The sequence below is a fragment of the Hymenobacter profundi genome (assembly GCF_019334315.1).
GTDB classification, from domain to species: domain Bacteria; phylum Bacteroidota; class Bacteroidia; order Cytophagales; family Hymenobacteraceae; genus Hymenobacter; species Hymenobacter profundi.
On the sequence record NZ_JAHWGL010000016.1, the window covers coordinates 1 to 57,671 of the forward strand.

The window sequence follows — 57,671 nt, forward strand, 5'->3', positions numbered from 1 at the left end:
AAGGTCCTTCGCTGTGCTCAGGATGACACATTTACTTCCTACCCTCTTACCCCCTAAGAACTCCTCTTCAACGACGACTGCCGCACTACTAAATCACCGGCAATGACGAAGGTGCGGGGCTGGAAGTTTTCCTTTTGCTGTACCTGCTCCAAGAACAGACGGGCCGCTTGTTGCCCAATGCGGTAGGGGTGCAGGTCGATGGTGGTGAGGCCTGGCTCGATAAGGGCCGCCAGAAACTCGTCGCCGAAGCCCACAATGGCCACGTCTTGCGGCACGCGGAGGTTGCGCTGTTTCAGGGCCAGAATCAGGTCGAAGGCGTTGGTGTAATTGATGGCGAAGATGGCGTCCGGCGGTTCGGGTAGGGCCAGCCAAGTAGCCAAGGCTGCTTCGGCTGCCTCAGACCGGAAGTTGATGTGGGCGCGTAATTCGTCGAGTATCGGCAGGCCGTGTTTCTGCAAGGCGCTGAGGTAGCCCGCCTCCCGCTGCTGACTGATGAGCAGCGACGCAGGTCCGGCCAGAATGGCAATGCGCCGGCAGCCCTGCTCAATTAGGTGCTCCGTGAGCACAAAGGCGGCGTGCCAGTCGTCCAGAATCACTTTGGCGCTATCTATCTCGTCGCTGACTCTATCGAAATGCACCACCGGAATGCCCCGGCTGGCGGGCGGCTTCACGTGGTCGAAATTTTCCGTTTCGCGGGAATGGCAGATCAGCAGACCGTCTACCCGGCTAGCTACCAGCGCCTGCACGTTGCTCACCTCCATTTGATACGATTCCTTCGACTGGCAGATCATCACGCGGTAGCCCGCCTCGGCTGCTACTTGCTGAATACCGCTGACAGCCGTAGCAAAAAACGGCCGTTCAATATCGGGTATCACCACGCCAATGGTATTGGTTTCGCTGCTTTTTAGACTCTGGGCCAATAAGTTGGGCTGGTAGTCGAGTTGGCGGGCTACCTCCAGAATAGCTTGGCGCGTGTTGGCATTGATGTCGGTGTGTCCGTTCATGGCTCGCGACACGGTGGAGGGCGCCACGCCCAGCACTTTGGCCACATCGCTGATGGTAGTCTGGTGGCGCTTGCGCGGTGGGGTAGGAGGGGCCGAGGCGGCATCAGTGAAGTGATAGTCGCAGGCTTTGCAGAAGTAACGCTGGCGGCCCCGAATAAACCCAGCCCGCATCACAGAATCGGCTAAGCCGCACTTGGTACACTTCATCATAGTTGAATGGTATTTTGGGAAAGGGAAGTAGTATCAAACAAATAAACGCACAGGAATAGTCGTTTCATTATTCAAAGATAAACTACAAATATTTTTTTAACGAAGTAACGAAAAAAATACCTATCGGAACCGTTTTCGAAAACGTTTACGATAGTTTTATTTATGCAAACAGTCATTTGGAGGGTTACTGTAACGTTTGCGGAGACGATTGTATGGTTAACTTCGACAGGAATTGAGGCACAAAAGCAATAGAGTAACGTACGCCTTCATACGTCTGCCTGAAGCTGTAATGTGTCTTAAAATTGTATTATAACAAGTAAAGGTCATGTTGCAAACCATGCGTTGGTTCGGTCCGCAAGATCCGGTTTCGTTGGCTGCTTTGCGGCAGGCAGGCTGCGCGGGAGTGGTAACAGCACTGCACCAAATGCCAGTAGGCGCAGTGTGGAGCGTAGCGGCTATTCAGGAGCGTCAGCAACTCATTGAAGCCGACAACGACAAGCAGACACCCCTGCACTGGGCGGTGGTGGAGAGCCTGCCCGTACACGAGGATATCAAGAAAGGTCGCCCCACCCGCGACCAGTACATTGCCGCCTATCAGGAATCGTTGCGCAACTTGGCGGCCTGTGGTATCCGCACGGTGTGTTACAACTTTATGCCCGTGCTGGACTGGTCGCGCACCAACCTAAGCTACCCCATGCCCGACGGCTCGCGGGCGCTACGCTTTGTGTGGCAGGACTTTGCTTTGTTCGACTTGTGCATTCTGCGCCGTCCCGGTGCCGAGGCAGATTACGAGCCCGCCGTGGCAGAAGCTGCCCGCCAACAGTTTGCGGCCATGACAACGGAGGAAGTACAACTCCTCACCAACGTAGTGCTGCTGGGCCTGCCCGGCTCGGAGGAAGCGTTTGAGCTGCACCAGTTTCAATCCTTACTGAACGAATACGCTGCCATCGACGCGGCTGCGCTGCGCGAGAACCTGCACTACTTCGTGCGGGCCGTGGCTCCCGTGGCCGAGGAACTAGGCATCGGCCTGTGTATCCACCCCGATGACCCGCCCTACCCCTTACTGGGTCTACCCCGTGTGGTGAGCACCGAGGCCGACCTCACGGCCCTGCTCGCGGCCTGCGAAGTGCCTGCCAACGGCATCACGTTTTGCACGGGCTCGCTGGGCATACGCACTGATAACGACCTGCCCGGCATGATACAACGCCTGGGGCACCGCATCCACTTTGTGCACCTGCGCTCCACCAAGCGTGAGGAAAACCCGCGCAACTTCCACGAAGCCGACCACCTCACCGGCGACGTGGATATGTATGCCGTGGTGCGGGCGCTGGTAGAAGAAGAGCTGCGTCGGGAAGCTGCTGGTGAAGAAAAAACCACCCTCCCCATGCGCCCCGACCACGGCCACCAGATGCTCGACGACCTGGAAAAGCGCACCTATCCTGGCTACTCGGCTATTGGCCGCTTGCGTGGCTTGGCCGAGTTGCGTGGGTTGGAGCTAGGTATCCGCCGCAGCTTGTCGGACCAAGCCGCCGCAGAGAAATCGACGCTTGCCATGCTCTCCGTTGATGCGCGCTGACAATAAATAACTAGCTGATTTTCAAAATAAAAAGACACAAGAATGGCCGGCTGAGTAGCTGGCCAGTTCGCTCCCTCTATGCCGTACCGCTACCTTCTGTTTCTGCTGCTATGTCTACTCGCCCACCGCGGCCTCGCCGACGATGGCTACAGGCTGTGGCTGAAGTACGACCAGTTGCCAGAGGCCAGTCAGCGTAAGGCGGCGTTGCGCAATGCCCGCTTCATTGCTGTGCCAGCCAACGCGTCGGCTACCCTGCAAACCGCTGCTCGCGAGCTGCAAACGGGTTTGCAAGCGCTGCTGGGGCAGGCGGTGCCAGTAGGGGAGGCGCGCGGCAAAGGTGGGATTATGCTAACCGTAGCCCCCGACGTCGCCTTAGGCCGTGAGGGCTACCGGGTAACCACCCAAGACGGCAACATCCGCATCAGCGGCCCTACCGATGCGGGTGTGCTCTACGGGAGCTTTGCGCTGCTGCGTCACTTGCAAACCGGTCAGTCGCTGGCCGGTATCAACTTGAGCAGCCAACCAAAGATTCAATACCGCCTTCTCAATCACTGGGATAACCCCAACGGCTCTGTGGAGCGCGGCTATGCAGGCTCCAGCATCTGGAAATGGCAGGAACTGCCCGAGGTGCTCGACCCACGCTACCAAGACTACGCCCGCGCCAATGCCTCTATTGGTATTAATGGGGTAGTGCTCAACAACGTAAATGCTAGCCCCCGCCTGCTCACGGCCGAGTACCTGCGCAAAGTAGCCGCCCTGGCCGGCGTAATGCGGCCCTATGGTATTCGGGTGTATCTGTCGGTGTTTTGGGCGGCGCCCAAAGTACTGGGTGGTCTCCCTACCTCCGACCCATTGGACCCACAGGTGAAGCGCTGGTGGGCGGCCAAAATGGACGAAATCTACCGGGCCGTGCCTGATTTTGGGGGCTTCGTGGTGAAGGCGAATTCTGAAGGCGAACCAGGCCCGCAGGACTACGGCCGCAACCACGCCCAAGGCGCCAACATGCTGGCCGAAGCCCTGGGCCAACACGATGGTATTGTGATGTGGCGCGCTTTCGTGTACAAGGCCGACGGGAGCGGCGACCGTTTCAAGGAAGCCTACCAGGAATTTCAGCCATTGGATGGGCAGTTCACCCCCAAGGTGCTAGTGCAGGTGAAAAACGGGCCGATTGATTTTCAGGCGCGGGAGCCGTTTCACCCACTTTTTGGCAAGATGCCCCGCACCCCGCTGGTGCTGGAAGTGCAGCTTACGCAGGAATACCTGGGCTTTGCTACCCACCTAGTGTATCTCGCTCCCCTGATCAAAGAATGCCTGGAAGCCGACACCTACGCCAAAGGGCGGGGCTCGACGGTAGCCAAGGTGGTAGACGGCAGCTTAGACCAACACCGCATCAGCGGCATTGCCGGGGTAGCCAACATCGGCGCCGACCGCAACTGGACGGGCCACCCCATGGGCCAAGCCAACTGGTACGCTTTCGGGCGCCTGGCCTGGGACCATACCCTCACCGCCAAAGCTATTGCGCAGGAGTGGACGCACATGACGCTGACCCAAGAACCCAAGGCCGTTGCTACCATTGTGGCGTTGCTGGAACAGTCGCGCAGCATTTACGTGCGCTACACTACGCCGATGGGCCTGCACCACATCATGGGGCAGACGTTGCACTATGGTCCCGAGCCCTGGTTGGCCAAGAGTGCCCGCCCCGACTGGACCGCCGTGTACTACCACCGGGCCGACGCCGAGGGCCTGGGTTTCGACCGTACCGCCCAGGGTAGCAATGCCCTCAGCCTCTACTACCCGCCCGTGCAGCAGCAATGGGGCACGTTGGCTACCTGCCCGCTCAACTACCTGCTCTGGTTTCACCACGTGCCCTGGGACTATAAACTCAGTACCGGCCGCACTCTCTGGAACGAACTAACTACTCGCTACTACACCGGCGCTGACTCGGTGCAGTGGATGCAGCAACAGTGGGCGCAGGTGCAACCCGCCGTGGACCCCGCCCTGCACGCCGACGTGACGGCTCGCCTGCACGTGCAGCAGCGCGAGGCCCTGTGGTGGCGCGATGCCTGCGTGCTCTACTTCCAATCCATAGCGCGCCGGCCGTTACCGCCGGGCCTGCCGCCGCCCACCCGCACCCTAGCCGACATTAAAGAACAAGTTGATACCTATCAACTTCGCTAGTTATTTTTCTCATTTTCAATTGCCTGGCTTCCTGGTACATGAACACGCATTTGGTTTCTCCTGCTTCTAACGGCCACGCGTCGCACCCGACGGCGCAGCCGCATAACGTTTTCTCCCTGGAAGGACGCCTGGCCCTTATTACGGGCGGTGGCAGCGGCATTGGGCTAGAAATAGCCCGCTGCATGCTCACGGCCGGCGCTACTGTGGTGATTACCGGCCGCCGCGAGGAAGTCCTGAAGGAGGCTGTAGCCGGCTTGGGCGAACGGGCCGCTTACATGGTAAACGACGTGACGGAGCGGACGTCGCTGGAGGAACTGGTGGAGCAGATTGAGGCGGCACACGGTCCGCTGGATATCCTCGTCAACAACGCCGGTATCAACATGAAGAAGCCCGCACTGGAAGTAACCGACGAGGAATTTGACCGCATCGTGCACACCAATTTGAACGCGGTATTTGCCCTCACCCGCGTGTGCGCCCGCCGCATGATGGCCCGCCAGCGCGGCGTAATTCTGATGATTTCCTCCATGGCCGCCTACTACGGTATCGACCGGGTAGCCGCCTATGCAGCCTCCAAGGCAGGTTTGGAAGGGATGGTAAAAGTGCTGGCCTCGGAATTTTCAGGCGCTGGGGTGCGGGTGAATGCCATTGCACCCGGCTTCATCGAAACAGCCATGAGCCGCACCGCCATGAACAATGACCCCGACCGCCGCGACCGGGCCATGCGCCGCACGCCCATGGGCAAGTTTGGCCAGCCCGAGGACATTGGTAATGCCGCTGTGTTCCTGGCCTCCGACGCGGCCCGCTACATCACCGGCGCCTCGCTGCCCGTGGATGGCGGCAATTCTATTGGGTTCTAGTTTTTAATGTTTCTCCAAATTCCTACCACCATGCATTCACCATTACGAAAAACGGTCTTAGGCCTGAGTTTGCCGCTGTTTGCGGCCGTAGGACTACCCACTGTTAGTCTGTTTCTACCGACTGCGCAGGTGATGGCGCAAGCCTCACAAACAGTTTCCGGCCAGGTTGTCGGGGCAGATAGCAACGAAGGTATTCCCGGCGTTACGGTTCTGCAAAAAGGTACCACCAATGGCGTCTCAACCAATAGCAGTGGGGAGTATACGCTGTCGGTTCCTGCTGGGAGCACGCTGGTATTCAGCGCTATCGGTTATGTAAGCCAGGAAGCAGTTGTTTCGGGCGCCACTGTGAACATCAAGCTGGCAACTGATACCAAGGCGCTGGATGAGGTAGTAGTGGTGGGGTATGGTACTCAGCGCGCAGAAGCCGTAACGGGTTCAGTGGCTTCTATCAGCGGTGAAAATCTGCGTGAAGTGCCCTCGGCTAACATCTCGCAGGCTCTGCAAGGCCGGTTGCCGGGTGTGCAGTTCTCGCAGACCTCCTCGCAGCCGGGCGCTGCCACGCAGATTCGCATCCGCGGGGTACGGTCCCTTACTGCTAGTAATGATCCGCTGATCGTACTGGACGGCATCCCGTTCCCGGGCTCTATCGGCGACATCAACCCCAACGACATCCAGAGCGTTGACATTCTGAAAGATGCCTCGGCCACCGCTATCTACGGCTCGCGCGGAGCCAACGGCGTGGTACTGGTAACCACCAAGCGGGGCAAAGTTGGGCAGAAGGCGCAAGTAGTGTACGATGGGTTTGTGGGCGCGAAAACACTCTTCGCCAAATACCCCATGATGAATGGGCCCGAGTTTGTTGAGCTTCGCCGGGCTGCGGGCCTGTACTCCAACCCCGCCACCGGCGCTGTTCAGTACGGCCTAGATGAGTCGCCTGACGTGGATACCGATTGGCAGGACAAGCTCTATCGAACTGGGATGCAGATCAACCAGAACGTGGGGATTTCCGGCGGCACGCAGAATGGGCGGTACAACTTCAACGCGGGCTATTACCAGGAAGAAGGCGTAATCCCTACCCAGCAGTACACCCGCTATACGGTACGTGGAGGACTAGACCAGGGCGTGGGTAAATATGTCCGGTTGGGTTTCACAGTAAACAATAGCTATAGCCTAACAGAAGGCTCCAACGTAGGCATATACGGTACATTGAACTCAACCCCCATTGCCAATCCGTACAACGCCGACGGCTCTTTAAAAAGAGTTATTAGCATGGTGGCAGATAACCAATGGGTGTATACCAGAGATGTCGTAGAGGCTAATAAAGATAGATGGTTGAGCCAAACGCGAAGCCTAGCCAGCTACAACTCCATCTACGGGGAGTTTAAGATTCCGGGAGTAGAAGGATTGAAGTATCGCCTCAATTTGGGGGTAAACTACCGCCAGAGCCAGGGTGGCTCTTATACCGGGCAGGGTATCGGCTCCGACAATCCTACTAACCCTTCTACGGCCTCGGTTAGCAACTCCGTTACGACCGATTATACCGTCGAAAACCTGCTGACCTACGACCGCACTTTTGCTGGCAAGCATAATATAAATGCGGTGGCCCTATACTCGGCTTCCAATAACGTGTTTAACCGGTCGCAGATTAATGCCCGGGATATTCCTTCTGACGCCTTCCAGTTCTACAACCTGGGGCTGACGACGCCCGATTTAATCACGGTAAACCCTGGTGACCAGCAGTACCAAAAATTTGGTTTGTTGTCTTATATGGGCCGCGTGATGTATTCCTACGACGACCGGTATCTACTGTCGGCTACGGTTCGTTCGGACGGTTCCTCGCGCCTCTCGCCGGGCTACCAATGGAATACCTATCCCGCTGTATCAGTAGGCTGGAACGTAGCCCGCGAGTCGTTCATGCAGGATGTGACGGCCATAAATCTGCTGAAATTCCGGGCTGGCTACGGCGTCACGTCAAACCAGGCAGTTTTACCGTACGCTACCTTGGGCCTGCTGTCAACCCGCCCCTACAACTTTGGCCCTACCAACTACCAGACCGGCCTATTTGTAACCCAGTTGCCTAACTCAAAATTGGGCTGGGAGTACTCGAAAACCTGGAACTACGGGGTGGATTTTGCGGTCCTGAACAACCGTCTTTCCGGTACGGTTGAGTACTACGTTACTAAAACCGAAAACCTACTGCTTAGTGTAGGATTGCCGCCGACCTCAGGCGTAGGGAGCTACACGGCCAACGTGGGCTCCACCCAGAATAAAGGCATTGAACTTTCGTTGAACGGGGTAATCCTGGAAAATCTCAACGGCTGGACCTGGGAAGCGGGTGTCAACATGTACGCCAACCGCAACAAGATTACGGCGCTGGCCGGCGAGCGAACCCGGGACGAGGGAAACTGGTGGTTTGTAGGCAAGCCAATCAACGTAGTGTTTGACTATGAGAAAGTAGGGCTCTGGCAGCAAGAAGAGCCATATCGGGACATTCTGGAGCCCGGCGGAGCCGCAGGGATGATCAAGGTAAAATATACCGGTGACTACAATGCGGATGGCACTCCTACCCGCGCCATTGGCGCAGCCGACCGGCAGATTCTGGATACTAACCCCAAATTTCAGGGAGGATTTAATACCCGGGTTGCCTACAAAGGCTTTGATCTGAGCGCAGTGGCTGCCTTCCAAAACGGTGGTCTGCTCAACAGTACCATTTACGGCTCGGCAGGTTACCTGAACATGCTGACTGGTCGTCGCGGAAACGTGAAGGTGGATTACTGGACGCCTGAAAATACGGATGCCAAATACCCCAACCCAGCTGGCCCTAGAAGCGGCGACAATCCAAAATACGGCAGCACACTGGGCTACTTCGATGCCTCATATATGAAGATTCGCACCATCACCCTCGGCTATAACTTCGATAATATCAGCTGGTTGCAAAACAAGGGCGTGAGCAGAATGCGTTTTTACGTGACGGCTCAGAACCCCTTCGTATTCTTCTCGCCCTACAAGCGTGAGTCGGGCATGGATCCGGAAACCAACTCGTTCGGCGACCAGAACGCGGCCGTGCCTTATAGCGGCAACCTGAGCCGCATCCTGACCTTGGGTACCAATGCGCCTGCCACCCGCACCTATCTGGCAGGCCTTAACCTTACTTTCTAAGAAAATCAGACATGAAACGCTCTACTATAAAATTTCTGATTGGCGCAGCCGTGATATCGATGTCTGCGACCGGGTGTGAGGATATTTTGGACGAACAGCCCAGAAGTATCTATGAGCCGGGCTTCTTTCAAACCGAACGAGGCGTTAGCGGAGGGGTGACATCCTTATACGCTCACCTACGCTACATCTACGGGGATGCCTACTATTACAACACTACCGAAACCGGAACGGACGAAGTAACCTACGGGCAAAGCGCTGACGAGAACTTTCTGGCCATGGACTTCTCGGGCAGAGCGGTACTGAATGCCAACAACAGCCGTGCTGACCGAGTATGGTATGCGGCATTCCCTAACATCAATACGGCTAGCGGCATTATTCAAAATGCTTCCGCCGTGGGTACCGTTTCGCCGGCCTTGGTGGCTGAAGCACGATTCTTCCGGGCCTTCGACTACTTCCTGTTGGTACAAACTTTTGGTGGGGTGCCATTGGATTTAGGTTCGGGAGAACTGGAGTTTAACACCAACCCGATTAGAACCTCAGTCCGTAACACGGTACCCGAAGTCTATACTAAAGCGGTTTTCCCGGATCTGTTGAAGGCTATTGCTGATTTGCCGGCTAATCCGCGGGTTACGGGCGGCGTAACCAAAACGGTTGCCCGTCTCTACCTGGCCAAAGCCTACCTGACGTATGCCTGGTGGCTGGAAAACCCGAACAATATTCCGACGTATCCGGCCGCGCAGCGGGTAGATCCGAACGGCAAAAACGCCCAGTGGTATTACCAAGAGGCTTATAATGTGGCCACCGAGGGTATTGATAACCCAGGGCCATATCGTTTGCTGCCTACGTACTATGACGTGAACGTGGGCACGAATGACCGCAATGCGGAAACGATGTTGTACGCCGACCACACCGAATCCAGCGAGCAATACAACGGAAGCAGTTTAAGCTTTGGTAGCGGTGGGGCCCCTGATAACTTTGCCGGCTGGATGCTGACCTGGAACTACACCGCCATTAGAAGCTTTAAAACTTCAGATGCAACCGGCACCGGCAATGCGTCTTCCGTGCAGCGGGAAGCCGTGCAGCCGTTGGGTCGTCCTTGGGTTCGGATGGCTCCTACCATCGGCGCTGTTGCCACCACCTTTGCCGACAAAACCAACGATTCGCGCTACGATGGTACGTTTACGACAGTATACCGCGGCAACTGGCTGAAAGGAACGGGCGTTCCGGAAGCGACTTTGTATAATGCTAACAAGCTGCCGGTAAACCAGGGCGATGCCATCCTGACGTTCCTGAATGCCGATCCGGCTACTGCTATTACCTACCCCAGCGGGGCCGGTGGCAGTGGGGTAGGCGCAGGCGTACTACCCGGCCGTGCCGATTGGGTAATTGCCCCCAATGGTATCAGTCGAATTGTTTATCCGGGGCTGTGGAAACTTGGTCCTTACCGCACGGATAACGGTACGGGCTTAGGACAACCCAATGCCGCCAGCACGCGTCCGTTCAACATCGCCAAGTTCTCTGAGCTATACTTCGTAGCTGCCGAAGCAGCCGTGAAAGGAGCAACTCCTAAAACAGATAAGAGCGCCCGCGAATTGATCAATGTGATTCGGGCCCGGGCCGGCAAGTGGCGTTTCGACAATAACGGCAACGTGCCCAAAGTGCAGGATAATAGCGCTGCCATGGTAGCGGCTACCCCAACCGCTATAGACATTAACTACATCCTGGCCGAACGCTCGCGCGAGTACTACGGCGAAGGCTACCGTTGGTTTGATCTGGTGCGCACCCAGAAATGGAACGAGCTGGCTGGTACCTACCGTATTGCGGGCAACAACTACGGCGACCATACGCCTGCTACCGTCACGCGGACCATCCAACCCTACCACTACCTACGCCCCATTCCGCAGGGGCAGCTTGATGCATTAGACATGCCGGCAGAGGCAAAAGCCGCTTACCAAAACCCCAGCTACCAATAGGCTGATGCAAAAGATTGGCTGCCCGTCTTGGGCAGCCAATCTTTTCTTTTTTCTCTGAGGCGTTGTGTGCGCAGAAGGATAGTAAACTGTATAGTAGCACGCACGGCAAGTTGCTGGTACGTGTGAGGAAGCGCGAGCCCGTCTTTTTAGGTATTGAGATTATCGGTTGCTACGGTCGTCCCTGGCAGCTGCGGATTAGCTGCGAGCAAGCGTATTCAAACACTGACGCATGAATTCCTTTCTAAAAGTAGTATTGTTTTCCTGTACCTGCGTGCTGCCCGCCCCGGCAGCATTCAGCCAAATTCGCCTGCCAAAGCTCGTGAGTAATGGCATGGTACTACAGCGCGAGAAACCCATCACCATCTGGGGCTGGGCCGCAGCGGGGGAGAAAGTCACCATCACTTTTCAGGGTAAAACCTACCGCGCCACTGCCGATACTAAGGGGCAGTGGCGCGTGAGCCTACCCGCCATGAAAGCCGGTGGTCCTTACGATATGACCCTGGCGGCTAGCAACCAAGTGAAAATAAGCAACATTCTACTTGGGGACGTGTGGCTGTGCTCGGGGCAGTCGAACATGGAAACTACCATGACCCGCGTGCGCGACAAGTACCCTGAGGAAGTAGCCACCGCCAACAACCCGCGCATCCGCCAGTTCAACGTGCCGATGAGCTATGCGTTCAACGGTCCGAAAGCCGACCTGAAAGGCGGCAGCTGGGTACCCGTGACGCCGCAAACCATTGGCGACTACTCGGCCGTGGCCTACTTTTTTGCCAAGGACTTGTACGCCAAGTATAAAGTACCCATTGGTATCATAAAAGATGCTGTGGGTGGCTCGCCGGCCGAAGCCTGGCTGAGCGCCGACGCCCTCAAGCAATTCCCTACCTATCAGCAAGCCGCCGAAAAGTACAAGGACAGCACTCTGGTAGCCAGCACCCAGCAGCGCGACCAAGCCGCGGGCCGCGACTGGCAGCAGCGCCTCTACAAAGCTGACCAGGGCGAAGCGCCCGGCCAAACCAAATGGTCTGACCCCAGCTACAACGCCGCCGACTGGGCCACCATGAACGTACCCGGCTACTGGGCCAACCAAACCCCGTTGGGACCCGTGAACGGTGTGCTCTGGTTCCGGAAGGAAGTGGACGTACCGGCCAGCATGGTGGGCAAGCCCGCTCGCCTGGAGCTGGGTACGCTGGTAGATGCCGACTCTACCTATATCAACGGGCAGCTGGTGGGCAGCACCGGCTACCAGTATCCGCCCCGCAAGTACGATTTTGGGCCGGGCGTGCTGAAGCTGGGTAAGAACACGGTGGTGGTGCGCTTGGTCAGCAATGGCGGGCGCGGAGGCTTCACCCTCGACAAGGAGTACCGCTTGATGGCTGGCGGCCAGACGCTGGATTTGCGCGGCCCCTGGCAGTACAAGGTAGGCGCCACGATGTCGCCCGCACCCGGTAGCACCACCTTTCAGTACCAGCCCGGTGGATTGTACAACGGCATGATTGCCCCCGTAACGCCCTACGCCATCAAAGGCATTCTGTGGTACCAGGGCGAGTCGAACGCCGGCCGGACGCAGGACTACCAGGCCCTGATGACCAGCCTGATTGCCGACTGGCGCCAGCACTTGCAGCAGCCCAATTTGCCTTTCCTCTTCGTGCAGTTACCCAACTTCAATGCCGCCAAGAAGGAGCCCGGTGAGAGCGGCTGGGCCATGATCCGCGATATTCAGCGCCACTTGCTGGAAGTGCCCAACACGGGCATGGCCGTGACGCTGGGCCTGGGCGAGTGGAATGACATTCACCCCGTAACCAAGCAGCCTGTGGGGCACCGCCTGGCTTTGGCCGCTCAAAAGGTAGCCTACGGCGACAAGAACGTGGTGGCCTCGGGGCCCCTTTACCAGTCGATGCAAAAGAACGGCAACAAGGCTACCCTCACGTTTTCGGGGGTAGGCAGCGGCCTGGTAATCCAGAGCAAAGGCCCGCTGGAAGGCTTTGCCGTGGCGGGCGCCGACCATAAATTTCACTGGGCGCAGGCCCGTATCGAAGGTAATAAGGTGGTGGTGTGGAGCGACCAGGTGCAGGACCCCGTAGCCGTGCGCTACGCCTGGGCCGACAACCCCGAAAACGCCAACTTAGCCAACAAAGAAGGCCTTCCCGCTTCTACATTCCGCACCGATGATTTCTAATTCCAAACGCTTTCTAACGAGTCTGTTGCTGGCGGGCTTGAGCCTCAGTGCCCAGGCGCAGCAGTCGGCCACGGCCCTCTACCTCGACCCCAAGCAGCCGCTGAACGCTCGCGTCAACGACCTAATCAGCAAGCTCACGCTGGAAGAGAAGGCCGATCAGATGATGTACAACAGCAAGGCCATCGAGCGGCTGAACATCCCGGCGTATAACTGGTGGAACGAGGCCCTGCACGGGGTAGGGCGGGCCGGGGCGGCCACGGTATTTCCGCAGGCCATCGGGCTGGGCGCTACTTTCGATGAGGACTTGGCCAAACGTGTATCGACGGCTATTTCCGACGAAGCGCGGGCCATGTATAACGTGGCCGTGGCCAAGGGATACCGCCAGCAGTACAGCGGCCTCACCTTCTGGACACCCAACATCAACATCTTCCGCGACCCGCGCTGGGGTAGGGGACAAGAGACCTACGGCGAAGACCCTACCCTGACCGGCCGCCTGGGCGTGGCCTTTGTGCAGGGCTTGCAGGGCAACGACCCGCGCTACCTCAAAACTGCCGCCTGCGCCAAGCACTTTGCCGTGCACAGTGGCCCCGAGAAACTACGCCACGAGTTCAATGCCCAGGCCTCGCCTCAGGATTTGTGGGAAACCTATCTGCCCGCGTTTCACCAGCTGGTGAATGCCAAAGTAGAAGCCGTGATGTGCGCCTACAACGCCACTAATGGCGAACCGTGCTGCGGCAATAGCTACCTGCTGCAAGATGTGCTGCGTGGCCAATGGAAGTTCAAAGGTCACTTGGTAAGCGACTGTTGGGCGCTGGTGGACTTTTACCAGGGCCACAAAGTGGTGAAAACGCCCGCCGAGGCCGCTGCCCTGGCCCTGGAGCGAGGCGTGAACCTGAACTGCGGCAGTGTGTACCCATCCCTACCCGAAGCGGTGCAGAAGGGACTCACCACCGAAGCGAAAATGGACAGCTCGCTGGCCATTTTGCTGCGCACCCGCTTCAAGTTGGGCTTATTCGACCCGCAGGGGAGCAGTCCCTACGACAAGCTGGGCGCCGAAACCATCAACAGTGGTAAGCACCGCGCCTTGGCCCGCGAGGCGGCCCAAAAGTCGATTGTGCTGCTGAAAAACAACGGTGTGCTGCCCCTGCGCAACGATCTGGCCAAGTACTTCGTGACCGGTCCCAACGCTGCCAACCTAGATGCGCTGCTGGGCAATTACTACGGCGTGAACCCCTCCATGAGCACTATTCTGGAAGGCTTGGTGGCCGGCGTGAGCCCGGCCAGCCAGATGCAGTACCGCCCCGGTGCCCTGCTCGACCGCCCCAACCAAAACGGTGTGGACTGGGTGAGCGGCACGGCCCGCACCGTGGATGCTACGTTTGTGGTGCTGGGTATCAATGGGTTGCTGGAAGGGGAGGAGGGCGAATCTATTGCCTCGCCCTCGTTCGGTGACCGGCTCGACTACAACCTGCCCAAAAACCAGATTGATTTCTTGCGCGGCCTGCGCAAAAACAACGACAAACCCATTGTGGCCATCGTGACAGGCGGCTCGCCCATGAACCTAGCCGAAGTGCATGAGCTGGCCGATGCCGTGGTGCTGGCCTGGTACCCCGGCGAGGAAGGCGGCAACGCCATTGCCGACGTGGTATTCGGCAAGGTAGCGCCCTCGGGCAAGCTGCCCATCACCTTCCCCAAATCTCTGGAGCAACTGCCTGCCTACGAAAACTACTCGATGCAGGGCCGCACCTACCGCTACATGACGCAGGAGCCGTTGTATCCCTTTGGCTTCGGGCTGAGCTACGGCAAATTCGAGTATGGTGGGCTGAAGCTGCCCAAGAAAGCAGCCAAGAATAAGCCCGTGGAGGTGGAAGCTACTGTGCGCAATACGGGTAAAATGGCCGGTGAGGAAGTGGTGCAGCTCTACGTAACGCATCCGTCCCGCGCCAGGCAGCAAGTGCCGCTGTTTGCGCTGAAGAACTTCCGCCGCGTGCGCCTGGAACCGGGTGCCAGCGCCACTGTGAAGTTTACACTCACGCCCGAACAACTGGCCTTGGTTAACGCCCAAGGCAAAACAGTAGCCGCCAACGGACCCGTTACGATTTCGGTGGGTGGCGCCCTCCCCGGCAAGCGCAGTCAGGCGCTAGGGGCCAGCGCGCCAGCCGTGGCTACAGTCGTCGTACGGTAACAAGATGGCGTTCAAAGCAGGATGAACTCCGTAGACTGTACAAGAAAAAAAATAGGTTTATTGCACCTATCGGAAACGTTTTCGAAAACGGTTCCGATATAAAAAAGGCTTTTACGCTTCGTTTAAGCGGTTTTCAGACTGGTATCCTGCTTAGTGCGGGTGTATATTTCGAGAATATTAACCCTACCTTTTCCTTCTATGAACTACCTGCTTGGGTATGATATCGGCAGCTCGTCGGTGAAAGTTGCGCTCCTAAATGCCGACACGGGTAAGTGCTTGGCCAGCGCCACCTCACCCCGGCAGGAAATGGAAATCCTGGCTGTGCAGGCGGGCTGGGCCGAGCAGCGTCCTGAGCGCTGGTGGCAGGAAGCCATCAACGCCACTCAGGAGTTGAAGGCCAGCTACGGTTTCGATGCGACGCAGGTGGCCGGCATAGGTATTACCTACCAGATGCACGGGTTGGTACTGATGGATAAGGCCGGCAAGGTCTTGCGCCCCGCCATCATCTGGTGCGACAGCCGCGCTGTAGACTACGGCAATGCGGCCTTCGAGGCCTTGGGCGAAGAATATTGCCTGCAAAATTTCCTCAACTCGCCCGGCAACTTTACGGCGTCCAAGCTGAAGTGGGTGCACGATAACGAGCCGGAGGTATACGCGCAAATCCACAAAATCCAGCTGCCCGGCGACTATATTGCCTTTCAGATGACGGGTGAGCTGCAAACCACCGTGTCGGGTCTGTCGGAAGGCGTGTTCTGGAACTTCCGCGAGCAGGCGGTAGCGCAAGAGCTGCTCGACTACTACGGTCTCGACCATGACTTGCTGCCTACCTTGGTAGATACCTTTGCCGAGCAGGGCCGCCTGACGCCCGAAGCCGCCCAAGAGCTAGGCCTGGCACCTGGAACACCCGTGAGTTACCGCGCCGGCGACCAGCCCAACAATGCCTTCTCCCTGAACGTGTTGCAGCCCGGCGAAATTGCCGCTACGGCCGGCACCTCGGGCGTGGTCTACGGCATCAGCGACCAGCCGGTGGTAGACTCCCGCTCTCGCGTGAATGCCTTCGTGCACGTGAACAGCCAGCCCGATCAGCCCCGCAACGGCATGCTGATGTGCATGAACGGCACGGGTATTCTCAATAGCTGGCTGCGCAAAATTGTGGGCGAGCTGCCTTATGATGAGATGAACCGCCTGGCTGCCCAGGCGCCGGTAGGCGCCGAGGAGTTGCTGTTCCTACCCTTCGGCAACGGCGCTGAGCGTATCCTCGAAAACGAGCCCACCACTGCCGAGCTGCTGGGCCTGAGCCTGACGCGCCACGACCGCACCCACGTGCTGCGCGCCGCCCAGGAAGGCATCGTGTATGCGCTTAACTACGGCATTGATATTATGCGGGTAGCGGGCGTGCAGGTGCACACCGTGCGTGCCGGCAACGCTAATATGTTCTTGAGCCCAGTGTTTCGGGAGGCCTTTGTGAATACGGCTAACGTGACGCTGGAACTCTACAACACCGATGCCGCCCAAGGTGCGGCCCGCGGCGCTGGGGTAGGAGTGGGGCTCTACGCCTCGCCCGCCGACGCCTTTGTAGGCCTGGAGCGCATCCTTACGCTGGCGCCTACCCCCGACTTGCAAACCCAATATCAGGAAGCCTATGCCCGATGGCACCAGGCGCTTACTCAACAGATTCTTTCAACTTCAACTATTTCCCACCATGTCGAGCAACACGCTAACTAAGACGGAGCATTTCAAAGGCATAGACGTTATCAAGTACGAAGGCCGCGAGTCGGACAACCCACTGGCGTTCAAATGGTACGATGAGAACCGTGTGGTAGCCGGCAAAACCATGAAGGAGCACCTGCGCTTCGCTGTGGCTTACTGGCATACCTTCACCGGCACCGGCGGCGACCCGTTTGGTCCTGGTACTAAAGAGTTTGGCTGGGATGCCAAGGGTGATATCCTGGGCCGCGCTCACGATAAGATGGACGCTGCTTTCGAGTTTTTTACCAAGCTGGGCACGCCCTACTACTGCTTCCACGACGTGGATTTGGTGGACGAGGCGTCTTCCCTGAAAGAGTACGAAAGCAACCTGCAAGCCATCGTGGGCTACGCCAAGCAGAAGCAGCAGGAAACCGGTGTGAAGCTGCTATGGGGCACGGCCAACGTGTTTTCGAACCCGCGCTATATGAACGGCGCCAGCACCAACCCCGACTTTTCGGTGCTGACTTATGCCGCTACCCAAGTGAAAAACTCGCTGGACGCGACCATCGCGCTGGGCGGTGAAAACTACGTGTTCTGGGGTGGCCGCGAGGGCTACATGACCCTGCTCAACACCAACATGAAGCGCGAGCTGGCGCACATGGGCCGCTTCCTGGCTACGGCCCGCGACTACGCCCGCAAGCAGGGCTTCACTGGCAAGTTCTTCATCGAGCCTAAGCCCGCTGAGCCTACCAAGCACCAGTACGATTTCGACGCCGCCACGGTAATCGGCTTCCTGAAAGAGTATGGCCTGGAAAACGATTTCATGCTGAACCTAGAAGTGAACCACGCTACCCTAGCTGGGCACACATTCCAGCACGAGTTGCAAGTGGCCGCCGACGCCAACATGCTGGGCTCAATGGACGCCAACCGCGGCGACTACCAGAACGGCTGGGACACCGACCAGTTCCCTAACAACCTGAACGAGCTGGCTGAGTCGATGCTGGTGATTCTGGAGGCCGGTGGCTTCAAGCACGGCGGCATCAACTTCGACGCCAAAACCCGCCGCAACTCCACCGACCTGGAGGACATCTTCATTGCCCACATTGCCGGTATGGACGCCTTCGCCCGCTCGCTGGTGATTGCCAACGACATTCTGGAGAAGTCGGCCTACAAGAAATTCCGCACCGAGCGTTACGCTTCGTTCGACTCGGGTGCGGGCGCGGCTTTCGAGCGCGGCGAGCTGACCCTGGAAGATCTGCGCCGCCTGGCCTTCGAGCATGGCGAGCCTACCCCCCGCAGCGGCAAGCAGGAGTGGCTGGAAAGCCTGATCAACCAATATATTTAAGCTGAAAAGATGAAATGCTCTCCCTGGTTGGCTGCCTAGCAACGAACCGGGGGGAGCATTTTTTCCATGTATGTATTCCCGCCACCCCATATGGGGGTAGGCGCGGGGCGGTATGTCCTATTACGATCTTCCTTATCGACTTTCCAATGAAAACTAAAAGCAGCCTATTGTATCTCGGTTTGGCTGGCTTCTGCCTGGGCTTTGTGCAGAAATCGGAGCCGACCCTGAAAGATGCTTATAAGAAGGATTTCTACGTGGGAGCGGCGCTTAACTACCGCCAAATCGGCGGACAAGACGCCCAGGCTATGGCCCTGATCAAGCAGCAATTCAACACCATCAGCCCCGAAAACCTGCTGAAGTGGGGTCCGGTGCACCCGCAGCCCGACAAGTACAACTTCAAGCCTGCCGACGACTACGTGGCCTTTGGCCAACAGAACAAGATGTTCATTGTGGGCCACACGTTGCTATGGCATCAGCAAACGCCCAATTGGGTGTTTGAGGGCGAGAACGGCCAACCCGCTAGCCGTGAGGTGCTGCTGAAACGTCTGGAGGACCACATCAACACCGTAGTGGGCCGCTACAAAGGCAAGATTGGCGGTTGGGACGTAGTGAATGAGGCCATCGACGACCAGCAGGGCGACCTGCGCAAGACCAAGTGGCTGGAAATCCTGGGCGAAGATTTCGCCGCCAAAGCTTTCGAGTACGCCCACAAAGCCGACCCCAAGGCTGAGCTCTATTACAACGATTACAGCCTCTACCATCCCGAAAAGCGGGAAGGTGTGATTAAATTGGTGAAAGGCTTGCAGGCCAAGGGCATCAAGGTAACAGCTATCGGCATGCAGGGCCACTACGGCCTCACCAAGCCTACCATTGCGCAGGTAGAAGAAAGTATTGTGGCCTTCTCGAAGCTGGGCGTGCACGTCAACTTCACGGAGCTGGATATTGATGTGCTGCCTAACCCCAGCCGCCGCCAAGGCGCCGACATTGCCGAGACCTTCGGTGCCGATGCCAAGTACAACGTCTACACCACAGGCCTACCCGACTCGGTGCAGCAGCAACTCACGAAACGATATGCCGACCTATTCGCGTTGTTCCGGAAGCACCGCGACGTGATTGACCGCATTACCCTCTGGGGCGTGACAGATGCCGATTCTTGGCTGAACGATTGGCCCATCAAGGGCCGCACCAGCTACCCGCTGCTGTTCGACCGTCAGTACCAGACCAAGCCCGCCTTCCGGGCTGTGGTGCAGGCTGCACGGTAGGAGCGCGTTGCACCACAGCTCATTTTCGTGGGCGTTGTGGTCAACTTCCCTACCTGCCATATGCAACGACGGGCGCGTGCAACGCGCCCCTACTACCCTGTTTCCTACCCGCGCGTTAACCCACCTACTATGCCTTCTTTATCTATTCCCCGGCGCTTCATCTTGCTGCTTGTTACCGGCCTGACGCTCGGTGCCACGCAGCCCGCTCAAGCCCTTGATGGCACTTCCTACGTCACGTCGAAAAAGCAAAAGGGCAGTTTCGCGCTGGAGGCTGGCGGCAAAGCCGCGCCACTCTACGCTAGCGCTCAGGACTGGCCAGGCGTGTTGCGAGCGGCTAAAGATTTGCAGGTCGACATCCACCGCGTGACCAGCGTGACGCCTACCCTCACCACCGACCAAGCGCCGAAGGGTAGGGAAGTGGTACTGATTGGCACCATCGGCAAGAGCCCGCTCATCGACCAGTTGGTGCGCGATAAGAAGCTCGACGTGTCGGGGGTAGCAGGCAAGTGGGAAGTGTTTGTGGAACAAATAGTTGACAAGCCAATGCCCGGCGTAGACCGCGCCCTGGTGATTGCCGGCAGCGACAAACGCGGCACCATCTACGGCATCTACGATTTGTCGGAGCAGATGGGGGTATCGCCGTGGTACTGGTGGGCCGATGTGCCAACCAAGCCCCAAAAGGCCTTGTATGTGGCGGCGGGTAGGCACACGCAGGGCGAACCGAAGGTGAAATACCGCGGCATCTTCATCAACGACGAGGCGCCGGCCATGTCGGGCTGGACGAAGGAGAAGTTTGGCGGCTTCAACTCGAAGATGTACACCCACATGTTTGAGCTGATCCTACGCCTGAAAGGTAACTACCTCTGGCCTGCCATGTGGGGCAACGCCTTCAACGACGACGACCCGCAAAACCCTGTGCTGGCCGACGAGTACGGTATTGTGATGGGCACCTCCCACCACGAACCCCTCACCCGCGCCCACGACGAGTGGCGCCGCTATGGCAAAGGCCCCTGGAACTACCAGACCAACGCCGACGTGCTGCGCGAGTTCTGGCGCGGTGGCATGCAGCGCATGGGCACCCGCGAAAACGTAGTGACCATTGGCATGCGCGGCGACGGCGACGAGCCGATGAGCGAGGGTAGCAATATTGCCCTGCTGGAGAAAATCGTGGCCGATCAGCGCCAGATTATTGCTGATGTAACTGGCAAGCCCGCCGAGCAGACGCCCCAGCTGTGGGCGCTCTACAAAGAAGTGCAAGACTACTACGATAAAGGCATGCGCGTGCCCGACGACGTGACCTTGCTCTTGTGCGACGATAACTGGGGCAATCTGCGCAAGCTGCCCAAACTGGGCGAGAAGCCCCGCGCCGGCGGATACGGCATTTACTACCACTTCGACTATGTGGGTGGCCCGCGCAACTACAAGTGGCTGAACACGAACCCGCTGCCACGCATCCGCGAGCAAATGCAACTGGCCCACGAGTACGGCGCAAACCAGATTTGGGTGGTGAATGTGGGTGACCTAAAGCCGATGGAGTTGCCTATCAGCTTCTTCCTCGACTATGCCTGGAACCCCGACAATATAAAAGCCGACGAGGTAGGCGAATACACTCGACAGTGGGCCGCCCAGCAGTTTGGCGAAAAGCACGCCGCGGGCATTGCCGATATTATGGCTAAATACGCCAAGTACAACGCCCGCCGCAAGCCTGAGCTGCTGAGTCAGAACACCTACAGCCTGATCAACTACAGCGAGTTTGCCACCGTGGTAGCCGACTACAACCAGCTGCTGGCCCAGGCTGAAACCATTGGCCGGCAACTTCCCGCCGCAGCGCAAGATGCCTACTTCGAGCTGGTGCTGCACCCCGTGCTGGCCTGCGCCAACCTGAACGAGCTGTACTACACCGTGGCCTTAAACCATGAAGCCGCTCAGCACAACCGAGCCAACACCAACGAGTTGGCAGCCAAGGCCAGGGCGCTGTTTGAGAAAGACGCCGAGATTTCGAAGCGCTACAACGCCATTGCCGGCGGCAAATGGAACCACATGATGGACCAGATGCACATCGGCTACAAGGCTTGGCACGACGAGAAGGCCGACAAAATGCCGGAGGTGCAAACCATTGCCGAAGCGGCGGCTACGGCGCCAGCGCTATCTGTTGCCGCGGCCGTGCAGAAACCACAGCCGCAACCCGCGCCGGGCGCGGCCTTTGTGGAAGCTGATGGCTACGTGTCCGTAGAGGCACCGCACTACAGCAAGGCTGTGGATGGTAGCCAAGCGAAATGGCAAACTATTCCGGACCTGGGGCGCACGCTGGGCGGCATCAGTACATATCCAACGACGGCGCCCATTACGCAACCTGGCGGCAACAGTCCACATCTGGAATATCAGATGCAGCTTTCTACGGCCGGCCCCGTCACTGTACAAGCATACCTGGCGCCTACCTTGAACTTTACAGGTGGCGAAGGGCTGCGTTACGCTGTGTCGTTCGACGACGAAGCCCCGCAAATCGTGAATCTGCACACGGGCATGGTAGCCGACAACAGCAACCGCCCCTGGGAAAAAGCTGTGGCCGAGAATATCATCCTGAAAACCACTCAGCACACCCTTGCCACGCCCGGCAAGCACATGCTGAAGTTCTGGCGCGTTGATCCGGGCGTGGTGCTGGAAAAGCTGGTGGTAGACTGCGGCGGACTGAAGCCCAGCTACCTGGGCCCGCCGGAAAGTGCTACGGGTACCAAGCCAGCTCCTGCGGCAACGAAAAACAGCGTGGGGCAGCGCTAGTGCTACCCCGCATGGCGTGCTCTATTTCGTTACCTTTTCGGCACCGGACTCTCTTTAGCGCATACAACCAGAGCATTGTTTATCATGACGCATCGTTTTCTACTTCTTTCCGCTTGCTTGCTGCCCCTGCTCGGCCATGGGCAAAGCACGGTCTTGCAAAGTTTTCCCCTTTCGGCGGTGCAGCTGATGGACAGTCCGTTTCAGCAGGCGCAGCAGACCGATAAGGCCTACATACTGGCCCTCGACCCTAACCGGCTGCTGGCTCCCTACCAGACCGAGGCCGGCATTCAGCCAAAAGCGGAGCGCTATGGCAACTGGGAAAACACCGGCCTCGATGGGCACATTGGCGGGCATTATCTCTCGGCGCTGGCCCTTATGTATGCCGCCACCGGCGACGCGCAGGTGCAGCAGCGCCTCACCTATATGGTGGAGGAGCTAAACCGCTGTCAGCAGAAAAACGGCAATGGCTACCTTGGGGGCGTGCCGGGCGGCAAGGCCATGTGGCAGCAGGTGAAAGCCGGCAACATCAAAGCCAACAGCTTTGGGCTGAATGATAAGTGGGTGCCGCTTTACAACCTGCACAAAACCTACGCCGGCCTGCGCGACGCCTACCTGATTGGCGGCAACGCCAAGGCCAAAGATATGCTGATCAAGCTGACGGATTGGTGCCTGGACCTTACGGCCAACCTCACCGATGCCCAAATTCAGGACATGCTGCGCAGTGAGCACGGCGGCCTGAACGAAGTATTTGCCGACGTAGCCAGCATCACCGGCGACGCAAAGTACCTGAAGCTGGCCCAGCGCTTCTCGCACCAGGCTGTGCTAGAACCGCTGCTGGCTAGCCAAGACGTGCTCAGCGGCATGCACGCCAATACGCAGATTCCGAAAGTTATTGGGTTTGAGCGCGTGGCAGAAGCTGGTGGCAACCCTACCTGGTCCAACGCAGCCACGTTTTTCTGGAAAACCGTGGTGGAAAACCGCACCGTATCGATTGGGGGCAACAGTGTGAGTGAGCACTTCAACCCGGTTGATAACTTCTCCTCCATGCTCGAAAGCACGGAAGGACCGGAGACGTGCAACACCTATAACATGCTCAAGCTCAGCAAACAGCTGTACCTGCGCAGCGCATCTACCCGCTACCTCGACTACTACGAGCGGGCTATGTACAACCACATCCTTTCCACGCAACACCCCGAGGAGGGCGGCTTCGTGTACTTCACGCCCATGCGCCCGCGCCACTACCGCGTGTATTCGCAGCCGCAGGAAAGCTTCTGGTGCTGCGTGGGTTCGGGGCTGGAAAACCACGGCAAGTACGGCGAGCTGGTGTATGCGCACCGCAACCAGCAGGAGCTATTGGTGAATCTGTTTGTGCCCTCGCGCCTTGCCTGGGCCGAGCAGGGACTCACCCTAACCCAGCAGACGAAGTTTCCCTTTGAGGAACGCTCGCAACTACAATTGCAACTGAAAAAGCCGCGCACCTTTGCCCTCAGCATCCGGCAACCCAGCTGGGTGCCGGCCGGTCAACTAACCATTCAGATAAACGGCAAAGCCGTGACGCCTACCACCGCCGAGCCGGGCTACGCTACCGTAACGCGCAAGTGGCGTTCGGGCGATGTGGTGACGGTGGCTCTACCCATGCACACCACCGCCGAGTACATGCCCGACCACTCGCCCTGGGTGTCGTTTGTGCACGGGCCGCTGGTGCTGGCCGCCGTCACAGACACCACCGATCTGGCTGGCTTGCACGCCGACAGCAAGCGCATGGCGCACGTGGCAAGCGGTCCGCTCTACCCCGTGGAGGATGCCCCACTGCTTGTCTCTACCAGTCAGAATGTGGCCGAAGGCATCAAGCCTGTAGCTGGCAAGTCGCTGACATTCAGCGCCGCTAGCCTCATCAACTCCGATAAGTACCGCAACGTGCAGCTAGTGCCGTTCTACCAGATTCAGGATGCGCGCTACATGGTGTATTGGCCCGTGACAACGCCCGAAGGCTTGGCCGCCCGTAAGGAAGAAATCCGCCGCCGCGACGCCGAAAAACGCGCCTTGGAAGCCCGTACTATCGACCAGGTAACGCCCGGTGAGCAGCAGCCCGAGTCGGACCACAATTTCCAAAGCGACCGGTCGGAGACGGGCATTCACAGCAACCGCCACTGGCGGCACGCTGCAGGCTGGTTCAGCTACCAGCTGCGCAATCCCAACCGGGCCGCGCGTGCGCTGCGCGTCACTTACTCCGGCGGCGACCGAAATCGGCAGTTCACCATTCTGGTCAACGGTGCGCCGCTGACTCAGGTAACGCTCACGGGCAATCAAAAAAGCGACTTCTACGACGTGGAGTACGCCCTACCCGAATCTCTGCGTCGCGCCAACGCCCCTACTACCCTTACGGTGAAATTTGAGGCGGCAGCGGGCTCCACGGCGGGTGGCGTTTACGACGTACGGCTGCTTAACTAACGTCCTACTTACCGCCAGCTACTCCTTGTGCTAAACAATTCGAAACATCACCGCCATCCGAACCCGATACTATGTTACCAAAGCGTCCGAGACTATTCATCACTGCCCTAGCAGCGCTACTGCTACAAAACGCTGTTTCTTCTGCACAATCGATTGAGTTAGTCAATCCTATCCTGACCGGCTTCTACCCCGACCCTAGTATTACCAAGGTAGGCAAGGACTACTACCTAGTGAATTCAACGTTTTCCTACTTTCCTGGCATTCCGGTGATGCACAGCCAGGACCTCAAAAACTGGAAGCAGGTAGGTAACGTGATAGACCGGCCTTCGCAAATGACCTTCATGGGCGACCGGATGACCCGTGGGCTATTCGCGCCGGCCATTGAGCACCACAACGGCACGTTCTACGTGACGTGTACGCTGATCGACCACAAGGGCAACTTCGTGGTGACGGCCAAAAATCCAGCGGGCCCGTGGAGCGACCCGGTGTTCCTGCCCGAGGTGCGGGGCATCGACCCTTCCCTATACTTTGAGGGCGACAAGGCCTACGTTATCTACAACAGCGACCCGCCCGGCACGCCCCTGTACGATGGGCACCGCTCCATCAAGATTATTGAGCTGAACCCGCAGACGTTAAAAACCGTGGGTGAAGCCAAAATAGTGGTGAACGGGGGAGTAGACCTCAGCAAAAAGCCCGTCTGGATTGAAGGACCGCACTTGATGAAGCGGGGCGACTGGTACTACCTCTACGCGGCCGAGGGCGGCACGTCGGTCAACCACACCGAGGTAGTGTTCCGCGGCAAGACGGCCCTGGGGCCGTTTGTGCCTTATGAGAAGAACCCCATTCTCTCGCAGCGCGAACTGCCCAAAGACCGCAAAGACCCTATCACTTCGGCTGGTCACGCGCAGTTTGTAGAAGGACCCGATGGCAAGACGTATGCTATTTTCCTGGCTGTGCGACCCTACGAGGACAACTTCTATAACACGGGCCGCGAAACGTTTATCGTGCCTGTGGAGTGGAAGGATGAGTGGCCGGTAACGGTGCCTGGCCCCAACGGAGTGCAGTATTCCTACAAAGCCAACTTCCCCGAGGTAAAGCAGAAAGGCGCCCTACCCCAGAGCGGCAACTTCGCCTACACGCTCACCTTCGAGAAGCAACTCGACCCCGCGTTACTGTTTATGCGCACCGTAGACAGTACGAATTTTTCGCTGAGCAAAGCCAACGGCCTGACATTGAAATTGAAGCCGGAAACCGTGGCCGAGACGGGCAACCCGGCCTTCATCGGCAAGCGCCAGCAGCACATGTACGGCAGCGCCGAAACCGAACTGACGTTTGCGGCTAAGGCGGCCAACGAAACGGCGGGATTGGTGGTATTCCAAGATGAGAAGCACTTCTACTACCTCTGCAAGTCGGTGGAGAATGGCAAGCCCGTTGTGCAGCTGCTCAAGAGCACGGCCGACGCGAAGAACACCGAACTGCTGGCGAAAGCGCCTTTGAAAGCGGCGACCGGCAAAGTGCAGCTGCGCATCAACGCCGACGGTGATACCTATAGCTTCCGCTTTTCAGAGGACGGCAAAAAGTATACACTGTTGAAAGACAAGGTGGATGCGCGCTTCTTGAGCACGCAGGTGGCAGGTGGCTTCATTGGCTGCCTCTACGGTATGTATGGCACCTCGGCCGGACAGCCTACCACTAACACTGCCTCCTTCAAGTGGCTGAAGTACGAGGGCCACGACCCCATGTACAAGAAATAATACGCGGCCCGCTAGCTACGCTTCCACCTTTCCCAATATGCGCTTATTCCCACTCCTTTGCCTGCTCGTGCTACCCCTTGCTGCTGCCCAGGCCGCTAAGCCCATCCAGATTAGTAGCCCCGACGGGGCCGTGCAGGTGACGGTAGATGTAACGGCCCAAGGCCAGCCTACCTACGCTGTGCGCTACCGCCAGGCCGAGCTGCTACGACCCTCGCGCCTGGGCCTCCGCCTTGCCAGCGCCGACCTCACGCAGGGCCTCAAACTCACGAAAGCCGACAAGCAAACCGCTGTGGCCGACGACTACCAGCTGGCCACCGACAAGCGCGCCAACTGCCGCTATCGGGCCAACCGGCGCGTGCTGCACTTTATGGGGGCGGCCGGGGCGCCGCAGCTCAGCGTGGTGTTTCAGGTGTCGAATGATGGGGTAGCGTTTCAGTATGTACTGGAGGGACCTAGTAAGGAAGTCCAGCGGATCACGGCCGAAGCCACTTCTTTTCATTTGCCGACTAGTGCTAGAGGCTGGCTGCACCCACACGCCAAAGCCCAGACGGGATTTGCGAACACGCAGCCCTCGTATGAGGAAAACTACCAGCGCGGCATCGCGGCCGGCACGCCTTCTACCATCGGGCAAGGGTGGTCGTTTCCGGCCTTGTTTCAAACCGCCGGGCACTGGGTGCTGCTGACCGAGGCGGGCATGGGCCGCACCTACGCCGGCACCCATCTGGCCCACGAGTCGCCCGATGCCGAGTATGCCGTGGCCTTTCCGCAGGCCCCCGAAAAAACGACGCCCGACGCGGCCCTGCTGCCCGAAAGCAGCTTGCCGTGGAGTACGCCCTGGCGCGTGGTGGTAGTAGGAAATTCGCTGGCGCCCATCGTAGAATCGACGCTGACGACGGACCTGAGCGCGCCCGCTACAACGCCGGTGCTCACCGAGGCGCCCGGCAAATCGTCGTGGTCGTGGGTGCTGATGGGGGACCAAAACACCACCTACGACGTGCAACGCCGCTTCATCGATTACGCCGCTACTATGGGCTGGCGCTACTGCCTCGTGGATGCCCTCTGGGACAAGCAAATCGGCTACGACAAAACCCAGGAGCTGGCTCAGTACGCGCGCTCCAAAAACGTAGGCCTGCTGGTGTGGTACAACTCGAACGGCCACTGGAACCAGGCTCCGCAAACGCCTACTAACGTGCTGTTTGAACCCGAAAGCCGGCGCAAAGAGTTTGCGCGTATCAAGCAAATGGGCGTGGCTGGGGTAAAAATCGACTTCTTCGGAGGCGATGGGCAGTCGTTTATGAACTACTACCAGGACATCCTGACGGATGCTGCCCAGGCTGGCCTGCTGGTCAACTTTCACGGCACGACCATCCCGCGGGGCTGGAACCGGACTTACCCCAACCTGATGACGATGGAGGCCGTGAAGGGCTTCGAGTTCCTGACCTTCGACCAGCGCAACACCGATCAGGAGGCCACCCACTGCGCTACACTGCCCTTCACCCGCAACGCCGTGGGCCCAATGGACTTCACGCCCATGGCCTTCTCGGAGATACGTGGCAAGGAGCGCCGCACGTCTAATGCCTTTGAGCTGGCGTTGTCGGTGCTGTTTCAGTCGGGTATTCAGCACTATGCCGAGGTGCCCGAGGGCATGGCCGCGCAGCCCGCTTACGTGCAGGATTTCGTGAAGAAGCTGCCGCCGCGCTGGGCTGACGTGAAGCTGATGGACGGCTTCCCCGGCGAGTATGCGGTGCTTGCCCGGCAGGCCCCCGGCGGCGGGTGGTATGTGGCCGGCATCAACGCCACCGACGCACCCAAAACCATTCAGGTTGACCTCGGCAAGCTAGGCCTCGAAAACGGCACGCTCATCACCGACGGGGACACCAACCGCAGCTTCAGCACGCGGGCCGTGGCGGGCAGCACCGTCAGCGTAACACTGCCCGCGCGGGGCGGCTTCGTGGTGCAGCCCTAGGCCACTGATCGGCCTCGTCTCCCTACCATCTACCAAACGGTCAGCCCGTGCGAAGCGCCGCACGGCCGCTTATTTGCCTTATCTCTATGAACGCACGCTTTTCTTTCCTTCACCGCATCCGGGTTGGCTTGCTGCTGCTAGTCTTGCAATGCACTGGCCTAGGTAGCGTAACTGCCCAGCGCGCCCCCAAACCCAAACAGGCGCCTACTACGCAACAAGGGGCTTTTTACACGGGCAAGTACCCGAATTTGCTGCGGGAGGCAGGCTACAGTCAAGCCGCCATCGACCAGAAAGTAGCGCAGGCCTACCACGATGTATTCGAGGGGCCCAACAAGGTGTATTTCGAGGTAGGCGACTCGATGGCCTACGTGTCGGATGTGAAAAACCACGATGCTCGCACCGAAGGCATGTCGTATGGCATGATGGTGGCCGTGCAGATGAACAAAAAGCAGGTGTTTGACCGTCTCTGGCGCTGGTCGAAGAAGAACTTGCAGCACCAGAGCGGCCCGCTGGAAGGCTACTTCGCCTGGAGTTTCAGCACCACCACGATGAAGCTCAATTCGGAGGGGCCCGCCTCCGATGGCGAGCTGTACTTCGTTACGAGCCTGCTGTTTGCCGCCAACCGTTGGGGCAACAACACCAGCATCAACTACTACCAGGAGGCTCGCCGCATCCTGGATGCCTCGTGGAAAAAAGACGGTATGGGCGGCGTGCGCAACCTTTTCAATACCGAGCACAAGCAAATCACCTTTGCGCCGGTAGGGGATATGTATAACTGGACGGACCCCTCGTACCACGTGCCGGCCTTTCTGGAAGTGTGGGCCACCTACGCCAAGGACGGGCACGAGCCCTTTTACCGGGCCTGCGCCGATACGGCGCGGGCGTTTCTGCACCGTGCCTGCGCCGCTCCCACGGCCCTCAACTACGACTACACCGAGTTCAGCGGCAAGCCCCACGCTACCAAGTGGGCGCCGCCCGCCTTCCGCTACGACTCGTGGCGGGTGCCCATGAACATTGCCATGGACTACGTGTGGTTTGGCAAGGACAAGGCCTGGCAGGAGCAGTATGCGCGGCGCTTCCAAGGGTTTTTGCGCGGCAAGGGGGTGAACACCTTCGAGGACCAGTTCAACGTGGATGGCTCACGGCCCGAGTTTATTCTACAGGCCGGCGACGTTAAGAAATTGCGGCACTCCCTAGGCTTGGTGGCCACTAGCGCCTCGGCCTCGCTTATGCACCAAGACCGGGACCTGGCCTTTGTGCACGCGCTCTGGAATGCCAAGCTGGCCCCCTATGAAGACGGGTACTTCGACCCCTACTACGACGGCCTGCTGTACCTGTTTAGTCTGCTGCACCTGAGCGGCAAGTACCAGGCTATCAAGCCTGCTTAAGTTCGACTGTCTACTCACCTCAGCGTTCGTGGTCTATGCCTTATTCTTTGAAACGGAGTGTTTTAGCTATTGGCGTGTTCTTCGCGTCGGCGGTAGTGTCGCCGCTGACGGCGCAGGTGAAGCAGGCTCAAAACCCCATCATCTTTGCCGACGTGCCAGACCTATCCATGATTCGGGTAGGGGACACCTATTACATGAGCAGCACCACCATGCACATGACGCCGGGCGTGCCCATCATGAAGTCGAAAGACCTGGTGAACTGGCACTTGGTGAGCTACGCCTCCGACACGCTGGGCAACCAGGATGAGCTGACGCTGCGCAACGGCAAGAGCACGTACGGCCGCGGCTCGTGGGCCAGCAGCCTGCGGTTTCACCAGGGCACCTACTACGTCTCGACCTTCGCCCAGACCACGGGCAAGACCTACATCTATTCCACCAAGAACATTGAGAAGGGTCCCTGGAAAGCCGTGTCGTTTAAGCCGAGCTACCACGACCATTCCCTGTTTTTTGATGATGGCCGTGTGTACCTAGTATATGGCGCCGGCAAGCTGCAGTTGATTGAGCTGACGGCCGATGCCTCTGGTGTAAAGCCCGGTGCTACGGAGCAGGTGCTGATTGAAAACGCCAGCACCCCGGCCGGCCCCAACCTAGGCCTACCCGCCGAAGGTTCGCAGCTGTTCAAAATCAAAGGCAAGTACTACCTCTTCAACATCACCTGGCCCAAGGGCGGTATGCGCACCGTGGTGGTGCACCGGGCCGATAAGCTCACTGGCCCCTACGAAGGGCGGGTGGCGCTGCAAGACCTAGGCGTGGCCCAGGGCGGCCTCATCGACACGCCCGATGGTCGGTGGTTTTCCTACCTATTCCGCGACTACGGCGCCGTGGGCCGCATCCCGTACCTAGTGCCCGTGACATGGACTGACGGCTGGCCGGTGCTAGGTAGTCCGGCCGGCAAAGTACCTCAGACGCTGGCCCTACCCGCCAGCAAAGGCCTGATTCCGGGCATTGTAGCCTCGGATGAGTTTAGCCGGCGCAAGGGCGAGCCCGCCTTGCCGCTGGTGTGGCAGTGGAACCACAACCCCGAAAACTCCCTCTGGTCGCTGACTGACCGCCCTGGCTACCTACGCCTCAAAACCGGCCGCACGGATACCACCTTCTTGCTGGCGCGCAACACCCTCACCCAGCGCACCATCGGCCCGACTTGCGCCGGCACTACGGCTCTGGATGTATCGCACCTTAAGGATGGTGATTTTGCTGGCCTAGCCCTGCTGCAAAAGCGCTACGGCCTGGTGGGAGTGGAGTCGCGCAACGGCCAGAAGTCCATCGTTATGGTTAGCGCCGAGACGGAGAAACCCGTGGAGCTGCAACGCCTACCGCTGACGCAGAACACAGTGTACTTCAGGGCGGAATGCGACTTCACGGAGCGCAAGGACGTGGCGACCTTCTACTACAGCCTCGATGGCAAAATGTGGAAAGCCATTGGCGGCCCGCTCAAGATGGCTTACACGCTGCCCCACTTCATGGGCTACCGGTTCGGGCTGTTCAATTACGCCACGAAGCAGGCGGGCGGCTACGCCGATTTCGACTACTTCCGAATTGCGGAGACACTTACCAGTGCTAAGTAGCTTTTACCCAACGGTCATGCTGAGCGCAGCCGAAGCATCTCTACCGCTTCATCTGCACCGTTTAACGAATCGGTAGAGATGCTTCGGCTGCGCTCAGCATGACGGCCTCTTTTGACTTCACACTCTATCTGAAAATCCTACCCTCGATGCTGAAACACAAACTATCCTATATCCTAACTGGCCTAGCCTGCCTAGTGGGCGGCGCGGCCCAGGCGCAAAACCCGATTATTACCAATCAATTCACGGCCGACCCCACGGCGCGCGCGTTCAATGGGCGGGTGTACGTGTACCCCTCGCACGATATTCCGGCCGCGCCCGGCCGGGGGCGGGCCGGCTGGTTTGTGATGGAAGACTACCACGTGTTTTCCTCGGCTAACCTCACCGATTGGACCGACCACGGCGTCATCGTCACGCAAAACAAGGTGCCTTGGGTGAAGCCCGATAGCTACAGCATGTGGGCACCCGACTGCATTGCGCGCAACGGCAAATACTACTTCTACTTCCCGACTACCCCGAAGGACACGACCATCAACAAGGGCTTCACCATTGGGGTGGCTGTGGCCGATAAGCCTACCGGGCCGTTTGTGCCGCAGCCGATGCCCATTAAGGGCGTGCGCGGCATCGACCCCAACGTGTTTATTGACCAAGATGGACAAGCCTACCTGTATTGGTCGCAGGGCAACATTTACGGCGCCAAGCTGAAGGAGAACATGCTGGAGCTAGCCTCCGAGCCCGTGACGCTGGGCGAGCTGCCGACCAAAGGCTTGAAGGAGGGGCCCTACCTATTCAAGCGCAACGGCACGTACTACCTGACTTATCCGCACGTGGCCAACAAAACCGAGCGCCTCGAATACGCCACCAGCACGAGCCCCTTGGGGCCATTCACGGTGAAGGGCGTGCTAATGGACGAGTCGCCGACGGGCTGCTGGACCAACCACCACTCCCTGTTGGAGCTCAAGAACCAGTGGTACTTATTCTACCACCACAACGACTTGTCGCCCAACTTCGACAAAAACCGCTCGGTGCGCATCGACAGTCTATTTTTTGAGCCCGACGGCGCCATTCGCAAAGTAATTCCTACCCTGCGCGGCGTGGGCCTGACCGATGCCAAGCAGAAAATTCAGCTGGACCGCTACAGCCGCCTGAGCAGCAAAGGCGCTACCATCGCCTTCCTGGATACGGCCAACAAGTTCCAGGGCTGGAAAACGGTGTTTGCCAACAACCAGGGCTGGGTGCAATACAATGGGGTAGCCTTTGGCAAACAGACGCTCAAGACGGTGACGCTCCGCACAATGGCGGCTGCCGGCGCTACGGTGCAGCTGCGGGCAGATGGGGCCACCGGCCCGGTGCTCGCCCAAGTCACCGTGCCCAAGGGTAGCAAATGGCAGGAGGTGAAAGCGCCCTTATCGGTCTTTAAGCCCGGCACGCACACGCTGGTGGTGGCCTCCAAAACGAATAGCCCCGTCGAGATTGATTGGGTCAGGTTCGAATAAGCAGGATAGGCTGGGCGACGTAGTTGCGCCCAACCGGTTTGTTTTTACTGCGCGGCGCCGTGGGGTCCCAAACGCTCGTGCAGACTACCGTTTCCTTTCAAGTACGCAATGAAAACCATCTTCATCAGTATCTTCTTGTTGTGTGCTGCTGTAAATCTGCGCGCCGAGGACGGCCACCAACTGTGGCTGCGTCCGCACCAGGCGGCTCCGGTCACGGTGGTGATGGCGTCCAAAAACTCGGCCCTGCTCGCCATGGCCAAGCAAGAGCTGGAGCGCGGCTGGCAGGGTGCGGCCGGGGCTACCGTGACGCTAACGCTGAAAAAGGACAATGCCATTAAGCACGACGGCTTTCGCCTGGGCCCGACCAGTGTGCGAGCTACAACCGAAGCGGGCTTGCTCTACGGGGTTTTTGAATTATTGCGCCGCCAGCAAACGGGCCAGCCGGTGGCCGATAAGGTGTTCAACCCTTCCTATGAGTACCGGCTGCTGAACCACTGGGACAACCCCGACGGCTCGGTGGAGCGCGGCTACGCCGGGCACTCCATTTTCTGGCGCAAGGATAGCTCGTTTGTGGTCACGGCCAAGGACAAAGCGCTGTGGCAGGAATATGCCCGCGCCAATGCGTCGGTGGGCCTCAACGGGGCCGTTATCAACAATGTGAATGCCTCGCCGCGCATCCTCTCGGCTGACTACCTAGGCCGCACGAAAGCCATTGCCGACGTGCTGCGGCCCTACGGCGTGAAGACGTATTTAGCGGTGAAGTTTTCGTCGCCGGTGCTGCTGGGCGGGCTAAAAACGGCTGACCCGCTGGACCCGGCCGTCAGGAAGTGGTGGCAGGCCAAAGCGAAGGAGATTTACCAGCAGATTCCGGATTTTGGTGGCTTCCTGGTAAAAGCCAGCAGCGAAGGCCAGCCCGGCCCGCAGGACTATGGCCGTACCCACGCCGACGGCGCCAATATGCTGGCCGAGGCCGTGCGGCCCTATGGCGGCCTGGTGATGTGGCGGGCCTTCGTGTATAGCCCCAATGATAAGGACCGCGCCAAGCAGGCCTACAACGAGTTTGTGCCGCTGGATGGCAAATTCCGCGACAATGTTATTGTGCAGGTGAAAAATGGGCCGGTTGATTTTCAGCCCCGCGAGCCGTTCAGCCCGCTTTTTGGGGCCATGAAAAAGACCTCCGTGATGCCCGAGTTTCAGATTACGCAGGAATACCTAGGGCACGCGATTGACTTGGTATTTCTCTCGACCATGTGGGAGGAATGCCTGCGCAGCGACACCTACCAGGCCGGCCCCGGCAGCACAGTAGCCCGCTGCACCGATGGCAGCGTGTACCCGCAAAAGCACACGGCCATGGCGGGCGTCGCTAATGTGGGCCTTGACACTAACTGGACCGGCCAGGACTTCGGCCAGGCCAATTGGTACGCCTTCGGCCGCCTAGCCTGGAACAACCAGTTGTCCAGCGCGCAGATTGCCGACGAGTGGCTCAAGCAAACCTTTGCCGGGGCCGCCGACCAGCGTGCCACCACGGCTGCCGCGTCGGACTGGAATACCAATTTTCTGGTTCCGATCACGCAGCTGATGTTGGCCAGCCGCGAAGCCGCCGTGAACTACTCTATGCCCCTGGGTTTGCACCATATCATGTCGGCCACGCATGACCACTACGGCCCCGGCCCCTGGTGGGCCCCGCCAAAAATGCGCGCAGACTGGACCCCGCCCTACTACCACCAGGCCTCCGCCAACGGCGTGGGCTTTGACCGCACCACCGGAGGGAGCAACGCCGTAAGCCAGTACCACGAGCCGCTGGCCGCACAGTTCAATAACCCCGCCACCTGCCCCGACGAGTACTTGCTCTGGTTCCACCACTTGCCCTGGGACTTCAAGATGAAAAGTGGCCGCACGCTCTGGGACGAACTGGCGCTGCACTACGACCAAGGCGTGCACCAAGTGCGCCAATTTCAGCAAGTGTGGGATAAAGCCCAGCCCTACGTGGATGCGGAGCGCTTCGTGGCGGTGCAAAACAAACTGCGCGCTCAAAGCGGCAACGCCGTGCTGTGGAAAGACGCTTGTCTGCTCTACTTCCAGCAGTTTAGCCACCTGCCCATTCCGGCCACCGTCGAGCCGCCGATGCACACCCTGGAGGGCATAATTGCCAACGACATGGTGCGGCCCCTGCCACGGCCTTAATACTGCCGCTTATTGCTCAGCGGTAGGCGAGCTATACACGCTGTTTTTACCTTATTCCTATGCTTAAGCAATTCCTGTATACTACCCTGCTCGTTGCACTTGGGCAAGCCGCCATTACCCCGTGCAGCTACGGTCAGGTGGCTGCTAAGCCAGGCGCAAACCCGATTATCCGCGACGTATTTACCGCCGACCCGGCGCCGCTGGTATATAAGGACAAGCTCTACCTCTACGTGGGCCACGACGAGGCCAAAGAGGGTCAGATGTTCAACATGAACGACTGGCTGTGCTACTCTACCACCGACATGAAGAACTGGACCGCGCACGGCCCCATTATGAACGTGCGCGACTTTAAGTGGGCTAGCAAGGATGCCTGGGCGTCGCAGGTGGCCCGCAACGGCAAGTTTTACTTCTATGCGGCGGTGCAGCAGGGCGCGCCCGTCAATGCCAAGGCCATTGGGGTGGCGGTGTCGGATAGCCCTACCGGGCCCTTCGTCGATGCCCGCGGCTCGGCCCTGGTTACGGACCAGACCACGCCTGGCCCCAACGGATGGGACGACATCGACCCCACCGTGTTCGTGGATGACGATGGCACGGCGTGGCTGGCCTGGAGCAACCCCAACTGCTACTTGGTCAAGCTCAAGCCCAACATGACGGAGCTTGATGGGCCCGTGCAGCGCATCGAGCTGCCCAACTACACCGAAGGTCCCTGGCTGCACAAGCGGGGCAAGCTGTACTACCTTACCTACGCCGCCTTCGCGCACCAGGGCATGTGGGAGAAAATGTGCTATGCCACTGCCCCCAAGGTCACCGGTCCCTGGACCTACCGCGGCATCCTGACCGACCAGACCAAGAACAGCTACACCATTCATGCGGGCATTGTCGAGTTTAAAAAACAGTGGTACTTCTTCTACCACAATGCCACGCTCACCTTACCCACCGGCGAAAGTGGTGCCCTGGGGCGCCGTAGTGTGTGCGTGGAGTACCTATATTATAATCCGGACGGTACTATTCAGCCCATCTCCCAAACCGTGGCCGGCGTGAGCGTGTCGCCCAAGCCCAATGACAGCCGCCCCGCACCGTCTGCCAGCGCGCCCGTTGCCACCGCCCCCGGCGTCAGCGTTACCCACAACCTTCAGCCGCGCCCCGCGCAATGGCTTGGCGCGCCCCTGCTGAGCACCATGGCCAACCCGGCCAACACCGCCCTCGACAACATCAGCTTCAACCACGACAAGGGCGGCACCAGCCTGGGCCAAACCTTCCGGGTGACGGCCGATGGCAAACTCACGCGCCTCGACCTGTTTGGGGGCGACGGCTTCGGCACCGATGCCCAGCAGCCCGTGACGTTGGCGCTCTACTACCTGGGCACGCAGGATAACCCGACCTATACTCCTGGCACCAACCTGCTAGGGGGTGGCAAAGGGTTAGCCATTGCCTACACGCCGCAGCCTGCGGGGCTGTTGCAGTTCGACTTTGCGGCCGCTAACCAAGTGCCTTTATTAGCCGGCCACACCTACGCGTTTGAGCTGCAAGGTTTAGAAAAAACGGCGCCGCTTTTCTGGCGTGTGAGCCGGCAAGAGGCCTACCCGGCCGGGGGCGCCTACTTCAACCGGCAGCCGCTGCGGCTGAACGACAAGCCCGGCTACGACTTTGGCTTGGCCGTGTACACCACGGCCAACCCGAAATAACGGTCGCCATCGGGTTGCCGACTATCTTAGGAGCATTACTCTTTTCTCTACCTAGCTACTTCCTACCCACCATGAAATTGTTGTTTCCCCTGCTGGCGAGCGTGGCCCTGCTGAGCGCCGACCCCGCCGTGGCCCAAAAAACCATCATGGAAGCCCCCAGGGGCTTTGACCAGCCCGCTGCCGGCATTGCCACCGGCAAGCTGGACAGCATTAGCTATACCTCCAAAACCGTGGGCACGGTGCGCAAGGCGCTGGTGTACACGCCGCCGGGCTATTCCAAGAAAAAGAAATACCCAGTGCTCTACCTGCTGCACGGCATCGGCGGCGACGAGAAGGAGTGGCTCAAAGGCGGGCGCCCGCAGGTGATTTTGGATAATCTGTACGCGGCCGGCAAGCTCAAGCCCATGCTGGTGGTAATGCCCAACGGCCGGGCCATGAAGGACGACCGACCCATTGGCAATATCTACGGCCCAGATAAGGTAGCCGCCTTCGCTAACTTCGAGCAAGACCTGCTCACCGACCTCATTCCCTACATCGAAAAGAATTACCCGGCCCTCAAAAATCGCGAGGACCGGGCCATTGCCGGCCTGTCGATGGGCGGGGGGCAGTCGTTGAACTTTGGGCTAGGCCACCTCGATAAGTTTGCCTGGATAGGGGGCTTCTCGTCGGCCCCGAATACCAAGCAGCCCGAGCAGCTGGTACCCGACCCGGCGAAAGCTAAAAAGCAGCTCAAGCTCCTCTGGATTTCGTGCGGCGACCAGGACGGCCTGCTGCCCATCAGCCAGCGCACCCACGACTACCTCTACGAGCACAACGTGCCGCACGTGTACTACCTGGAAGCCGGTGGGCACGACTTCAAAGTCTGGAAAAACGGGCTTTATATGTTCTCGCAGCAGCTGTTTAAGCCCGTGGATGTAGCCGCGCTGCCCACCTACACGGTACTGGGCGCGCCGGCCTCCACCAACGTGCGCAATGCCAAGTACCCCCAGATTCTGCCCGACAACCGCGCCGTATTTCGCCTGAAAGCCCCTGGCGTGCAAAAGGCCCAGCTGGACCTAGGGCGTAAGTACGACATGGTGAAGGACAGTACGGGCACCTGGACCGTCACCACTGATACCCTGAGCCGCGGCCTGCACTACTACTCTCTGGTGCTCGACGACTTACCTATTGCCGACCCCGCCAGCGACACCTTCTACGGCATGGGGCGCATGGCCAGCGGCATTGAAATACCGGGCCGCGGCACCGGCTTCTACGCCCTGCGCGACGTGCCCCACGGCGAGGTGCGGGAGCGGCGGTACTTCTCCAAAGTCACCAACTCATGGCGCCGGTTTTTCGTGTACACGCCGGCCGACTACGATGCCAACACGGCCGCTAAATACCCGGTGCTGTACCTGCTGCACGGCGGTGGCGAAGACGAGACCGGCTGGGCCAAGCAAGGCAAAACCAACGTGATTCTGGATAACCTGATTGCCGACAAAAAAGCCAAGCCCATGCTCGTGGTGATGCTCGACGGCAACATGGGTGGCCCCGGCGGCCTAGCTGGCTTCGGTGAGCCGACGCTGAAGCGCTTTGAAGACGAACTCAAGCAAACTGTGCTGCCGGTGGTGGAAAGCAACTACCGCGTAGCGCCCGGCGCTCAGAATCGGGCATTGGCGGGCCTGTCGATGGGTGGCCTACAGACGCTGTACGCGGGCATGAAAAACACCGACATGTTCAGTTACCTCGGCGTGTTCAGCTCGGGCTTCTTTGCCAATAACGCGGCTTTGTCGGACCCGCAGTATGCTTATATGAAGGCCAACGCGGGCACCATCAATACCAACCTCAAGCAGCTGTGGCTCTCGATGGGCGGGCCTGAAGACATTGCCTACGCCAACAACAAAGTGATGCGCGCCAAAATGGACGAGTTGGGCATCAAGTACGTGTACAGCGAGTACCCCGGCGGCCACACCTGGCCCGTGTGGCGCCACGATTTGTACCAGTTTGCCCAAAAGCTGTTTTAAGCAGCTAGCTAGCCGTGGCTAAGAAGTCTTAGAAGACCGTCATGCTTCATCTGGCGTCCGCTTGTCGAAGCATCTCTCCCGCTTTGCCTACCGGTTGTAGAGACGCATACTTGCGTCTCCCGCGTGCTGATGTTGTTTAGCTAGCGGTTCTAGGCCAGTCGTTCAACAAGGAGACGCAAGTATGCGTCTCTACATCGTCCTTATAAAGCGGGAGAGATGCTTCAGCAAGCTCAGCATGACGGTCTGAATAAATCCATAAAACCCATTCCACCACTCACTTTCTTCGGAAGTCAGTGCTCACCCCACCCGCATATGAGGAAACTTCACTGGTCGGCTCGGGCCTCTTTGCTACTGCTCTACTGGGTAACTTTCCTATCCGCCGCGGGCAAGCCCAAGCCTACCCCGCTACGACTGTGGTACGACAAACCAGCCGCCAACTGGAATGAGGCCCTACCCCTAGGCAATGGCCGAATGGGGGCCATGGTGTTTGGCGGGCCCCAGCGCGAGCGGTTGCAGCTGAATGAGGAGACTATCTGGGGCGGTGGGCCCAACAACAACGTGAAGGCCGATGCGCTGCCGGTGGTGCGGCGGCTCCGTGAGCAACTGCTGGCCGGACAGCTGGTGGAGGCGCAGGCCCTGGCGCAAGCCCAGATGCAGCCCGCTGGCAACAGCGGCATGCCCTACCAAACGGCCTCAAACGTATACCTCGACTTCCCAGGCCACGACAACGCCACCCACTACCAGCGCGACCTGGACATCGGCCGGGCCGTGGCCTCGGTGAGCTACGAGGTAGGCGGGGTGGCCTACCGGCGCGAAGTGTTCAGCTCCCTGTCCGATCAGGTGCTAATCGTGCGACTCACGGCTAGCAAGCCGGGCCGCATCAGTTGCCTGATCAGTGAGGAAAGCCCCATGCAGCACACCCGGCACGCCGAGCAAAACCAGTTGGTGCTGGATGGTCGCGGAAGTGAGCATGAAGGGCAGGAGGGGAAGGTGCGTTTCCAGACGCGGGTGCAGGTTGTGGCCGAGGGCGGCACCGTGCAAGCCACCGACGCGGGTATTCGTTTGGAGGGAGCCAACAGCGCTACGCTCTACATTTCTATTGGCACCAACTTCAACAATTACCATGATGTAAGCGGCGACCCGGCCGCGCGGGCCGCAGCCTACCTTGCCACTGCCGTGCGCAAGTCCTACAAGCAAGCCCTGGCCGACCACGTAGCAGCCTACCAGCGCTACTTCAACCGCGTGACGCTGAACCTGGGCGTGACGCCTGCTGCCCAGCTGCCCACGCCCCAGCGTCTGACTGGTTTTGCCCAGGGCAATGACCCCGCGCTGGCGGCTTTGTATTTTCAGTACGGCCGATACCTACTCATCAGCTCCTCGCAGCCGGGTGGGCAGCCCGCCAACCTGCAAGGCATCTGGAACGACCAGCTCAAGGGACCCTGGGACAGCAAGTACACGGTGAACATCAACACCGAAATGAACTACTGGCCCGCCGAAGTCACCAACCTGACCGAGCTGCACGAGCCGCTGTTTGGGATGATAAGCGACCTGAGCGTAACCGGTCAGCAGACCGCCCGCCAGATGTATGGGGCCCGCGGCTGGGCCCTGCACCACAACACCGATATCTGGCGCATCACGGGCCAAGTTGACCCGCCGCAGTACGGCCTCTGGCCCATGGGCAGCGCCTGGCTTACGCAGCACCTCTGGGACCATTACCAGTTCACTGGCGACCTAGGTTTTCTGCGCACCTACTACCCTGTGCTGAAGGGCGCGGCCACCTACTTCGTTGATGCTCTGCAGGAAGAGCCAACCCACCACTGGCTGGTGGTAGCTCCTTCGGTGTCGCCTGAAAATACGTATTCACTTCAAGGTAAGCAGATTGCCCTTGTTGCTGGCACCACCATGGACAATCAGCTGGTGCTTGACCTGTTCTCGAAAACCATCCGGGCCGCCGAGCTGCTGCAGTTGGATACGCCATTTGCGGATAGTCTGCGCCGCTTGCGCGAGCGGCTGCCGCCCATGCAGATTGGTCAGCATGGGCAGGTGCAGGAGTGGCTGCAAGACGTAGACAACCCCCAGGACCAGCACCGCCACATTTCCCACCTCTACGGCCTGTTTCCGAGCGGACAAATTTCACCTTACCGCACGCCGGAGCTGTTTGAGGCCGCCCGCGTGACGCTCACTCAGCGCGGCGATGTGTCTACGGGCTGGTCGATGGGGTGGAAGGTGAACTTCTGGGCGCGCATGCAGGATGGTAACCACGCCTACAAGCTGCTCACCGATCAGCTGCGGCTGCGCTCCGGCGCGGGTGGCAACACGGGAGAGGGCGGTGGCACTTACCCAAACCTGCTGGACGCCCACCCGCCGTTTCAGATTGACGGCAACTTCGGCTGCACTGCTGGGCTAGCCGAATTGTTTGTGCAGAGCTACGATGGAGCTATTGACATTTTGCCTGCCTTGCCCGACGCCTGGCCTACGGGCGAAGTAACGGGCTTGGTGGCCCGCGGCGGCTACGTAGTGGACCTGGCCTGGGACAAGGGCAAGATTACCCGTGCGCGCATCACTTCGAAGCTAGGAGGCAACTGCCGCATACGGGTGCATAGCTCTATAGCGGCTGCTAGCGGCTTGAAGCTGCGGGAAGCGCAGGGCGAAAACCCCAACCCGTTCTACCAAAACATAGCCGTTAAGCCGCCCCTGGTTTCCTCCAAAACTACCCCTAGGCGGCCCACGCTGGCCCCGTCGTTTGTGTATGATTTTCCCACCGAAGCCGGCAAAACCTATTCCCTAAAAGCCCAGTAGCTCTGCGGTTCTTTCCTACTCAGCCCATTCCTAGCCCTATGAAAAAGACCTTGCTTGTTGCCCTGCTAACCCTCGGTGCTTATCTGCCTTCGCAGGCGCAGAATCCGATTATTAAAGATGTATTCACGGCCGACCCCGCCCCACTCGTGTACCGCGATACGCTGTTTCTCTACACCGGCCACGATACGGCTTCGGTGCAGGAAACCAACTACAAAATGCCCGACTGGCGCATCTATTCCACCACCGACATGGTGCACTGGAAAGACTACGGCACGCGCCTCTCGCCCCGCACCTTTGCCTGGGCCACCGGCGATGCCTACGCGGCGCAGTGCGTGTACCATAAGGGCAAGTTCTACTGGTTTGTATCCACGTTCCATAAGAAGGACGACAACAGCCAGGGTGGCGCGGCCATCGGCGTAGCCGTGTCGGATAGGCCTACCGGGCCGTTCAAGGACGCCATTGGCAAGGCGCTCATCGTGAACGAGATGACCAAGGACAAGCCGCATGCCTGGGACGACATTGACCCCACGGTTTTTGTGGACGACGACAAGCAGGTATATATGTACTGGGGCAATGGCAGTTGCAAGTGGGTGAAGCTCAAGGATAACATGACTGAGCTGGCTGGCCCCATCAATACCTTCACGCCCAAAAACTACATCGAAGGGCCCTGGCTGTACAAGCGTAAAAAGCTCTATTACCTTGTGTATGCCAGCGCCGGTACCAAGCCTGAGATGATAGAGTATTGCACGGCCCCCAGCGCCACCGGCCCCTGGACTTATCGCGGCATCATCCAGGAAAACGTGCCCAACAGCTTCACTACGCACCCCGGCATCATCGACTACAAAGGCAAGAGCTATTTTTTTTACCACAACGGCTCCTTGCCCACCGGCGGTAGCTACCGCCGCTCCATCTGCGTGGATGAAATGCACTACAACAAGGATGGCTCCATCCAGCCCATCGTGCAGACTACTAGTGGGGTAGGGCCTGTGAAATAAGGTATGGCACCAAAATGTAGGTTGTGCAAAGGCAACCGTTCGGGTAGTAGAAATCCACGACGGCGCCCACGTGCGGTAGCGAGCTAGTGCTGGCAGGGCTGCGGATCTACCTTGTTGATCATACGGAAGCGCATAAACTTGCGCAGCAACGATGGGCTTTTGTGCAGCAGCTCATCGTTGGGCGCGGCCGAGGTCAGCTCAAACGTGCGGCGCTGCCCGTTGCGAATGTACTCCACCCGCGCTGGCCGCACATCAGCCACCCGGTTTTTCAACTGAAAGAATGTTATTAGCTTGCCTTCGTCGGCAATTCGTTGCAACTCAGTGTCCGACGAGGCTACTACCTCAATCATGTCTTTCTGAAAGTCGAATATCTGTGCACTCACCGGAATAAACAGGTGATTAGTGATGCCCCCTTCTGTGCGCAGGTTGGAAAACATGGCGAATGAAGATTCTGTTTTCAGGCCGATATACGGACTGATACCATTCAGGAAAACCAGTAACGGAAGCAGGCAAAAGAACGCGTTGGGTAACGTAAAAAGGCGGGTAGGGAAATACTGACGCGCTTTATATAAAGAAAGAAGAAAGAGTAGTATATATAAGAAACTATAGGCGCCCCATATTAATTGAAAATAGTCAGTAGAAATTTTACTGATTATTTTAATGCCACACAGTAGAAATACGAAAAGCGCAGTCCATAGCAAAGTGTGAGACAGTGTAAACTGAGAAAAACGTTGTTTAAATGCGAACCAAGAATTAATTGAATTTTTATAGAGACGATGTATAGTAGTACTAAAATTATAACCAGTGAATAAAAAATAAGCGGCAAAAATCATGGATGAGAAATCATAGAAACCATTGTAGGAATTAAAGGCAATGATGCAATGAAACACAAGACCAACTACTAAACCGATATTGCGTGTTTTTCTAAAAATAAGTAGCAACGGAATTAATGTTTCAATCGCAATAGTTAAGTAGATATTGGCCAGTATAAATGCAGGTGAGTTCGGCAGGAGGGCTTCTGCGTGTTGGGCTTTATACAGCACAGCAGCGCAGCTAGCACTAGGTGAGAAGAAAGCCCAATTGAGCTTGTGGAGCACAACAAAGCAGTAGAGAACGAGTAACTCTAACCGCACAGCAGGCGCAAAAGCCCGTAGAAAAGCTGCTCTATCTACTTGCAAGCTGCGCTTCTTGATTACTACCCACAGCAGGGCCTGTAGAATAGTTAGATTCACGAAAGTGGTGAAAAGCCAGTGGTTGCTAATGGCAGGTAGCCTGAAAAAGACTTCGTACAGCTGCAACGCAATAAGCGCCAGCAGCCGGACGACAGAAGATGGTTTGCTCAGCACGACGAAGGCAGCGAGCGTCAGAAGTACGTAATGCAGCTGGCTGGTGTAAATACGGGACTGCGCCATGTGAAAGAGCGTAGCAACAGCCCATAATGCGCAGAAAATGGCGTAGCGCGTGGCATCAGTAGCCGGCTGCTCGGGCGTAGCTATAGAACCGGAGAATAAGGAGCTAAGCCCGCTGTGTTGTGGGCGCAGTTCCGCCTGGGTTACCTTATACATGTAACGATACTAGTAGTTTTAAATCGACTTAAACAAGCTGAAGAAAATATTATTTAAATAGCTGGTGGATAATATAATGCAGTAAAAGGATGAGCGCAGGGCGTTCTATAAACATCATAAATGCCTTGGTATTGTATAAGTCTACTTTCATCCATTTTATGCTGAAAAAAATCGGTAGATAATAAATATAACGTGCTGATAGAATGCACCAGCTGCGACTGTTGTGCGTTAGTTCTAAGTAAATAATATAGTCTCATTTTTAATTTTATCATCAGGGTAGCATTCTTGTTGATTTTGTAATAGTCTTGCACAAACCGCGCAACTCCTTGCTTATCCAATTGCAAAAAGTTGAATTGATGCAAAATAACGCCAGCTGTGGCGTCATTCAGCGGTACAGCATAGGCACCAAGACTAGGTAGCGTTACGGCACCGACGCCCAATCCTACTGTTTTTAAAAATTTTCTGCGTAACATATGGTGGGAGTATTACGGTCGTTCAAATAAATCGTCGTTAGAAAGACTGGTCGGCAGCGTGAAGCGACAGGGCCGATAGGGTAAGTGTAGGATTGGCAGGCGTATAGGTGGGAAAACTACCGCTGCCCAATACAAATAAATTGCGATACTGGTGGTGACGTAAGTGTTTGTCTACTACGCCATCTTGGGCAGTGACGCCCATACGGGTAGTACCCAGGATATGCGCTTCGGAAGAATAAGGGTCTTCGTACATAATTTTCTCGACGGGCAGACATGACAGCACCTGAGGCAACTGTTGTTTCATGCGCTCGATTCCACGCAAAGCATAGTCGGAAGGACCACCAAAGTGCACCATTGGCTTCATGATGTCGGCCGTAGTGGTTACGTAGTTTTCAGCAGTGGGCATATCCTCGAATATCATCCGAAAACTGGCCATATGGCGCCATTTCCCCCTTTCAGGTCGGAAAAAGGGTGTGTTGCTAGACTCCATTAGACAGGCCGCTGCCTCCCGGCGATGGTCACCGTCGTAGAGCATATAGCCGTTGGCGTTCACCCAGGTGCTACCCCCTACGCATTCCAGATTATCGAGGTAGACGTTCGCCTGTAGGCCTAGTTGCTCGCCCAGGCCGCGCCCCGTATGGGCGTTGGTATCGCCAGAGTTGAGCAGGATATTGGCATTAAACAGCGCATTAGTACCCAACGCTACTACTTCGCCGGCTACATGGTAGTCGCGGTCGTTTTGGCGAAAGCTCACCTTCCGAACACGATCTTGCACCAACTCCAAACCATACACCTGTGCACCCGTCAATAGCTCTACACGTGGATCATCGTACGTGCCGAAGTTGGAGTTGTCGACGGTGAATTTGGCATTTACAGGACATACGCTGCACACGCCGTTGGCACAACAAGGGTTGCGGCCATTCATAGGAATACGGGCGCGGGCGGTGGGCTGGTTGATATAAAGCTTGCCGTACTTTTTGTGCAAGATTTTATCGACCTCCGTAAATAAGTGTGGAGGCTGCGCGTAAGGTTTACGGCGGGGGAATGGCGTTTCGGCTGGGCCGGAAATGGCCATCAAGTCTTCTACCTGCTCGTAGTAGGGGTCCAGTTCGTTGTATTGTATGGGCCAGTCGTTGCCGACGCCATACAAAGTTTTCATCTGGAAATCATTAGGGAGGAATCGAGGTGTACAACCGTACCAACAGTTGGAACTGCCACCGTAGCCCACAGTAAACAGCCAATCTTTACGGGGCTGGGTATTTATAAAGGTCTCCTGGCACTCAGGATTGCGTCCGATATAAGATGTTTTTTCGCCTTGTTTTTCCTTTACACGCTCTGCCCAAGGGACTGCGTGGCCTCGCTCCAACACCAGGATTTTTTCCGTGGCAGGGCGCTTCGCAAGGTACTGTTGTAAAAAGAAGGTGGAAGCGAATCCTGTCCCAACTACTATCAGATCGTACGCGGTATGTTTCATTACGCTAGTTAATTACTAGCAAAATTAGATAATTTATCATATTTATACTATATAATATAAAAATAATAATAGTAGATAAATACACAATAAATATGATTATATTTTGCTGCTGTTGAGTAAGAAGATATAAAGCAAAACTATATAACAAGCTATATACTAGAAATATACGTTATTTATACGCTCTATATTCTTACAAGGCTAAGCACCTTGTATAGCATGCCATAGCCAAGTGAACAGCACAAAGAGACCCCAAGCAAGCAGACCGAAAAACAGGAGCATACCAATAAGCACCAACGCAATCAACCCTTTACCGCTGCCTTGGTATTTGCCTTCTACATAGTGCTCCCGTAGCAAGCGCACATTGCGGTCATTTGCTTTATAGGCGAAGTCGAAGACATTGCCGAGGATAGGAATAGCGCCGACGATGGTATCGAATAGCACGTTGAGGACCATACGCACTACGACACTACCCTTGGCGCCGTGACGCATCATGGTCACAATCAAGACGGTAGATATGGCAAAGGTTGATAAATCCCCGACGATGGGTAAGAGGCCCAATACGGGGTCTAGACCAAAGCGGAAGCGAGTGCCGGGCATCCGAAACTGGCTGTCCATCAAACGGGCTATGCGTTCTACCCATACCAGACGATCATCTTCAACGAGGGTAGGCGTGCGGGACGGAGTAGGGGTAGTAGGCATAAGGAGAGCGATAAAATGGTGAGTAGTAAGCCGTGAGTGACAAAGAATTAAACACACTTCATCACCTTGTAGCTTTACTTTTTCGTGGGCAGCAGATCAATCCAGCCATCTTCACTAACCACAATGGCTAGGCAAGGATACTGACTGGATTCTACGTAACGCAGAGCTGAATTGTAGCGTGAGCCGCGCGAAGAATCGCCTTTGGCCGTGGCGAGGCCATCAAGGATGGCCCCGATGCCGTAGCAGGTGCCGGCCGGGTCGATAACCACGGCCCCGTCGATGTTGGTGACCAGGCGCAGCAAGCCGGGTGTCATCAGGCGGGGCGCCACTTGAAAGCACTGCCGTGTAAGGCGGGCCGCTTCCTGCGCCGCGCCCTCCGAAATCAGCAGGATGGTGCCATTGGGCTGGTTGGTAGCCTTTTGGGTGAGCAGCCAGAGGCGGTCTACACCCTCCGTTTCCAGGTGCGGAAACACAAGCTGCACCACACGACCAAAGTTGTCCTGGGCCACGGTGCCCTGGGGTAGGCGAGGCGTGTTCGACACTACGCGCATCATTACGTTGCCGTCGTGGCTCAGCTCCCAGCTATAGTGGCGGGTGAAATGCACAGTGAACACCGGCTCGTATTGTGGGTCGTCGGTGTCTACCAGATAGCCCAGACCAAAGACATCGGTGGCATCGCTCACCAGTGATGCGCGGTCTTCACTCATTTCCAATAGCTTACGGATAGAGCGATGGTCGCGCAGGGGAATAGGGGCGTCCAGCGTCAGCACTGGCTTGATGGCCGGGTGATGACGACGGCCTACCAGCATGGTGCCCACGCCTTCGTCGCCCTCGTGGCGCAGGGCGGCTACGCCGTTGCAGGCATCGTAGAGGCCGTGGGTGCCGGCGGCGGCACGTAGCATAAAGCGGCGACCAGCGGCGCGCAACACCTCGTTGTAGTCGCGGTCGAGAATGGGGTGGTCCTCATCATTCTCTGTTTCGCGCAGGGCTCGGCCACAATCGTGCAAAAACTCCTGCACCACAGCATCGAGCAGGGAGTTGGACCGCCCGCCTGGTACTGGCGGCAACATATAGTAGCTGTTGTAAGCTTCAGCAGATAGCTGCAACACCACAAACACCAGGTACCCGTGCACGTTGATGGGGGCTGAGCAGAAGTTCACCCGGTTTTCCTGCTGCTGCTCTACCAGTTGCGCAAGCGTATGCTCGGTGGAGCGGCGTAAGAGCTCATACCAGCGGGCTTTTTCGTAACGGTCGTGGTCGAGAGGGTGCAGGTGGTAGACCACCTCGCGGGGGCCTTCGGGCTCCAGGGAGGCCGCGTATTCTTTCACCCCGGCAAAGCGCTGGGGGGCATAGCGGTGCTTGGCAGGCTCTACCACGATGGCGCCGGGGTCGTCGGCCTCTTTGGCGGAGGCCAGACCCAGCAGCAGCACTTCGGGCTTCAGATTACGGTCGAGCAGGTTGAAAACGCCATCGGCTGAAAGCTGGGCCGAGACGCGAAATAAGCTTTGATGTTCCCACATAGGGTAGGGCGGGTCGGGAGAGAATAGAGGGGTATACGGAAAAAGCGGGCTAGTAGTCGGGCGAAACCTGGCAATAGAGAACACCAGTGGGTTTGGGAAACATTGGGGTATCTTGTATCTTCGGGAAGAAGTCGTCCACCGTTACCCCCGCCCGTATGCTGGTTGATTTACTGTTAGGTGGTCTGTGCGCCATTATGTTCCTACCCCTCACTACGGGGTACTGCGCTTACAGCTACGGCCGTTCGTTCTGGCTATGGTTCGCCTTGGGCTGCTTCCTTCCCATTGTTTCTTTTTTCGTGCTATTCGCCCTCATCGCACGTCGCCAGTTCAACCCCGGCCAGCAGCTTGTTGACGAAGCCAAGCAAATCCTGGCGCAAGCAGCGGTGAAAAAAGGGTAGGAGTTTGTGAAGGTAGAGGGCGTGTGAGTTATGGAGGGTAGAAGCAGTAAAACATATGTCATCCTGAGCGCAGCGAAGGACCTTATGACAGTAGAACGAGTCGTTAATACGTCTGTCGTTCGACCGTCATAAGGTCCTTCGCTGCGCTCAGGATGACATATGTTTTACTGCTTCTACCCTCCATAACTCACACCCTCATACCCTCCTGGCCTCAAAAACTCCTGTATACCCTTTGCGGCCCAGGCGCCAGTGCTGAAGCAGCCTTGCAGCAGGTAGCCGCCGGTGGGGGCTTCCCAGTCCAGCATTTCGCCGGCCACGAAGGTGCCCGGCTGTTGGCGCAACATCAGGTGCTCATCTACTGCTTCCCAAGCCACGCCTCCGGCCGTACTGATGGCCTCATCGAGCGGGCACAGGCCGGTGATGGGTAGGGGTAGGGCGGTGAGCAAGGAAAAAAGGCCATCGGGGGTGGTGGGCAGTGGCCCGGCCGGGGTTAGCTCGCGCAGTAGGGTAGGCACGGGCGGCCCCAGGCGCAACGTCTTACTCAGAAAGGAAGCCAGCGAAGCTCCGCCGGGTCGGCGGGCCAGGTGCTGCCGGAGTTGCGCGTCTGGTAGGTCGGGCTTGAGGTGCAGGTGCAGCAGGGGTGGTTCGCCCGCGGCTTGCATGGCCCGCAGGTAGGGCGTGAGGGCGTAGACGGGCGTGCCTTCCACGCCGTAGTCGGTGAGGAGCAACTCGCCACGCACAGTGTGAGTGCCACAGCGCAAGGCAATGTTTTTGAGCGGCTGGCGCCCTACCTTCTCCCGGAAAAAAGCCGACCATGCCACCTCCGCCCCGCAATTGGCCGGCGCAAAGGGCACGCACTCTACCCCGGCCGCCAGGAGCAGAGGCAGCCAACGGCCGTCGGAGCCGGTTTTGGCCCAGCTGGCACCGCCCAGGGCCAGCAGGGTAGCATTGGGCCGGACAATGAAGTCTTCCCCCGTGGCCTCGTTACGCAGGTGGTGCGCGCCGGGGACATCGCCGAAGCCTAGCCAGCGGTGCCGCGTGTGCAGCTGCACGCCCAATGCCCGTAGCCGGTCCAGCCACGCCCGCAGCACGTGGGCGGGCTTGTGGTTGGGGGTAGGAAACACGCGCCCGCTAGTGCCCACAAAGGTGTCGATACCCAACTCGGCCAGCAAACGGCGTAGCTCAGCTGGCGAAAACAGGTGCAGGTAGCGCGCAAACTCGGGGTGGCGCATGCCGTAGCGGGTAGCAAACGCGGACGGTGGCTCGCTGTTGCTAAGATTGAAGCCGCCGTGGCCGGCCACCAAAAACTTGCGGCCTATGGTAGCTTGCGCCTCATAGAGCGCAACGGCGTGGCCCGCTTCGGCTAGCTGCCAGGCCGCTAGCAGGCCGGCGGGGCCGCCCCCCACAATGGCAACGGTAGCAGGCATGGTGATAATCAACAAAGCAAAACCATCCGGCAACTATCCGGGTTTATCGGCGCAAGATACGGCCGGTGGCCAGCTATATCGTCAGTGTACGCGAAATAGCGTAAGTTTCGGCTTTGCAGCGCAGATTGCCGTATAGGCAGCTACTGTTGGATTTACTTTTCTGTATGGGTTCATACACTATTCTGATTGGCTTAAGTATAGCCGTCATTCTTTCTTACTTGTTCAACCTGGCCGCCCGGGCCACTAAAATTCCGTCGGTACTGATGCTGCTGCTCACGGGCATTGCCCTGAAGCAGGTAGCCGAGTATACCGATTTTGGGTTGGGCATTCCGAAGGTCGTGCTGGAGATATTCGGGATTATCGGCTTGATTATGATTGTGCTGGAAGGTGCGCTCGACCTCAAGCTCAGCCGCGACAAAGCCCCCCTTATTCGGCGTTCTTTTATAGCCGCCGCTATTATGCTGGTGGTGCAATCAGTCGCTATTGCGTGGCTGTTGCAGCTCTACGTGGGTGGGCCGTTCCAGAGCTGCCTGATCAACGCCGTGCCGCTGGCCGTGGTGAGTAGTGCGGTGGCCATTCCTAGTGTAGCCAGCTTGGCGGGCGAAAAACAGGAGTTTATCATCTATGAGAGTACGTTCTCCGACATCATGGGCATCCTGTTTTTCAACTTTGCCATTCAGGATAATTTCGCGCAAGGGGCGTCCATTCTCACCTTCTCGCGCGACGTTATTGCGGTGCTCATCGTAGCCGTGGTGAGCACGGCGGTGCTCACGTTCTTGCTGTCGCGCATCACACTACACATCAAGTTTTTCCTGATTTTCGCCTTCTTGATTCTGCTTTACAGCTTGGCCAAGGAACTACACTTGTCGTCGCTGGTGCTGGTGCTGGCCTTTGGCTTAGCCGTAAACAACGCCGAGTTGTTCCTGAAGGGTAGGTTGCGCGAGTGGTTCCACCCCGAGCGTCTGGCCAACGACCTGCACCAGTTCAAGAACATCACCGGCGAGTCGGCCTTCCTAATTCGTACGTTCTTCTTCCTGCTGTTCGGTTTCTCTATCAACCTGAACAGCATCATCAACATCACGTTGCTAGAACAGGGCATCCTCATTGTAGCCATCCTTACCCTGATCCGCTACATCTTCTTGCGTTACGTGGCCAAAACCGACCTGATGCCGGAGCTGTTTATTGCTCCCAAAGGTCTGATTACCATTTTGTTGTTCTACAGTATTCCGCCCCAGCACTTCATCGGCGAGGTAAGCGAGAGCATCCTGTTTGTGGTTATCCTCCTCACAGGCGTCCTGATGATGGTAGGCCTACTGATTACTCCCAAGCAACCGGAGTTGGGAGAGTATTAACGAATGACTGAGTGAAGTTCTGTCCTCCTGAACGCAGTGAAGGACCTTCTCACGCGAGAACGAGTCGTTGTTACGATAGTCGTTCTCGCGTGAGAAGGTCCTTCACTGCGTTCAGGAGGACAGAACAATACAATGAGTCCACCACTTAGTCCACCTCGCGTAGGAGCTGGCGGCGGTAGCCGGCCAAGATGGAGGCGCGCAGGATGAAGCCAATATAGCGACCCTCGGAGCTGAGCACGGGTAGGGCATAGGCATCGTGGTCTTCGAGTAGGTGCAACGTGTCTAGGATGCTGTCGGAGGCGTGGATGATGGCGGCGGGCTCGCGCATCAGCTCGTGCACGTGGGTGGTGGTATAGTGCTCGTCGTCGAAGAGGGCATCGCGCACAGAGTCAAGCGATACGATTCCAAGTAGTTGGTTGTCTTTGTCGAGCACTGGGAAGATATTTCGGGTGGCGTGGCGGAACACGTTCACCAGCTCGCCCAGCGTATCGTCGGGGTGTACCGGGATGAAGTCGGTTTGCAGGAGGGCGCGCAAATCCAACTGCGAGAGCAGGCCCCGGTCGCGGTCCTGGTGCATCACCACGCCCTGCTTCACCAGCTTGCGCGTGTACACGGAGTAGGGTTCGAAGTACTTGGCTACCAGGTAGGAACACGACGTGACCACCATCAAGGGTACAAACAACGCGTAGCCTCCTGTGATTTCGGCAATAAGGAAGATGGCCGACAGTGGCGCGTGCACTACCCCGGCCAGCATACCCGCCATGCCCAGGGCAATAAAGTGCACTTCCGGCACCGGGTGCACGCCGCTCATGTTTAGAAAGCGAGCATACACGAAGCCCGCCATGGCGCCTACAAACAGCGAGGAGCCAAACATGCCCCCGTTGCCGCCTGCCCCAAAGGTGAACGTGGTAGCAAACACTTTAAACAGCACGCTACCAATGGCCACAGCCAAGATCAGCCACACGCTTTGGTCGCCATACACGGAAAACAACGAGCCGTCGATGATGCGCTCGGGGTGGCCGTTGAGTAGAAATTGCACCATTTCGTATCCTTCACCGTAGAGTGGCGGGAAGATAAAGACCAAAATGCCCAACAGCGTGCCGCCCATCAGCACCTTGCGAAACGTTCCGGTCTGCTTTTCCCAAAACTTATCGGCCATGAAGTACACCCGGATCATGTACACCGACAGCAAGGCCGTGAACAAGGCCAGCATGAGGTAGTAGGGAATGGCACCCACGGGCCAACTAGTGGTAATCAGCACGAACGGCTGGCCGGCGTACAATGCTTTCGACACCACGGTAGCCGTGGCCGAGGAAATCAGCAAGGGAATAAAAAACGGCGCCGATAGCTCCGACAGAATGGCCTCTACGGCAAACAGCACGCCCGCAATGGGGCTGTTGAAGATGGCCGCCACCCCGGCAGCCGCGCCGCAGCCTACCAGCAGGCGTCGCTCGCGCCGCCCAATGTGCAGCAGTCGCGCCATGTTGGAGCCAATGGCCGCGCCCGTCACGGAAATAGGGGCCTCAGTACCCGCCGAGCCGCCAAACGTAACCGTGAAAAAGGCCGTAACAATCTGCGAATAGAGCTTGCTGCGCGGTATAATGCTGCTCTGCCGGGAAATGTTGTAGATGATGGGCGTGATGCCCCGGCTAAGTGTGCCGCCCAAAAACCAGCGCGTAAACAGCACCGACAACGAAATACCAATAATGGGGTAGAGCGAGCGGGCAAATACCACGTACTGCTCGGGCACCCACTTAAATATTAGGTGCTGGGAGAAGTGAATGGAATTCTTGAGCACTACTGCTGTCAGACCCGCCAGAACGCCTACCAGAATGCTGAGGATAATGAGATAGAGCCGATCGTTGATGTGGCGCACGCGCCACATCAGTAACGGCCGCAGCAATCGGTGCAGACGACTTTTAGGCATGGAAACAGAAAAAAAATAAGCAGGGTCCTCCTATAACTGCAAAGGACATGAAAAGCCGGCAATATCCGCGCCGCAAGGTGAATGACGCATGAAATAACTCAATAATGAGCCAAGGAACTGGCTAACGCTCATTATAAGACGTTATTTTTCCTACGCACTACTGCGTGGCATTGGGTAGGGCGTAGCCAGCGGCTTGTAAGGCGGCGCGTGTTTCCTGCATTAGATTGCTTTTCAGCTCCAATACCACGCGGCGGTAATCCTCGGAGAACGTCCAGAAGTACACGCGTAGGTCGACGGTAGTGCCGGTGCCTTTCTCTTGCAGCACATAAGGCGTGCGCGGTTCCTGGTTTTGCACGCCCTGCGTATTTTGTACTTTTTTCAAAATCAGGGCCATCACCTTTTCTGGCCCGGCATCTTGGCCGTAGTCTACGCTAAGCAGGAAGTCCTGCCGTATGCTGCCGTTGCGGGTGAAATTGGTGAGGGGCTCCTTTAGCACCACTGAATTGGGTAGGTAAATGTGCTTGCCGTCAAAAGTTCTAATGATGGTGGTGCGTAGGTTGAGGGCTTCTACGTGGCCCTGCAAACCCTTCACTTCCACAGTGTCATGAATTTGGAAGGGGCGGTTGAAGGCCAGAATCACACCGGCCAGAAAGTTCTCGGCAATGTCCTTGAACGCAAAGCCTACAATGAATGCCGATAGTCCGGCCGCGCTCAGCAGCCCCGTTACTACCCCCGAGAAGCCGATAACTTGCAGGGCCAGCAGGAAACCAGCCAGCACCAGCACCCACTTACTGAACTGAATGAGAAAATCGGCTAGCAGTAAGTCGTCGGAGTGGTTGCGCACCCGCGCACCGAGCAACTTGCTGGCGCGGTTGGCCACTACCAGGGCGACCACCACGATAAGCAGCGCAATAATAAGTTTGGGAGACAGGTACAGGAACTGTTTCCAGTAGGTGGCCAGTACCCGTTGCATATCATGCAGCATAGAAGGTAGGGAAGAGTAACTACACAAAAAGCCCCGACCAGCGGGGCAGAGACATGGTGTACTCTACGCGGGGTCGGGGCAATGTGTTAGGCAGAACAGTAAACCCTACCTGGTTTTGAACTGCTGAATGGCGTTGCGCGTGAAATCCGATAGCGCAAGCCGCCCGCTGATGGCAGCTCGCTCAGCCAGAAGCGTATCCCAGTTTTCAGTGCCGTGCCAGAGCACCCGCTTCAACTCCGCCAAGGCCTCGGGATGGTAGCCAACCAACTTGGCGGCAAAAGCCGCTACGGCGGCATCCAGCGCTTCAATGGAATCGGTGAGGGTAGCGTAGAGCCCTTTTTCCTGGGCCCATTCGGCGCTGCGGAACTCGGTGGCATCCAGGGCCAACTGCGCAAACGCGGCATTCCCGATTTTGCGCTCCACGGCCGGCCCCACCACAAATGGCCCGATGCCAATGATCAATTCGCTTAGCTTCACGGCCGCTTGCTGGGTGGCAAAACAGTAGTCGGTGGCGGCGGCCACGCCTACCCCACCGCCAATGGCCTTGCCCTGCACCCGCCCGATAATGATTTTGGGGCAGGTGCGGCAGGCGTTGATCACCTTCGCGAAGCCCGAGAAAAACGTTAGCCCCTGCGCTTCGTTTTCAATGGCCAGCAGTTCGTCGAAGCTGGCGCCGGCGCAGAAAGTCCGGTCGCCTTCGCTCCGCAGGATAATGACTTTCGTGGCAGGCTCTTGCCCTACAGCTGTAATGGTTTCGGCCAACTGCGTGAGTAGGGCGCCGGGCAGGGAATTGTGGCTGGGGTGGAAAAATGAGATGGTGCTGATGCCCTGGGCGTCGGTTGAGGCTTCAACTTTACCGGCAATTAGAATGTCGTTCATGGGGAGGTTTCTCGCAGTGTTGCGCAGAGAGTTGCGCAGTGTTGCGCAGTGCTTTGGCGTCAGCACACTGCGAAACACCGCGCCAACATTGCGAAACACTGCGAGAAATCTATTCCTGATTTTTCTTCTTGACCATTGTCAGAATCGTAGCTACGGCCACGGTTTCGTCGGTTTCGTCGGTCACCGTCACCAGCCAGCGCACAATGCCTTTGGCTACGTCGTCGGCGTCGCGCTTTTCCTGAGCTATTTTCTCCTTCACCGTGAGCTGCACGCCAATGGTAGTGCCGGGATAAACGGGCTTTGTGAAGCGACACTCATCCAGGCCATAGTTGAGCAGCACGGGTCCCTTGCGCGGGTCCACGAACATGCCGGCGGCCTTGCTCAGAATATAGTAGCCGTGCGCCACGCGGCCCGTAAACAGCGTGCCTTCCAGGGAGGTAGCGTCTACGTGAGCGTAGAAATTGTCGCCGGATACCTGGGCAAAGTTGGTGATGTCGGCCTCCGTTACGGTGTGGCGGTGCGTAGTGTATGTCTGCCCGATTTCCAGTTCCTCGAAGTAGTGTTGAAACGGATGCTTATCGCGCTCTATCTGTTTGGCTTTGGGCTGATACACGTCCGTAATGGCCGTAATCATCGACGGCGAGCCTTGAATAGCCACGCGCTGCATGAAGTGCTCCACGCCCCGGATGCCGCCCATTTCCTGCCCACCGCCGGCCCTACCCGGTCCGCCGTGAATGAGCAAGGGTAGGGGCGAGCCGTGCCCGGTGCTTTCCTTCGCCATTTCCTCGTTCAGGACCAAAATGCGGCCGTGGTGGGTAGCAGCGCCCAGCACAAACTCCTGCGCCACAGCCGGGTCGTTGGTCGCTACAGAGCACACCAGCGAGCCTTTGCCCAGGTTCGCCAGCGCAATGGCTTCGTCTACATCGTGGTAGGGCATGAGGGTAGCCACCGGACCGAAGGCCTCTACCTCGTGCGTATCCGTAAACCGGAACGGCTCTGGGTTCAGCATCACGATGGGCGACACGAACGCGCCTACCCGGCAGTCGCCCCCAATCACGGCCACCTGGTCCAGGTCGCCGTACACGATGGGCGTATGTTGGGCCAGGCGCTGCACTTGCTCGCGCAGGCGTTGCACTTGCGCCCGGCCGGCCAGCGCGCCCATCCGCACGCCGGCAGCCTGCGGGTGGCCAATGGTGGTCTGCGCCAGGGCTTTGCCCAACGCAATTTGCACGTCTTCCACCAGATTTTCAGGCACCACAATGCGGCGGATGGCGGTGCATTTCTGCCCGGTTTTAGCCGTCATTTCGCGGCGTACTTCCTTGATAAACAAGTCAAACTCGGGCGTGCCTAGCGTGGCATCGGGGCCAAGTATGGCGGCATTCAGCGAGTCGGCTTCCATTGTAAACGGCACCGCTTCCTGGATGATGCGCGGGTGGGCGCGCAGCTTGCGTCCGGTCTCGGCCGAGCCCGTGAATGTGACTACATCCTGGTAGGTCACGTGGTCGAGAATACCCTCGCCCGAGCCGCAGACCAGTTGCAGTGCGCCTTCGGGTAGTATTTTAGAAGCAATGATTTCGCGCACCACAGCCTCGGTGAGGTAAGCCGTCGGCACGGCGGGCTTCACAATGGCCGGCATGCCAGCCAGCAGGTTCACAGCAATCTTTTCCAGCATCCCCCAGATGGGGAAGTTGTAGGCGTTGATGTGCACCGCCACGCCCTCCTTGGGCACCAGCAAGTGATGCCCGATGAAGTTGCCGCCCTTCGACAGCGCAATGGGGTCCGACTCTACATAAAACGGCTTGTTGGGAAACTTGCGGCGCAATGAGGCGTTGGCAAACAGGTTGCCGATGCCGCCTTCAATGTCAATCCAGCTATCGGCGCGGGTGGCGCCGGAGCGGTAGCTCAGGGTGTAGAAGTCTTCCTTTTTACTGTCGAGGTGAAAAGCCAAAGCCTTCAGCATGCGACCTCGCTCGTGGAAGGTCATCTTGCGTAACGCCTTGTTGCCGGTGCGGCGGGCGTAGTCAAACATGGCCGCGTAGTCGAGGCCTTCGCCGTTAGCAATAGCTACTACCTCGCCGGTGCTGGCATCATATAATTCCTGCTGCTCGCCGGTGCCGGCCATCCAGCGGCCGAGGGCGTAGTTTTCGAGTTGGGTAGGCATAGGGTAGGAAGGTTTAGATCGAGAACTAAAACCAGCTGCTACAGCGTAGCCCCGGCTTCTGCTGGAAAGAACGTTTGCC

General features: G+C 58.0%; 36 protein-coding genes (1 of these 36 running past the window's edge). 24 read left to right on the forward strand and 12 right to left on the reverse strand.

Annotated elements, in window-relative coordinates; translation table 11 throughout:
- Positions 1 to 53: 53 nt before the first annotated feature.
- Positions 54 to 1,214 carry a LacI family DNA-binding transcriptional regulator gene (locus tag KYK14_RS06240; protein WP_208307432.1) on the reverse strand — a complete coding sequence of 387 codons (1,161 nt, stop codon included), beginning with the start codon at positions 1,212 to 1,214 and terminating at the stop codon, positions 54 to 56.
- A gap of 325 nt (positions 1,215 to 1,539) precedes the next feature.
- Between KYK14_RS06240 and uxuA the strand changes: the two genes are divergently transcribed.
- The 22 genes from uxuA to KYK14_RS06350 all read left to right on the forward strand — a co-directional run bounded on the left by uxuA (position 1,540) and on the right by KYK14_RS06350 (position 42,732).
- Positions 1,540 to 2,790, forward strand: a complete 1,251-nt coding sequence (uxuA, locus tag KYK14_RS06245; RefSeq protein ID WP_219157864.1) for a mannonate dehydratase — start codon at positions 1,540 to 1,542, stop codon at positions 2,788 to 2,790.
- A 78-nt stretch (positions 2,791 to 2,868) separates the two neighbouring features.
- A complete protein-coding gene (locus KYK14_RS06250) occupies positions 2,869 to 4,968 on the forward strand; it encodes an alpha-glucuronidase family glycosyl hydrolase (RefSeq protein WP_219157866.1) in 2,100 nt (699 codons plus the stop codon).
- A 38-nt stretch (positions 4,969 to 5,006) separates the two neighbouring features.
- Complete coding sequence (locus KYK14_RS06255; protein ID WP_185283969.1) at positions 5,007 to 5,825, forward strand: SDR family NAD(P)-dependent oxidoreductase; 819 nt, start codon at positions 5,007 to 5,009, stop codon at positions 5,823 to 5,825.
- Positions 5,826 to 5,855: 30 nt separating this feature from the next.
- Positions 5,856 to 8,984 (forward strand): SusC/RagA family TonB-linked outer membrane protein, encoded by a 3,129-nt coding sequence (locus tag KYK14_RS06260; protein ID WP_185283968.1) that lies wholly within the window; start codon positions 5,856 to 5,858, stop codon positions 8,982 to 8,984.
- 155 nt (positions 8,985 to 9,139) lie between these two features.
- Positions 9,140 to 10,957: a RagB/SusD family nutrient uptake outer membrane protein gene (locus tag KYK14_RS06265; protein WP_258049084.1), complete on the forward strand. Its 1,818-nt coding sequence runs from the start codon at positions 9,140 to 9,142 to the stop codon at positions 10,955 to 10,957.
- 229 nt (positions 10,958 to 11,186) lie between these two features.
- Positions 11,187 to 13,133 (forward strand): sialate O-acetylesterase, encoded by a 1,947-nt coding sequence (locus tag KYK14_RS06270; protein ID WP_219157868.1) that lies wholly within the window; start codon positions 11,187 to 11,189, stop codon positions 13,131 to 13,133.
- The gene (locus tag KYK14_RS06275; protein ID WP_219157870.1) at positions 13,123 to 15,318 is read left to right on the forward strand and encodes a glycoside hydrolase family 3 N-terminal domain-containing protein; all 2,196 of its coding nucleotides are present in this window, start codon (positions 13,123 to 13,125) and stop codon (positions 15,316 to 15,318) included. The genes KYK14_RS06270 and KYK14_RS06275 overlap by 11 nt, the downstream gene beginning before the upstream one ends.
- Positions 15,319 to 15,516: 198 nt before the next feature.
- The gene (locus KYK14_RS06280) at positions 15,517 to 17,043 is read left to right on the forward strand and encodes a xylulokinase (protein ID WP_219157872.1); all 1,527 of its coding nucleotides are present in this window, start codon (positions 15,517 to 15,519) and stop codon (positions 17,041 to 17,043) included.
- Positions 17,021 to 18,352, forward strand: coding sequence for a xylose isomerase (xylA, locus tag KYK14_RS06285; RefSeq protein WP_219157874.1), 1,332 nt, complete (start codon positions 17,021 to 17,023; stop codon positions 18,350 to 18,352). Before KYK14_RS06280 ends, xylA begins: the two co-directional genes overlap by 23 nt.
- 146 nt (positions 18,353 to 18,498) lie before the next feature.
- Positions 18,499 to 19,614, forward strand: coding sequence for an endo-1,4-beta-xylanase (locus KYK14_RS06290; RefSeq protein ID WP_219157876.1), 1,116 nt, complete (start codon positions 18,499 to 18,501; stop codon positions 19,612 to 19,614).
- Between the two features lie 129 nt (positions 19,615 to 19,743).
- Positions 19,744 to 22,392, forward strand: coding sequence for a glycosyl hydrolase 115 family protein (locus KYK14_RS06295; protein WP_219157878.1), 2,649 nt, complete (start codon positions 19,744 to 19,746; stop codon positions 22,390 to 22,392).
- 84 nt (positions 22,393 to 22,476) lie between these two features.
- The gene (locus KYK14_RS06300; protein WP_219157880.1) at positions 22,477 to 24,843 is read left to right on the forward strand and encodes a glycoside hydrolase family 127 protein; all 2,367 of its coding nucleotides are present in this window, start codon (positions 22,477 to 22,479) and stop codon (positions 24,841 to 24,843) included.
- A gap of 71 nt (positions 24,844 to 24,914) precedes the next feature.
- On the forward strand, positions 24,915 to 26,597 hold the full coding sequence (locus KYK14_RS06305; protein ID WP_185283959.1) for a glycoside hydrolase family 43 protein: 1,683 nt from the start codon (positions 24,915 to 24,917) through the stop codon (positions 26,595 to 26,597).
- Positions 26,598 to 26,634: 37 nt separating this feature from the next.
- Positions 26,635 to 28,563, forward strand: coding sequence for a glycoside hydrolase family 97 protein (locus tag KYK14_RS06310; RefSeq protein WP_219157882.1), 1,929 nt, complete (start codon positions 26,635 to 26,637; stop codon positions 28,561 to 28,563).
- An 86-nt stretch (positions 28,564 to 28,649) separates the two neighbouring features.
- Positions 28,650 to 29,951, forward strand: a complete 1,302-nt coding sequence (locus tag KYK14_RS06315) for a family 8 glycosyl hydrolase (RefSeq protein WP_219157884.1) — start codon at positions 28,650 to 28,652, stop codon at positions 29,949 to 29,951.
- 74 nt (positions 29,952 to 30,025) lie between these two features.
- Entirely contained in the window at positions 30,026 to 31,576 is a 1,551-nt protein-coding gene (locus tag KYK14_RS06320) for a glycoside hydrolase family 43 protein (protein WP_343217062.1), read from the forward strand.
- 98 nt (positions 31,577 to 31,674) lie between these two features.
- Positions 31,675 to 33,069: a family 43 glycosylhydrolase gene (locus KYK14_RS06325; RefSeq protein ID WP_246601709.1), complete on the forward strand. Its 1,395-nt coding sequence runs from the start codon at positions 31,675 to 31,677 to the stop codon at positions 33,067 to 33,069.
- Positions 33,070 to 33,177: 108 nt separating this feature from the next.
- Entirely contained in the window at positions 33,178 to 35,253 is a 2,076-nt protein-coding gene (locus KYK14_RS06330; RefSeq protein ID WP_219157888.1) for an alpha-glucuronidase, read from the forward strand.
- Between the two features lie 59 nt (positions 35,254 to 35,312).
- Entirely contained in the window at positions 35,313 to 36,938 is a 1,626-nt protein-coding gene (locus KYK14_RS06335; protein ID WP_219157890.1) for a glycoside hydrolase family 43 protein, read from the forward strand.
- A 71-nt stretch (positions 36,939 to 37,009) separates the two neighbouring features.
- Positions 37,010 to 38,938, forward strand: coding sequence for an alpha/beta hydrolase-fold protein (locus KYK14_RS06340; protein ID WP_219157892.1), 1,929 nt, complete (start codon positions 37,010 to 37,012; stop codon positions 38,936 to 38,938).
- 312 nt (positions 38,939 to 39,250) lie between these two features.
- Positions 39,251 to 41,737, forward strand: a complete 2,487-nt coding sequence (locus KYK14_RS06345; protein WP_219157894.1) for a glycoside hydrolase family 95 protein — start codon at positions 39,251 to 39,253, stop codon at positions 41,735 to 41,737.
- Positions 41,738 to 41,775: 38 nt separating this feature from the next.
- Positions 41,776 to 42,732: a glycoside hydrolase family 43 protein gene (locus KYK14_RS06350; RefSeq protein WP_208307413.1), complete on the forward strand. Its 957-nt coding sequence runs from the start codon at positions 41,776 to 41,778 to the stop codon at positions 42,730 to 42,732.
- A gap of 83 nt (positions 42,733 to 42,815) precedes the next feature.
- On the opposite strand, the gene KYK14_RS06355 is transcribed toward KYK14_RS06350, so the two are convergent.
- The 5 genes from KYK14_RS06355 to KYK14_RS06375 all read right to left on the reverse strand — a co-directional run bounded on the left by KYK14_RS06355 (position 42,816) and on the right by KYK14_RS06375 (position 48,463).
- Positions 42,816 to 44,297, reverse strand: a complete 1,482-nt coding sequence (locus KYK14_RS06355) for a hypothetical protein (protein ID WP_219157896.1) — start codon at positions 44,295 to 44,297, stop codon at positions 42,816 to 42,818.
- Between the two features lie 53 nt (positions 44,298 to 44,350).
- Positions 44,351 to 44,770, reverse strand: coding sequence for a hypothetical protein (locus KYK14_RS06360; protein WP_219157898.1), 420 nt, complete (start codon positions 44,768 to 44,770; stop codon positions 44,351 to 44,353).
- A 37-nt stretch (positions 44,771 to 44,807) separates the two neighbouring features.
- On the reverse strand, positions 44,808 to 45,929 hold the full coding sequence (locus KYK14_RS06365) for a GMC oxidoreductase (protein ID WP_246601710.1): 1,122 nt from the start codon (positions 45,927 to 45,929) through the stop codon (positions 44,808 to 44,810).
- A 513-nt stretch (positions 45,930 to 46,442) separates the two neighbouring features.
- Complete coding sequence (locus tag KYK14_RS06370) at positions 46,443 to 46,943, reverse strand: DUF4112 domain-containing protein (RefSeq protein ID WP_219157902.1); 501 nt, start codon at positions 46,941 to 46,943, stop codon at positions 46,443 to 46,445.
- A 74-nt stretch (positions 46,944 to 47,017) separates the two neighbouring features.
- Positions 47,018 to 48,463, reverse strand: coding sequence for a DNA integrity scanning protein DisA nucleotide-binding domain protein (locus tag KYK14_RS06375; protein WP_208307408.1), 1,446 nt, complete (start codon positions 48,461 to 48,463; stop codon positions 47,018 to 47,020).
- A gap of 155 nt (positions 48,464 to 48,618) precedes the next feature.
- Between KYK14_RS06375 and KYK14_RS06380 the strand changes: the two genes are divergently transcribed.
- A complete protein-coding gene (locus KYK14_RS06380; RefSeq protein ID WP_219157904.1) occupies positions 48,619 to 48,861 on the forward strand; it encodes a hypothetical protein in 243 nt (80 codons plus the stop codon).
- 173 nt (positions 48,862 to 49,034) lie between these two features.
- Here the strand turns inward: KYK14_RS06380 and KYK14_RS06385 are convergent, their stop codons facing one another.
- Positions 49,035 to 50,288 carry a BaiN/RdsA family NAD(P)/FAD-dependent oxidoreductase gene (locus tag KYK14_RS06385; protein ID WP_219157906.1) on the reverse strand — a complete coding sequence of 418 codons (1,254 nt, stop codon included), beginning with the start codon at positions 50,286 to 50,288 and terminating at the stop codon, positions 49,035 to 49,037.
- Between the two features lie 164 nt (positions 50,289 to 50,452).
- Here KYK14_RS06385 and KYK14_RS06390 point away from each other — a divergent pair, with 164 nt between their 5' ends.
- Positions 50,453 to 51,640: a cation:proton antiporter domain-containing protein gene (locus KYK14_RS06390; RefSeq protein WP_208307406.1), complete on the forward strand. Its 1,188-nt coding sequence runs from the start codon at positions 50,453 to 50,455 to the stop codon at positions 51,638 to 51,640.
- Between the two features lie 145 nt (positions 51,641 to 51,785).
- Here the strand turns inward: KYK14_RS06390 and KYK14_RS06395 are convergent, their stop codons facing one another.
- The 5 genes from KYK14_RS06395 to KYK14_RS06415 form a co-directional block, all read right to left on the reverse strand.
- On the reverse strand, positions 51,786 to 53,567 hold the full coding sequence (locus KYK14_RS06395; RefSeq protein WP_208307405.1) for a chloride channel protein: 1,782 nt from the start codon (positions 53,565 to 53,567) through the stop codon (positions 51,786 to 51,788).
- Positions 53,568 to 53,724: 157 nt separating this feature from the next.
- Positions 53,725 to 54,552: a mechanosensitive ion channel family protein gene (locus KYK14_RS06400; RefSeq protein WP_185283944.1), complete on the reverse strand. Its 828-nt coding sequence runs from the start codon at positions 54,550 to 54,552 to the stop codon at positions 53,725 to 53,727.
- A gap of 105 nt (positions 54,553 to 54,657) precedes the next feature.
- Entirely contained in the window at positions 54,658 to 55,431 is a 774-nt protein-coding gene (locus tag KYK14_RS06405; protein WP_219157908.1) for an enoyl-CoA hydratase/isomerase family protein, read from the reverse strand.
- Between the two features lie 109 nt (positions 55,432 to 55,540).
- Positions 55,541 to 57,592, reverse strand: coding sequence for a phenylacetic acid degradation bifunctional protein PaaZ (gene paaZ / locus KYK14_RS06410; RefSeq protein ID WP_219157909.1), 2,052 nt, complete (start codon positions 57,590 to 57,592; stop codon positions 55,541 to 55,543).
- 38 nt (positions 57,593 to 57,630) lie between these two features.
- A protein-coding gene (locus tag KYK14_RS06415) for a 3-hydroxyacyl-CoA dehydrogenase NAD-binding domain-containing protein (RefSeq protein ID WP_219157912.1) crosses the window boundary here: on the reverse strand, positions 57,631 to 57,671 show its 3' end. Its footprint extends 1,138 nt past the window's final position; 41 of the gene's 1,179 nt are visible here — the last part of the coding sequence; the start codon falls outside the window, past its right edge; the stop codon is at positions 57,631 to 57,633.

Coding starts and splice junctions, on each gene's coding strand:
- xylA (WP_219157874.1), top strand. CDS start 17,021: ATGTCGAGCAACACGCTAACTAAGACGGAGCATTTCAAAGGCATAGAC.
- KYK14_RS06325 (WP_246601709.1), top strand. CDS start 31,675: ATGACGGCCTCTTTTGACTTCACACTCTATCTGAAAATCCTACCCTCG.
- KYK14_RS06385 (WP_219157906.1), bottom strand. CDS start 50,288: ATGCCTGCTACCGTTGCCATTGTGGGGGGCGGCCCCGCCGGCCTGCTA.
- KYK14_RS06305 (WP_185283959.1), top strand. CDS start 24,915: ATGTTACCAAAGCGTCCGAGACTATTCATCACTGCCCTAGCAGCGCTA.
- KYK14_RS06255 (WP_185283969.1), top strand. CDS start 5,007: ATGAACACGCATTTGGTTTCTCCTGCTTCTAACGGCCACGCGTCGCAC.
- KYK14_RS06270 (WP_219157868.1), top strand. CDS start 11,187: ATGAATTCCTTTCTAAAAGTAGTATTGTTTTCCTGTACCTGCGTGCTG.
- KYK14_RS06345 (WP_219157894.1), top strand. CDS start 39,251: ATGAGGAAACTTCACTGGTCGGCTCGGGCCTCTTTGCTACTGCTCTAC.
- KYK14_RS06280 (WP_219157872.1), top strand. CDS start 15,517: ATGAACTACCTGCTTGGGTATGATATCGGCAGCTCGTCGGTGAAAGTT.
- KYK14_RS06295 (WP_219157878.1), top strand. CDS start 19,744: ATGCCTTCTTTATCTATTCCCCGGCGCTTCATCTTGCTGCTTGTTACC.
- KYK14_RS06250 (WP_219157866.1), top strand. CDS start 2,869: ATGCCGTACCGCTACCTTCTGTTTCTGCTGCTATGTCTACTCGCCCAC.
- KYK14_RS06315 (WP_219157884.1), top strand. CDS start 28,650: ATGAACGCACGCTTTTCTTTCCTTCACCGCATCCGGGTTGGCTTGCTG.
- paaZ (WP_219157909.1), bottom strand. CDS start 57,592: ATGCCTACCCAACTCGAAAACTACGCCCTCGGCCGCTGGATGGCCGGC.
- KYK14_RS06260 (WP_185283968.1), top strand. CDS start 5,856: ATGCATTCACCATTACGAAAAACGGTCTTAGGCCTGAGTTTGCCGCTG.
- KYK14_RS06400 (WP_185283944.1), bottom strand. CDS start 54,552: ATGCTGCATGATATGCAACGGGTACTGGCCACCTACTGGAAACAGTTC.
- KYK14_RS06405 (WP_219157908.1), bottom strand. CDS start 55,431: ATGAACGACATTCTAATTGCCGGTAAAGTTGAAGCCTCAACCGACGCC.
- KYK14_RS06350 (WP_208307413.1), top strand. CDS start 41,776: ATGAAAAAGACCTTGCTTGTTGCCCTGCTAACCCTCGGTGCTTATCTG.
- KYK14_RS06290 (WP_219157876.1), top strand. CDS start 18,499: ATGAAAACTAAAAGCAGCCTATTGTATCTCGGTTTGGCTGGCTTCTGC.
- KYK14_RS06240 (WP_208307432.1), bottom strand. CDS start 1,214: ATGATGAAGTGTACCAAGTGCGGCTTAGCCGATTCTGTGATGCGGGCT.
- KYK14_RS06375 (WP_208307408.1), bottom strand. CDS start 48,463: ATGTGGGAACATCAAAGCTTATTTCGCGTCTCGGCCCAGCTTTCAGCC.
- KYK14_RS06370 (WP_219157902.1), bottom strand. CDS start 46,943: ATGCCTACTACCCCTACTCCGTCCCGCACGCCTACCCTCGTTGAAGAT.
- KYK14_RS06310 (WP_219157882.1), top strand. CDS start 26,635: ATGCGCTTATTCCCACTCCTTTGCCTGCTCGTGCTACCCCTTGCTGCT.
- KYK14_RS06330 (WP_219157888.1), top strand. CDS start 33,178: ATGAAAACCATCTTCATCAGTATCTTCTTGTTGTGTGCTGCTGTAAAT.
- KYK14_RS06300 (WP_219157880.1), top strand. CDS start 22,477: ATGACGCATCGTTTTCTACTTCTTTCCGCTTGCTTGCTGCCCCTGCTC.
- KYK14_RS06335 (WP_219157890.1), top strand. CDS start 35,313: ATGCTTAAGCAATTCCTGTATACTACCCTGCTCGTTGCACTTGGGCAA.
- KYK14_RS06390 (WP_208307406.1), top strand. CDS start 50,453: ATGGGTTCATACACTATTCTGATTGGCTTAAGTATAGCCGTCATTCTT.
- KYK14_RS06355 (WP_219157896.1), bottom strand. CDS start 44,297: ATGTATAAGGTAACCCAGGCGGAACTGCGCCCACAACACAGCGGGCTT.
- KYK14_RS06275 (WP_219157870.1), top strand. CDS start 13,123: ATGATTTCTAATTCCAAACGCTTTCTAACGAGTCTGTTGCTGGCGGGC.
- KYK14_RS06365 (WP_246601710.1), bottom strand. CDS start 45,929: ATGAAAACTTTGTATGGCGTCGGCAACGACTGGCCCATACAATACAAC.
- uxuA (WP_219157864.1), top strand. CDS start 1,540: ATGTTGCAAACCATGCGTTGGTTCGGTCCGCAAGATCCGGTTTCGTTG.
- KYK14_RS06395 (WP_208307405.1), bottom strand. CDS start 53,567: ATGCCTAAAAGTCGTCTGCACCGATTGCTGCGGCCGTTACTGATGTGG.
- KYK14_RS06340 (WP_219157892.1), top strand. CDS start 37,010: ATGAAATTGTTGTTTCCCCTGCTGGCGAGCGTGGCCCTGCTGAGCGCC.
- KYK14_RS06380 (WP_219157904.1), top strand. CDS start 48,619: ATGCTGGTTGATTTACTGTTAGGTGGTCTGTGCGCCATTATGTTCCTA.
- KYK14_RS06360 (WP_219157898.1), bottom strand. CDS start 44,770: ATGTTACGCAGAAAATTTTTAAAAACAGTAGGATTGGGCGTCGGTGCC.